This is a genomic window from Pseudoduganella dura (assembly GCF_009727155.1).
In the GTDB taxonomy this organism is placed as follows: Bacteria; Pseudomonadota; Gammaproteobacteria; order Burkholderiales; family Burkholderiaceae_D; genus Rugamonas; species Rugamonas dura.
Window position 1 is genome coordinate 288358 of the sequence record NZ_WNWM01000002.1, and the last position, 56775, is coordinate 345132.

Annotated in this window: 48 protein-coding genes, 4 tRNA genes and 1 pseudogene (2 of these 53 cut by a window edge); 19 read left to right on the forward strand and 34 right to left on the reverse strand. The window is 66.9% G+C overall.

The annotated features are described in order from the left end of the window. From GJV26_RS01420 to GJV26_RS30650, 3 genes and pseudogenes are all read right to left on the reverse strand, one after another. Window positions 1-1469, reverse strand: partial view of a hypothetical protein gene (locus GJV26_RS01420; RefSeq protein WP_155707025.1) — the 5' portion only. Its footprint begins 490 nt before the window's first position; the window shows 1469 of its 1959 coding nt (coding positions 1-1469); the start codon lies at window positions 1467-1469; its stop codon lies off the left edge, out of view. A 381-nt stretch (window positions 1470-1850) separates the two neighbouring features. After that, window positions 1851-2834 (reverse strand): sigma-54 interaction domain-containing protein, encoded by a 984-nt coding sequence (locus GJV26_RS01425; protein WP_371866548.1) that lies wholly within the window; start codon window positions 2832-2834, stop codon window positions 1851-1853. Window positions 2835-2867: 33 nt separating this feature from the next. Then, window positions 2868-3203 (reverse strand): annotated as a pseudogene (locus tag GJV26_RS30650) (VpsR-related response regulator); the annotation flags it as partial. Between the two features lie 341 nt (window positions 3204-3544). Here GJV26_RS30650 and GJV26_RS01430 point away from each other — a divergent pair. After that, the gene (locus GJV26_RS01430; RefSeq protein WP_229419135.1) at window positions 3545-4078 is read left to right on the forward strand and encodes a 1-acyl-sn-glycerol-3-phosphate acyltransferase; all 534 of its coding nucleotides are present in this window, start codon (window positions 3545-3547) and stop codon (window positions 4076-4078) included. Between the two features lie 77 nt (window positions 4079-4155). Here the strand turns inward: GJV26_RS01430 and GJV26_RS01435 are convergent, their stop codons facing one another. From GJV26_RS01435 to GJV26_RS01490, 12 genes are all read right to left on the reverse strand, one after another. Next, window positions 4156-4722 carry a HupE/UreJ family protein gene (locus GJV26_RS01435; protein WP_155707029.1) on the reverse strand — a complete coding sequence of 189 codons (567 nt, stop codon included), beginning with the start codon at window positions 4720-4722 and terminating at the stop codon, window positions 4156-4158. A gap of 44 nt (window positions 4723-4766) precedes the next feature. Beyond that, window positions 4767-5402: an urease accessory protein UreG gene (gene ureG, locus GJV26_RS01440; RefSeq protein ID WP_155707031.1), complete on the reverse strand. Its 636-nt coding sequence runs from the start codon at window positions 5400-5402 to the stop codon at window positions 4767-4769. 14 nt (window positions 5403-5416) lie between these two features. After that, complete coding sequence (locus GJV26_RS01445) at window positions 5417-6097, reverse strand: urease accessory protein UreF (RefSeq protein ID WP_189441885.1); 681 nt, start codon at window positions 6095-6097, stop codon at window positions 5417-5419. Then, window positions 6097-6627 (reverse strand): urease accessory protein UreE, encoded by a 531-nt coding sequence (ureE, locus tag GJV26_RS01450; RefSeq protein WP_155707035.1) that lies wholly within the window; start codon window positions 6625-6627, stop codon window positions 6097-6099. The genes GJV26_RS01445 and ureE overlap by 1 nt, the downstream gene beginning before the upstream one ends. A gap of 89 nt (window positions 6628-6716) precedes the next feature. After that, complete coding sequence (gene ureC, locus GJV26_RS01455; protein WP_155707037.1) at window positions 6717-8417, reverse strand: urease subunit alpha; 1701 nt, start codon at window positions 8415-8417, stop codon at window positions 6717-6719. Window positions 8418-8443: 26 nt separating this feature from the next. Beyond that, on the reverse strand, window positions 8444-8770 hold the full coding sequence (locus tag GJV26_RS01460; RefSeq protein ID WP_155707038.1) for an urease subunit beta: 327 nt from the start codon (window positions 8768-8770) through the stop codon (window positions 8444-8446). An 8-nt stretch (window positions 8771-8778) separates the two neighbouring features. Continuing rightward, window positions 8779-9081 (reverse strand): urease subunit gamma, encoded by a 303-nt coding sequence (locus GJV26_RS01465; RefSeq protein WP_155707040.1) that lies wholly within the window; start codon window positions 9079-9081, stop codon window positions 8779-8781. Window positions 9082-9108: 27 nt separating this feature from the next. After that, window positions 9109-9972, reverse strand: coding sequence for an urease accessory protein UreD (locus GJV26_RS01470; protein ID WP_155707042.1), 864 nt, complete (start codon window positions 9970-9972; stop codon window positions 9109-9111). Between the two features lie 170 nt (window positions 9973-10142). Next, window positions 10143-10373, reverse strand: a complete 231-nt coding sequence (locus GJV26_RS01475; protein ID WP_155707044.1) for a hypothetical protein — start codon at window positions 10371-10373, stop codon at window positions 10143-10145. Window positions 10374-10423: 50 nt separating this feature from the next. Continuing rightward, the gene (locus tag GJV26_RS01480; protein WP_229419136.1) at window positions 10424-12241 is read right to left on the reverse strand and encodes a DUF885 domain-containing protein; all 1818 of its coding nucleotides are present in this window, start codon (window positions 12239-12241) and stop codon (window positions 10424-10426) included. Next, window positions 12238-13878 (reverse strand): SulP family inorganic anion transporter, encoded by a 1641-nt coding sequence (locus tag GJV26_RS01485; protein WP_155707045.1) that lies wholly within the window; start codon window positions 13876-13878, stop codon window positions 12238-12240. The genes GJV26_RS01480 and GJV26_RS01485 overlap by 4 nt, the downstream gene beginning before the upstream one ends. Window positions 13879-13963: 85 nt before the next feature. Further along, the gene (locus GJV26_RS01490; RefSeq protein ID WP_155707047.1) at window positions 13964-14539 is read right to left on the reverse strand and encodes a TetR/AcrR family transcriptional regulator; all 576 of its coding nucleotides are present in this window, start codon (window positions 14537-14539) and stop codon (window positions 13964-13966) included. 97 nt (window positions 14540-14636) lie between these two features. Between GJV26_RS01490 and GJV26_RS01495 the strand changes: the two genes are divergently transcribed. The 5 genes from GJV26_RS01495 (at window position 14637) to GJV26_RS01515 (ending at window position 20203) form a co-directional block, all read left to right on the forward strand. Then, entirely contained in the window at window positions 14637-15689 is a 1053-nt protein-coding gene (locus GJV26_RS01495; RefSeq protein WP_155707049.1) for an aldo/keto reductase, read from the forward strand. 97 nt (window positions 15690-15786) lie between these two features. After that, window positions 15787-16776 carry an SDR family oxidoreductase gene (locus GJV26_RS01500; RefSeq protein ID WP_155707052.1) on the forward strand — a complete coding sequence of 330 codons (990 nt, stop codon included), beginning with the start codon at window positions 15787-15789 and terminating at the stop codon, window positions 16774-16776. Between the two features lie 13 nt (window positions 16777-16789). After that, the gene (gene ku / locus GJV26_RS01505; RefSeq protein WP_155707054.1) at window positions 16790-17845 is read left to right on the forward strand and encodes a non-homologous end joining protein Ku; all 1056 of its coding nucleotides are present in this window, start codon (window positions 16790-16792) and stop codon (window positions 17843-17845) included. A 407-nt stretch (window positions 17846-18252) separates the two neighbouring features. Further along, complete coding sequence (locus tag GJV26_RS01510) at window positions 18253-18717, forward strand: carboxymuconolactone decarboxylase family protein (protein ID WP_155707056.1); 465 nt, start codon at window positions 18253-18255, stop codon at window positions 18715-18717. 49 nt (window positions 18718-18766) lie between these two features. Further along, entirely contained in the window at window positions 18767-20203 is a 1437-nt protein-coding gene (locus GJV26_RS01515) for an HD domain-containing phosphohydrolase (protein WP_229419137.1), read from the forward strand. Window positions 20204-20251: 48 nt separating this feature from the next. Here GJV26_RS01515 and GJV26_RS01520 read toward each other — a convergent pair whose 3' ends face one another. Beyond that, window positions 20252-21163 (reverse strand): LysR family transcriptional regulator, encoded by a 912-nt coding sequence (locus tag GJV26_RS01520; RefSeq protein ID WP_155707058.1) that lies wholly within the window; start codon window positions 21161-21163, stop codon window positions 20252-20254. 96 nt (window positions 21164-21259) lie between these two features. On the opposite strand from GJV26_RS01520, the gene GJV26_RS01525 reads away from it, so the two are divergent. Beyond that, window positions 21260-22060, forward strand: a complete 801-nt coding sequence (locus tag GJV26_RS01525; RefSeq protein WP_155707060.1) for an isocitrate lyase/PEP mutase family protein — start codon at window positions 21260-21262, stop codon at window positions 22058-22060. Window positions 22061-22070: 10 nt separating this feature from the next. Here the strand turns inward: GJV26_RS01525 and ligD are convergent, their stop codons facing one another. Then, window positions 22071-24836 carry a DNA ligase D gene (gene ligD, locus GJV26_RS01530; RefSeq protein WP_155707062.1) on the reverse strand — a complete coding sequence of 922 codons (2766 nt, stop codon included), beginning with the start codon at window positions 24834-24836 and terminating at the stop codon, window positions 22071-22073. 193 nt (window positions 24837-25029) lie between these two features. On the opposite strand from ligD, the gene GJV26_RS01535 reads away from it, so the two are divergent. Together GJV26_RS01535 and GJV26_RS01540 are read left to right on the forward strand one after the other, a co-directional pair. After that, window positions 25030-25383 carry a hypothetical protein gene (locus tag GJV26_RS01535; protein ID WP_155707064.1) on the forward strand — a complete coding sequence of 118 codons (354 nt, stop codon included), beginning with the start codon at window positions 25030-25032 and terminating at the stop codon, window positions 25381-25383. A 202-nt stretch (window positions 25384-25585) separates the two neighbouring features. After that, a complete protein-coding gene (locus GJV26_RS01540) occupies window positions 25586-26854 on the forward strand; it encodes an MFS family transporter (protein WP_155707066.1) in 1269 nt (422 codons plus the stop codon). A gap of 25 nt (window positions 26855-26879) precedes the next feature. Here the strand turns inward: GJV26_RS01540 and bla (GJV26_RS01545) are convergent, their stop codons facing one another. The 7 genes from bla (GJV26_RS01545) to GJV26_RS01575 all read right to left on the reverse strand — a co-directional run bounded on the left by bla (GJV26_RS01545) (window position 26880) and on the right by GJV26_RS01575 (window position 35898). Next, window positions 26880-27734, reverse strand: a complete 855-nt coding sequence (gene bla / locus GJV26_RS01545) for a subclass B3 metallo-beta-lactamase (protein WP_173346112.1) — start codon at window positions 27732-27734, stop codon at window positions 26880-26882. An 84-nt stretch (window positions 27735-27818) separates the two neighbouring features. Beyond that, on the reverse strand, window positions 27819-28382 hold the full coding sequence (locus GJV26_RS01550) for a purine nucleoside phosphorylase YfiH/LACC1 family protein (protein WP_155707070.1): 564 nt from the start codon (window positions 28380-28382) through the stop codon (window positions 27819-27821). Window positions 28383-28721: 339 nt separating this feature from the next. Continuing rightward, window positions 28722-30215: an efflux transporter outer membrane subunit gene (locus tag GJV26_RS01555; protein WP_155707072.1), complete on the reverse strand. Its 1494-nt coding sequence runs from the start codon at window positions 30213-30215 to the stop codon at window positions 28722-28724. Then, a complete protein-coding gene (locus GJV26_RS01560) occupies window positions 30212-33403 on the reverse strand; it encodes an efflux RND transporter permease subunit (RefSeq protein WP_155707074.1) in 3192 nt (1063 codons plus the stop codon). Before GJV26_RS01560 ends, GJV26_RS01555 begins: the two co-directional genes overlap by 4 nt. Window positions 33404-33436: 33 nt before the next feature. Continuing rightward, on the reverse strand, window positions 33437-34651 hold the full coding sequence (locus GJV26_RS01565) for an efflux RND transporter periplasmic adaptor subunit (protein ID WP_155707076.1): 1215 nt from the start codon (window positions 34649-34651) through the stop codon (window positions 33437-33439). Window positions 34652-34831: 180 nt separating this feature from the next. Then, complete coding sequence (locus GJV26_RS01570; protein ID WP_155707078.1) at window positions 34832-35704, reverse strand: alpha/beta hydrolase; 873 nt, start codon at window positions 35702-35704, stop codon at window positions 34832-34834. After that, the gene (locus GJV26_RS01575) at window positions 35701-35898 is read right to left on the reverse strand and encodes a hypothetical protein (protein WP_155707080.1); all 198 of its coding nucleotides are present in this window, start codon (window positions 35896-35898) and stop codon (window positions 35701-35703) included. Before GJV26_RS01575 ends, GJV26_RS01570 begins: the two co-directional genes overlap by 4 nt. A gap of 243 nt (window positions 35899-36141) precedes the next feature. On the opposite strand from GJV26_RS01575, the gene GJV26_RS01580 reads away from it, so the two are divergent. From GJV26_RS01580 to GJV26_RS01590, 3 genes are all read left to right on the forward strand, one after another. Beyond that, a complete protein-coding gene (locus tag GJV26_RS01580) occupies window positions 36142-37080 on the forward strand; it encodes a LysR family transcriptional regulator (protein WP_155707082.1) in 939 nt (312 codons plus the stop codon). Then, a complete protein-coding gene (locus GJV26_RS01585; RefSeq protein WP_229419138.1) occupies window positions 37077-38039 on the forward strand; it encodes a D-2-hydroxyacid dehydrogenase in 963 nt (320 codons plus the stop codon). Before GJV26_RS01580 ends, GJV26_RS01585 begins: the two co-directional genes overlap by 4 nt. 446 nt (window positions 38040-38485) lie before the next feature. Beyond that, window positions 38486-39424, forward strand: a complete 939-nt coding sequence (locus GJV26_RS01590; RefSeq protein WP_173346113.1) for an OmpA family protein — start codon at window positions 38486-38488, stop codon at window positions 39422-39424. A gap of 161 nt (window positions 39425-39585) precedes the next feature. Here GJV26_RS01590 and GJV26_RS01595 read toward each other — a convergent pair whose 3' ends face one another. Beyond that, window positions 39586-40521, reverse strand: a complete 936-nt coding sequence (locus GJV26_RS01595; protein WP_155707087.1) for a WD40 repeat domain-containing protein — start codon at window positions 40519-40521, stop codon at window positions 39586-39588. Window positions 40522-40768: 247 nt separating this feature from the next. Between GJV26_RS01595 and bla (GJV26_RS01600) the strand changes: the two genes are divergently transcribed. Next, on the forward strand, window positions 40769-41641 hold the full coding sequence (gene bla, locus GJV26_RS01600; protein ID WP_155707089.1) for a class A beta-lactamase: 873 nt from the start codon (window positions 40769-40771) through the stop codon (window positions 41639-41641). A 186-nt stretch (window positions 41642-41827) separates the two neighbouring features. On the opposite strand, the gene GJV26_RS01605 is transcribed toward bla (GJV26_RS01600), so the two are convergent. The 4 genes from GJV26_RS01605 to GJV26_RS01620 all read right to left on the reverse strand — a co-directional run bounded on the left by GJV26_RS01605 (window position 41828) and on the right by GJV26_RS01620 (window position 42399). Next, a tRNA-Arg gene (locus GJV26_RS01605) sits at window positions 41828-41904 on the reverse strand. A gap of 37 nt (window positions 41905-41941) precedes the next feature. Continuing rightward, window positions 41942-42018 (reverse strand) — tRNA-Arg (locus tag GJV26_RS01610). Between the two features lie 126 nt (window positions 42019-42144). Further along, window positions 42145-42221: transfer RNA gene (locus tag GJV26_RS01615), tRNA-Arg, on the reverse strand. 101 nt (window positions 42222-42322) lie between these two features. Next, window positions 42323-42399: transfer RNA gene (locus GJV26_RS01620), tRNA-Arg, on the reverse strand. A 269-nt stretch (window positions 42400-42668) separates the two neighbouring features. Here GJV26_RS01620 and GJV26_RS01625 point away from each other — a divergent pair. The 3 genes from GJV26_RS01625 (at window position 42669) to GJV26_RS01635 (ending at window position 47951) form a co-directional block, all read left to right on the forward strand. Continuing rightward, on the forward strand, window positions 42669-43481 hold the full coding sequence (locus tag GJV26_RS01625; protein ID WP_155707091.1) for a response regulator: 813 nt from the start codon (window positions 42669-42671) through the stop codon (window positions 43479-43481). A gap of 177 nt (window positions 43482-43658) precedes the next feature. Continuing rightward, window positions 43659-46661, forward strand: a complete 3003-nt coding sequence (locus GJV26_RS01630; RefSeq protein WP_155707093.1) for a hybrid sensor histidine kinase/response regulator — start codon at window positions 43659-43661, stop codon at window positions 46659-46661. A gap of 291 nt (window positions 46662-46952) precedes the next feature. Next, window positions 46953-47951 carry a diguanylate cyclase domain-containing protein gene (locus tag GJV26_RS01635; protein WP_155707095.1) on the forward strand — a complete coding sequence of 333 codons (999 nt, stop codon included), beginning with the start codon at window positions 46953-46955 and terminating at the stop codon, window positions 47949-47951. Window positions 47952-48056: 105 nt separating this feature from the next. Here GJV26_RS01635 and GJV26_RS01640 read toward each other — a convergent pair whose 3' ends face one another. Further along, entirely contained in the window at window positions 48057-48476 is a 420-nt protein-coding gene (locus GJV26_RS01640; RefSeq protein ID WP_155707097.1) for a hypothetical protein, read from the reverse strand. Window positions 48477-48682: 206 nt separating this feature from the next. Between GJV26_RS01640 and GJV26_RS01645 the strand changes: the two genes are divergently transcribed. After that, window positions 48683-50326, forward strand: a complete 1644-nt coding sequence (locus tag GJV26_RS01645) for a response regulator (protein WP_189441879.1) — start codon at window positions 48683-48685, stop codon at window positions 50324-50326. 69 nt (window positions 50327-50395) lie between these two features. On the opposite strand, the gene GJV26_RS01650 is transcribed toward GJV26_RS01645, so the two are convergent. Continuing rightward, complete coding sequence (locus tag GJV26_RS01650; protein ID WP_155707101.1) at window positions 50396-50908, reverse strand: hemerythrin domain-containing protein; 513 nt, start codon at window positions 50906-50908, stop codon at window positions 50396-50398. Between the two features lie 178 nt (window positions 50909-51086). Here GJV26_RS01650 and GJV26_RS01655 point away from each other — a divergent pair, with 178 nt between their 5' ends. Together GJV26_RS01655 and GJV26_RS01660 are read left to right on the forward strand one after the other, a co-directional pair. After that, window positions 51087-51785: a sensor histidine kinase gene (locus tag GJV26_RS01655; protein ID WP_155707103.1), complete on the forward strand. Its 699-nt coding sequence runs from the start codon at window positions 51087-51089 to the stop codon at window positions 51783-51785. A 43-nt stretch (window positions 51786-51828) separates the two neighbouring features. Next, window positions 51829-53247 carry a cytochrome P450 gene (locus GJV26_RS01660; protein WP_155707105.1) on the forward strand — a complete coding sequence of 473 codons (1419 nt, stop codon included), beginning with the start codon at window positions 51829-51831 and terminating at the stop codon, window positions 53245-53247. On the opposite strand, the gene GJV26_RS01665 is transcribed toward GJV26_RS01660, so the two are convergent. The 3 genes from GJV26_RS01665 to GJV26_RS01675 form a co-directional block, all read right to left on the reverse strand. Beyond that, complete coding sequence (locus GJV26_RS01665) at window positions 53248-54549, reverse strand: NAD(P)/FAD-dependent oxidoreductase (protein WP_155707107.1); 1302 nt, start codon at window positions 54547-54549, stop codon at window positions 53248-53250. Window positions 54550-54591: 42 nt separating this feature from the next. Further along, a complete protein-coding gene (locus GJV26_RS01670; RefSeq protein ID WP_155707109.1) occupies window positions 54592-55071 on the reverse strand; it encodes a hypothetical protein in 480 nt (159 codons plus the stop codon). Between the two features lie 225 nt (window positions 55072-55296). Beyond that, window positions 55297-56775 carry the 3' portion of a hypothetical protein gene (locus GJV26_RS01675; protein WP_155707111.1) on the reverse strand. The gene runs 102 nt beyond the window's last position, so 1479 of the gene's 1581 nt are visible here — the last part of the coding sequence; its start codon lies beyond the right edge, outside the window; it ends in the stop codon at window positions 55297-55299.

Consider the following 56775-nt stretch of genomic DNA (forward strand, 5'->3'; position numbering starts at 1 on the left):
CCATCGCCGCCCGCACCGCCGGTACCGGTCGCGCCGGCACCACCTGTCGTGCTGGCCGTGGCGCCGGCACCGCCGGCACCGGAGGTGTTCGTGCCGCCCGCCGCGCCCGCACCGGCCGTGTTGGAGCCGGCGGCACCCGCGCCGCCCGCGCCACCCGTGCCGCCGCCCGCGCCGGCGCCGCCAGCGGCACCGGCCCCGCCTTCACCGCCGGTCGTGCTGCCGGCGTTCGCGCTGCTCGCGCCCGTCGTTGCACCACCGCCGGTGCCCGTGCCGCCACCACCGGCACCGCCCGTGCCGTCAGCGCCGCTGCCGGCACCACCGGTCGCCGCGCCGGAAGTGGCGGTGGCCGTCTGTTCGCCGGTGCTTGGCGGCGGCTCGCCGGACGGCGTGCCGCTGTTATTGCTGGCGGTGCTGTAGCCGGAGGTTGCATTGCCGCCGGCGCCGGCAGCGCCCGTACCGGTGCCGCCATTGCCGCTGCCGCCGGTACCCGAACCGGAACTGGCCGAGGTGCTGGTATCGGCACCGCCCGACGTGGAGGCGCCGCCAGCCGCACCGGCACCGCCCGCGCCGCCCCCGCCGCCGTAGCCGCCCAGGCCGCCGGTGCCACCGGCACCGCCGGCCGCCGCACCCGTGGTGCCGCCGTTGCCGCCGTTGGCACCGTTCGCGGTGCCGCTGCCGCCACCGGCGCCGCCCGTGGCAGCCCCGGCGAGGCCGCCGTTACCGCCAGTCCCGGCACCGCCGGCCGCGCCCGCGCCGCCGTAGCCGCCATTGCCATCGGCGCTGCTGCCGCCAGCGCCACCGTAGCCGCCGGCGCCACCGGTGCCGCCGGCCCCCGTGGCCCCGCCCGTGCCCAGGCCGCCGGCCCCGCCGGCACCACCGCTGGTGGCGCCGTTGCTGGCATAGCCGCCGGTTCCCGCGCCGCCCGCACCGCTGCCGCCCGTGGCGCTGCCGTTGGTTGCAATGCCGCCGCTACCGCCGGCCGCGCCGGCTGCCCCGGCCCCGGTGCCGCCCGCGCCCGCGGTGGCGGCCGCATTGCCGCCCGTTGCCGCGCCGCCGGTGCCGCCCGCGCCGGCGCCGCCATTGGCGCCGCCGTTGTTGGTGGCCACGTTACCGATGTTCTGCACGGTGTTGCCGCTGACGGTGCCGGTCAGCGTGCTGACCGCCGTGGCGGTCGAGGTATTGAATGCGTTGTCCACGGCCGAAGTGGCGTTGGCGCCGTTGTTGGCGGCCGCGGCACCGGTCGCCAGTGCACTGGCATAGCCGGTGCTGTTGTTATTGTCGTTGGCGTTGTCACGGTTGGAGCTGGAATCGTTGTTGCGGTTGGTGCTGCTGTCGACCACCGCCGTGGATGCGTCGTTGGAATGGGCTCCTGCGCCGCTCTGCGTGATCGCCGACGTGGGGTCGGTGGTCTGGGCATATGCCCCGCTGCAGGCTAACGCGATTGCCGTGGCAAGCATGGTTTTCTTCATTTGGATTTCCTCGCTGAAGTAATAGGCCAAAGTAGTCGGACGACATTGCCGAGGCTCTTTTCAAAGCGCATCCTGGCGTTCACCGGAAGTGAACCGGTCTCCGCGGGACGCACTGGGAAATCCTCGGTCAATGGCTTATCGCAAGCTTGATGCCATGAGGCTGCAAATGCGCTAATCCATTGAAATCACTGGATTTTTTGCTCGACGTTGGCGCGCACCCGGGGCTCGGTGTCACGGCATTGCAACAACCGGACGGAACACTTGGAACGGTCGATGCTGCCCGGTTCACCCTGCCGCTGGCGTCCGCACCGCCTGTCACATTCGTGTGACAGCAGCATGTGCGGCGAACGCTGCCGTGAACGAACTCGCCGTCCCGGAGGTTCAGGAATCGCGCTTGCGTGCCCGCGGGTTGATGCTGTGCTTGGCCATCAGCCGGTAAACCGTCATGCGCGACACTCCCAGCTCGCGGGCCACGTGCGTAATGCTCTTGCCGGCGCCGAGACCCGCCTCGATCGCCCGCCGTTCGGCCTGCACGCGCGCGCCGTGCAGTGCCAGCGTGGGCATGGCGGCGGCGTCGAGCCCGAGATCGTGCGGCATGATCAGGCGGCCCTCCGCCATCACGGCGGCCCGGCGCACGCGATTGTGCAGCTCGCGGACATTGCCGGGCCAGTGGTGGGCACGCATCGCTTCCAGCGCGCCGCTGGAAAAGCCGCGCACGTGGGCCGAGCGTTCGCGCGCATGATCGCGGAAGAATGTTTCGGCCAGCACCGGTACATCGTCGCGGCGCTCGCGCAGCGCCGGCATTTCCAGGGTCAGCACATTGAGGCGGTAGTACAGGTCCTCGCGGAACGTGCCGCGGGCCACCGCTTCGTCGAGCCGCACGTGCGACGCCGCGATCACCCGCACGTCCACCGGCAGCGGCCGCGTGCCGCCTAGCCGGTAGATCGTTTTTTCCTGCAGGAACCGCAGCAGGTTGGCCTGCATGTCGAGCGGCAGGTCGCCGATTTCATCCAGGAACACCGAGCCTCCGGCGGCGGACTCGATCAGCCCGGCACGCGCCTTGCCGGCACCGGTGAAGGCCCCACGCTCGTGACCGAACAGCTCGGACTGCACGAGGCTCGCCGGTATCGCACCGCAGTTGATCGGCACGAACGGCCCCTTGTCGCGTGCCGAACCGTCATGGACGGCACGCGCCGCCAGCTCCTTGCCGGTGCCGCTTTCGCCCCAGATCAGCACCGGGGCATCCGCCGCCGCCACTTTCAGCAATTGCCGCCGCAATCGTGCGATCGCCTCGCTGTTGCCCGTCAGGCGCGACGCGGCCGGTTCCGGCTCGAAAGGCGGTGTCTGGTGGAAAGCCGCGCTCAGTTTGCCCATCCCGTGCGCATGGCCCAGCGTTTGCCTCAGCCGCGCCGCATCGACCGGCATCGTGTGAAAATCGATGCAGTGGTCGGCAATGAGCTTGCGGCATGCCGGCTCGTGCAAGGCGGCACCGGCGCAGACGGCGATCCACCTGGTCCAGCAGTGCTCGCGCAGCAGGCGATCGAGCGGGTCGATGCCGGCCGGCCCGGTCAGCACGACAAGGCCGACCGGTACCGGGCAGGCGCGCAACAGCTCGCGCGCGTGCAGGGGGTCGCGTGCGCGCCGTACGGAAAAATCGGCGGCGGCGTCGCGTAACAGCGCTTCCGCATCCACGTTCGCGGCAGCCACGTAAAGCAATTGTTTTATTATCATCATGATATCTGTTTTTACTCCGTTACCATGGCATCCCGGCCCTGGACACGACGCTCGCCGTGTACGTCAGGGAACGAAGAAAGCGCCAGCCGGCGTCTTGCCGCACCGGATCGGCCCGGCTAAAATGCCGTCCGCGGTTTCACAAAGTGAAAAATGGAATCGGGAATTGCGTTCGGCACATGCCGGCCGCCACGCCAACGTCAGCGCATTGCAGGAACGATAACCGTATGAACGATCACCGCCGTGACCACACGGCCCATGGCGAGCATCAATTGACGCCCGCACGGCTGCCAACCGTAAGACAGCGCCTGGCCTTGCGAGTTCTGCATTTATTCGGGTGGAGGATGCTGTACCGCCCGCTGCCGGGGCCACGCGGGATCGCCGTGGTGTACCCCCACACGTCGAACTGGGATTTCGCGATCGGCCTGGTCAGCAAATGGGCGATGGACCTGCCGTTCCGGTGGCTGGCCAAGGATTCGATGTTCCGCATGCCCGTGCTGGGCAGCTGGTTCCGCTGGCTGGGCGGCCAGCCGGTCGACCGCAGCGCGCCGCAGGGCATGATCCGGGCGCAGGCGGAGCGGATGAACGGGGAGGACTGGTACTGGCTGGTGATCACGCCGGAAGGCACGCGCGACTACCGGCCCAACTGGAAAAGCGGCTTTTATCACCTGGCACTGGAGGCGAAGGTGCCGCTCGTGCTGGTGAGCCTCGATTATGCGAACAAGGTGCTGGACTTTACGCAACACCTCTGGCTGACGGGCGACCAGGAACAGGACCTGGCCGCGATCCGCACCGCCTATGCCGGCCGCGCCGGCAAGTACCCGCAAAACGCCGCGCCGATCGAGCTCGGCGAGCGGCGCAGGGAATCGCGCGACTGAAGCGCGGCGGCAGAGGCGTGGCGGAAGGATGGCCGGCGCGCGGCCAGGCCGGCGCCATGGCCGCCGTCCGGTTCAGTTCAGTTCAGCGCCAGCATGCCCAGCCCGGCGGCGGCGATGGCGCCGCCGGTCAGGCGGGCGAGCGGCAGCTTGCCGATCAGCCGACCGGCGCCCAGCAGCAGCGCGCTCATGCCGAGGTAGCCGGCCGCGCTGATTGCATGCGGCAACTCCAGGCCGTGGGCATTGCCATGCAGGACGGCGAAGCTGCCCAGCAGCGCGGCGCCCGCCCATGCCGGCAGTTGCACGGCGGTCGCCACCAGCACGCCGGTCAGCAGCACGGTCAGCGCGATGCCGCCTTCCAGCCCCGGAATGTGCAGGCCCGCCATGCCGGCAGCGGCGCCGGCTCCCATCATGGCCACGAAGACCGCCGGCAGCATCAGCGGATGCGGCCTGGACCGCAGGGTCAGCCCTTCGGTACGCTCTTGCCGCATGCTCCAGATACCGGCGGCAAGCAGCGCCAGCAGGTGATCGACGCCGGTCAGCGGGTGCAGCAGGCCGTCCGCGAAGCCCATTTCCGCGTGACCCGGGTGGGCCAGCGCGGGCAGGCTGGCGGCCAGCAGGATGGTGGTGGCGAGCAGTTTTTTCATGCAGTTTCCTTGTAGATTGATTGGCGGCACGGCTACCGGCACCGTTACGCGGCCGGCCTGGGGGCCTGCCCCAGCAGGCCCTGTTCGCGGATGAAGTCGATGACCGTCTGCACGCCGTCGCCGCTGCGCAGGTTGGTGAACACGAACGGGCGCGCGCCGCGCATGCGCTTCGCGTCGGCGGCCATCACGTCGAGGTTGGCGCCCACGTGCGGGGCCAGGTCGGTCTTGTTGATGATGAGCAGGTCCGAGCGCGTGATGCCGGGGCCGCCCTTGCGCGGAATCTTCTCGCCGCCGGCCACGTCGATCACGTAGATCGTCAGGTCCGACAGCTCGGGGCTGAACGTGGCGGCCAGGTTGTCCCCGCCCGATTCGACGAGGATCAGTTCCAGGTCGGGGAAATCGGCCTGCATCCGCGCGATCGCCTCCAGGTTGATCGACGCATCCTCGCGGATCGCCGTGTGCGGGCAGCCACCCGTTTCCACGCCCATCAGCCGCTCGGCCGGCAGGGCCTCGGCGCGCAGCAGGATTTCCATGTCCTCGCGGGTATAGATGTCGTTCGTGATGACGGCCATGTCGACGGTGTCGCGCATGCCCTTGCACAGCATTTCGCACAGCGCGGTCTTGCCGGAACCGACCGGCCCGCCGATGCCCACGCGCAGCGGATTGGATTGAATTACCATGACAACTCCTCGGATTAAGACCGGTATACCCGGCTGTACTGCACCTCGTGCCGCATCGACAGCAGCGACAGACCCGGCGTCCAGTTCGACAATTCATGTTCGGCCAGCGATTGCGCGCACAGCGCGGCGGCCTCGATCTGCGGCCGCAGCGCCAGCAGCAGCCGTTGTCCGGCCACCTGCCCCAGCGGCACCGATTTCACGCACACCAGCACCTGGTTCTCGACCCACGAGAACAGCAGCGCCAGCAGCGCCTCTTCGTGCGGAATGCCCAGTGCGGACACGGCGCAGGCATAGGCCGATACCAGCGGCACCTCGCCGCCCTCCTTCAGCATGGCCAGCGCGCCCTCGTCGGCGATGCCCAGTTCCTCGATCAGCCGCGCCAGCGAGTAGCCCATCTGCACCGTCTCTGCGCGGAATTCCGCCGTATCGCGCGATGCGATGGCCCGCTCCGCCAGTTCCGCGACCCGCTGCGCATCGCGCTGCGTGAACGCGTTCATCAGGCGCCAGCACATCGGCGCTTCCCAGCGCGCCACCACCTCGTGCAACTGGCGCGAGATCCACGCATGGGCGCTGGCGGCATCGCTGACGATGCCCTGCTCCAGCGCCGCTTCCAGGCCTTGCGAATAGCTGTAGGCGCCGATCGGCAGTTGCGGGCTGGCGAACTGCAGCAGGTGCAGCAGCTGGGCGGCGGCGATCATGACGCAGCCTCCCTGGGGTCGCCCGGCCGATGGATCTTCTGCCGCAGCGGCACCGGCGCCAGCGGCCCCTGGCCGTGATCGTGGTGATGGTGGCCGCCGCCGAATCCGGACGAATACGCACCCGACTCCGGTTCGAACGGCGCGGATTCCTCGACCACGGTGGCACCGAGTCCGTGCAGCATTTCCTTGAGCACCGCATCGGCGCGGATGCGCAGGAAACCGTCGCCAACCTGTGCCTGCGTATGGCGGTTCCCCAGGTGGAAAGCGCAGCGCAGCAGCGCCAGCGCATCGGGCGCGGTCACGCGATAGGTCGCTTCCGGCGCCGCCACCACGCGCACCACGCGGCCGTCCTCTCCCGTCAGCAGGTCGCCGTCGCGCAGCACCGAGCCGCGCACGGTGAAGATGGCGACTTCCTCGCCGGTATCGAGCGCGGCGCGCAGCCGGCATTTCTCGCGCAGTTCGTAGGGCAGCACGAGCGATGCATCGACCCGCTCGGCGTTGGTCAGTTTGGTATGCAGTGTCAGCATGGGTGTCTTGGATCAGAACAGGAAATAGCGACGGTCATACATGCAGGACGCAGCGGTGAAATGCCTGGCGCATGTAATTCCAGCATCGGTCAGAACAGGAAATAGCGCTGCGCCATCGGTAGCACGACGGCCGGTTCGCAGACCAGCAGCCGTCCGTCGGCGCGCACTTCATAGGTTTCGGGATCGACTTCCATCACCGGCGTGGCGCCGTTGTGGATCATGTCGCGCTTGCGGACGTTGCGGGTGTTCTTCACCGCGATGAGCGGCTTGCTCAGCTGCAGCCTGGCGCCGATGCCGGCATCGAACGCGGCCTGCGACACGAACGTGAACGATTTCTTCAGCCCGCCGCCGAACGCGCCGAACATCATCCGGTAGTGAACGGGCTGCGGCGTGGGGATCGACGCGTTGGGATCGCCCATCTGCGCCGCCGCGATCATGCCGCCCTTCAGGATCATCGAAGGCTTCACGCCGAAGAACGCCGGCTTCCACAGCACGATGTCGGCGATCTTGCCCACTTCCAGCGAGCCGACCACGTGCGACACGCCGTGCGTGATCGCCGGGTTGATCGTGTACTTGGCGATGTAGCGCTTGACGCGGAAATTGTCGTTGCGCGACGAATCCTCCGGCAGCGGGCCGCGCTGCACCTTCATCTTGTGCGCCGTCTGCCAGGTGCGCAGCACCACTTCGCCCACGCGGCCCATCGCCTGCGAGTCGGACGACATCATCGAGATCGCCCCGATGTCGTGCAGGATGTCCTCGGCGGCGATCGTCTCGCGGCGGATGCGCGATTCGGCGAACGCCACGTCCTCCGCGATCGCCGGATCGAGGTGGTGGCAGACCATCAGCATGTCCAGGTGCTCGTCCAGCGTGTTGACGGTGAACGGGCGCGTGGGATTGGTCGACGACGGCAGCACGTTCGATTCGCCGACGGCGGCGATGATGTCCGGCGCATGCCCGCCGCCGGCGCCTTCGGTGTGGAACGTGTGGATGGTGCGGTCCTTGAACGCGGCCAGCGTCTCTTCCAGGAAGCCGCCTTCGTTGAGCGTGTCGCTGTGCAGCGCCACCTGCACGTCCATCCGGTCGGCCACCGACAGGCAGTTGTCGATCGCCGCCGGCGTGCTGCCCCAGTCCTCGTGCAGCTTCATGCCGATCGCGCCCGCTTCCACCTGCTCTTCGAGCGGGCGCGGCATGCTGACATTGCCCTTGCCGAGAAAGCCCAGGTTCATCGGAAACGCATCGGCCGCCTGCAGCATCGAGTGGATATGCCACGGGCCCGGGGTGCACGTGGTGGCCGCGGTGCCGACGGCCGGCCCCGTGCCGCCGCCCAGCATCGTGGTGACGCCGCTCATCAGCGCCTCCTCGATCTGCTGCGGGCAGATGAAGTGGATGTGGCTGTCGATGCCGCCGGCCGTGACGATCATGCCTTCGCCGGCGATGATCTCGGTGGCGCCGCCGATCGGCAGCGTCACGCCCGGCTGGATGTCCGGATTGCCGGCCTTGCCGATGCCGGCGATGCGCCCGTCCTTCAGGCCGATATCGGCTTTCACGATGCCCCAGTGATCGACGATCACGGCATTGGTGATCACCGTATCCATTACCTCGGCATGCACGCGCTGCGACTGGCCCATGCCGTCGCGGATCACCTTGCCGCCGCCGAATTTCACTTCCTCGCCATAGATGGCGTAGTCCTTCTCGATCTCGATGAACAGCTCCGTGTCGGCGAGGCGGATGCGGTCGCCCGTGGTGGGCCCGTACATCTCCGCGTACGCGCGGCGGGATATGGTTGCCATCTGATCTCCTTGTTCTGGTTATGCGTTCAAGTAGCGTCGGGCTCGTCTTTCAGCTTGCCCATCACCTGGCCGGCGAAGCCGTAGATCTCGCGGTTGCCCTCGACCGCCACCAGTTCGACGGTGCGCTGCTGGCCCGGTTCGAAGCGCACGGCGGTGCCGGCGGCGATGTTGAGCCGCTTGCCGTAGGCCTTCCAGCGTTCGAACGAGAGCGCGTTGTTCGCCTCGAAGAAATGGAAGTGCGAGCCGACCTGGATCGGCCGGTCGCCCACGTTGGACACCACGATGGTCACGGTCTCGCGGCCGTCGTTGATCGGCAGGTCGCCGTCCTGCAGTTGGTATTCACCCGGAATCATGTTTCACCTCACGGTATCGGGTTGTGGACGGTCACCAGTTTGCTCCCGTCCGGGAAAGTCGCTTCGACCTGGATATCGGGGATCATCTCGGGGATGCCCTCCATCACCTGGTCGCGGGTCAGTATCTGTGAGCCCTCGGACATCAGCTGCGCCACGGTTTTGCCGTCGCGCGCGCCTTCCATGATGGCTGCCGAGATCAGCGCCACCGCTTCGGGGTAATTGAGTTTCAGGCCGCGTGCGAGGCGGCGTTCGGCCAGCAGGCCGGCGGTAAAAATGAGCAGCTTGTCTTTTTCGCGGGGTGTCAGGTCCATGGAATTTCTCTTTCGGATGCGCCGGATTCAGGTGCGCCAGCTGCGCAGGTCGATGGCGGCGCGGCCCAGGACCGCGGGGCGCACGATGCGCCAGGCGGCCAGCATCAGCTCGCGCGCCGCTTCGCTGTCGTGGCCGAGCCAGCGCACGCACAGCACGTGTTTCATTTGCGTCACGCCATAGCAGGGGCTGTCGGCCAGCGCGCGCAGCGCCGCGACCGTGTCGGCGGACACCGGCTTGCCGACGGCCAGCAGCATGGCGGACACGGTATGGCCGGCCAGGCCGAGCGGGCTGGCAAGCAGGGCCGGCGTCAGCGTACCCTGCTCCCACCACAGCAGCCGCCCCGCCCGGCGCACCGAGGTGCGCTGGTCGACCCGGCCTTTCGTGAACGACTCGCCGGATGCGCGGCGGCCCAGGCACAGGATTTCGCAGCCGAGGTAACTGGCGTCCGCCGCCAGCGCGACATGATGGTCGAGCTCGACGTGGGCGCCGTCGAAGAAGATGGTTTCCTGGGGCAGCCATTCGAGCGAACCGCCGGTCTCGACCGACAGGTCGATGCGCTGGCGCGACACGCGGCCGTTGGCGCGGTACCACTTGGCGGCACCGGGCGACGTCAGCAGTGCATTGGCGCCGGGATTCAGTTGCGCAGCGACCGACAGCTCGTCGCCGCCCACCACGCCGCCGGGCGGATGCACCACGATGGCGTGGCAGATCGACGGGGCTTCCGGATACAGCGGCTTCTGCACGCGCAGCGGTCCACTGTGCTCGCGGCGGGTCAGGCGTGTGGTATCGCTATCGCGGGTGAACGCCAGCGCGAGCTTTGCCTGCCACGCCGCGCCTTGGGATGGCGGGTGGCCCGAAGTGATGGGCAAGCGTTCGGTACAGTCGGGCATGAGGATCGAGTCAACAATAATCCTATGCTACGAGCAAGTTGCGTGCCAGCATTTTTGGTGCAGGATGGGGCTGTCGTGCCTCATCCTGCACCACGGTAGAGCGGATGCACCACCGCGGTGCATTTCAGCGCGAGATTGTCACCAAAGCCCCGCTGCGTGCCGGCGCGCTGTCACTTGAGATCGACCGGCTCGCTCTCGTCCATCGTGTAGCGCACATCGCGCAGACCGTTCACGCGCAGCAATTCGCGTACCGTCAAACCGGCGGGATCGGCGCTCTGGCGATTCTGGCGCTGTTCGCTGCGGATGATCTCGCCGGCGATCTCGACGTCGCGCAGTCGGTACGGCGTGTTGACAACCAATGGCTGGGTATTATCGTTGTACCAGATCTGGTAAAGCGGCATGGAATGGCTCCTGGGTTGTTGTCTGTCTGGAATAATACCAAGCGTTGCCATTATTGTCCCGTCGCATACGGTCCCTTGCCGCCCTCCCCGATGAACCGGTCGATCCTGGCCTTCAGCACTGGCAGCGGCACCGAGCCCAGCTCCAGCACCGTGTCATGGAAGGCGCGGATGTCGAACCGTTCGCCCAACGCCGCCTCGGCCTTCGCGCGCGCCTCGGTGATCGCCATCTGTCCCAGGTAATACGACAGCGCCTGGCCCGGCCAGGAGATATAGCGGTCCACTTCGGTTTCCACCTCGTGCCGCGACAGCGCCGTGTTGTCCATCAGGTAGCGCTGCGCCTGTTCGCGGGTCCAGCCCTTCGCGTGGATACCGGTATCGACGACGAGGCGCGAGGCGCGCCACGCCTGGTAACTGAGCATGCCGAACACTTCGTACGGCGTTTCGTAGATCCCCATTTCGGTGCCGAGCCGTTCCGAATACAGCGCCCAGCCCTCGCCGTAGGCCGAGATGTAGGCATTGCGGAATGCCGGGCGGCCGCCCTGCTCCATCGCCACCGGCATCTGGAACGCGTGGCCGGGCGCCGACTCGTGCAAGGTCAGCGCCGGCAGGCTGTACAGCGCGCGCGACGGCAGGTCGTACGTGTTGACGAGGTAGACGCCCGGACCGCCGCGGCCCGACGTGTAGTACGGCGCCTGGTCCGGCGGCACGGGGATGATGGCGAAGCGGCTGCGCGGCAGGCGGCCGAAGTACTGCTCCGCCTTGCCGTCGAACTTCTTGGCGATCCAGGCGGCGCGCATCAGCAGCTCTTCCGGCGTCCTGGCGTAGAAGCGCGGATCGGTGCGCAGGAATTGCAGGAACGCCGGCAGGCCGCCGGTGAACTTCACCTCTTTCATCACCGCGGCCATCTCGGCGCGGATCTTCGCCATTTCAGCCAGGCCGATACGGTGGATCTCGTCTGCCGCGAGATGGGTCGTGGTGTATTCGACGATCTTCGACTGATAGTACGCCTTCCCGTCCGGCAGGCTCTCGGCCGCCAGGTTGCCGGTGGCCCGCGGCACGTACTCGTCGCGCATGAATGCCAGCAGTTCGGCGTGGGCCGGAATCACGCGCCGCGCGATGGCTTCCAGCGCCGCCGCGCGCAGGCTGTCCTGCTCGGCCGCCGGAATCGCTGCCGGCATCGCCTTGAACGGCAGGTAGAACGGCGTCTCGGCGGGCTTCGCCCCGACGATGCCGGCGATCGTGCCGTCGCGGCCGGCCAGCGTGACCTTCGGCGGCGTGAAGCCGCGCGCCAGCCCGGCGCGCATGTTGGCGACCTGTTCACGGAAGTAGCGCGGTACGTCGTTCAGCTGGGCCACGTAGTTCATGTAGTCCTGTCGGGTGCGGAACGGCTTGCGTGCTTCATACGTCATGTTGAACCAGAACGACGAATCCGCGTTCAGCGGCTTTTCATATTCGCGGAAGCGCCCGTTCGCCACCAGCGCCGCCACCTGTGCGCGGTAGACGGCGTAGTTGATGCGCCCCTCCGGCGACAGGTCCTGTTCGGCCACGCCGTCGAGCTGTTCCAGGACGCCTTCCCAGCGGGCGCGGCGGGCCGCCTGGGTGGCGGCATCCACCTGCGGCAGGCCGGCGCTGATGCCGCTCGTCTCGTCTTCCTCGTTTTCCAGCCGCTGCCCCTGGCGCCATTGCCACTCGGCTTCATGGATCGCGCGCAGGCGGGCATCGGCGCCGGCGGAGGCCGACGCCGACGCCGCGGAGGCAGTGGCGGCGGTAGCCGTCCCTGCGCACGAAGCGGATGCGAGCAGGCAGGCCAGCAGGCATCCACGCACTTGTCGACGCACATGTCGACGCAAGCCGGTCTTCTTCATCATTGTTCCCTGGTCCTTGAATCGAGGTAATCGCTGGCCATCGCCGTGCTGAGGAACAGCTTGCCGTTCAGCTGATCGAGCAGCGTGCTGGCGCGCAGCCGGTCCATCACCGGGCCCTTGACTTCGGCCAGGTGCAGGCCGATGCCGCGCGCGCGCAGGCTGGCGTTCAGTTCGGCCAGCGCGAACAGCGCCGTGGTGTCGATCGAACTGACGGCCAGCATCGACAGCACGAGGTGGCGGGTATCGGGGTGGGCGCGCAGCTCGTCCTCGATGCGCTCGCCGACCGCCTCCACATTGCCGAAGAACAGGTTGGCATCGATGCGCAGGATCAGCAGGGCTTCGCAGCGGGTGGCGGCATAGCGGTCGACGTTGCGGAAGTGCTCGGTGCCGGGAATGCGTCCCAGCACGGCGATGTGCGGCCGGCTGGCGCGCCAGATCAGCGTGCCCATCGACAGCACGACGCCGACGACGACGCCCGCCTCCACGCCCAGCGCCAGCACGCCGATGCAGGTGACGATCCATGCCAGCGCATCGCCCTGGTCATAGCGCCAGGCGGTGCGCAGCGTGTCGAGTTCCAGCATGCCGAGCACGGCGACGATGATCGTGGCCGCCAGCGTCGGCAAAGGCAGCAGCGCCAGCCAGCCGGTGGGCAGCACCAGCGCGATGGCGAGCAGCGCCGCGGAGATCACGCTGGCCAGCGGCGTGTTCGCGCCGGCCGCGAAATTCACGGCCGAGCGCGACAGGCTGCCCGTGACGGGGAACGCGCCGGACACCATGCTGGCCACGTTGGCCGCGCCGAGCCCCACCAGCTCGCGGTTCGACACCAGCTTCTCGCCGCGCTTTTGCGCCAGCGTCTGCGCCGCGCTCATGCTCATCAGGAAGACCACGAAGCCGATCAGCAGGCCGGGCTGCAGCAGTTCGCGCCAGTGCGATGGCGACGTGGCCAGGTTCAGTTGCGGCAAGCCCGTAGGCACCGGGCCCGTCAGGCGGATGCCGTGCGCGCCGAAGGTCCAGATCGCCGCCGTTGCGGCCAGCACGACGACCATCGGCGCCAGCTTGGACAACACGTCCGCCGCGGCCGCCCGCATGCCGGCGCGCTTGAGAAGCTTCGCCAGGTGGCTGCGCGCCAGCAGCAACAAAACCAGCGACGCGACACCGAGGAGCGCGCTCGGCACATGCGGGTGCGCGGGCGGTCCGCCCAGCAGCGGCCCCGCCTGCCCCCAGGCGATGACGAGCGAGGAACCGACCGTGAACCCGCTCATCACCGGCCGTGAAAAGAAATTGGCGAGAAAACCCAACCGCAGCAGGCCGCACAGCAGCAGCACCACGCCGGCCACCAGCGCCAGCTGCGCGGCCAGCACGCCGTGCAGGCCCGGCGCGCCACCGGCCAGCGGCGCGATCGCGGCGCCCGTCATCAGCGACACGATGGCCATCGGGCCGACCGATTGCGTCATGCTGCTGCCGAACAGCGCATAGACAAGCGGCGGCAGGATGCTCGCATACAGTCCCGCCACCGGCGGCAGGCCGGCGACCAGCGCGTAGGCCATGCCCTGCGGCACCAGCATCATCGCCACGACCACCCCCGCGCCGATATCGCCCGGCAGCGCCGCGCGGCGATAATGTCTGAGCCATTCCAGCATGCGAATAAAACCTGTTATTACAACGAAGGCGCAAGCCTAACATGGCTGAGCATGTGTCCACCACTGCCCTCTGCAAACCCGTCCGCTACCGGTGCCCCCGATTCGCCGACGCGGCCACTGCGTCGAGGATCTCTTCCGACAACGCGGGATCGGCGACCGCTCGCGCGAGCACGAGGCCGCCGATCATCGCCGCGTAGCCGGCGATCGCGTTGCGCCGCTTGTCGCCATCCGTGTCGCCCGGCGCCGCGCCGGCCAGCGCATCGAGCTGCGCACGGGTGCGCGCGGTCACGGCGTCCCGCACGGCCGGGCCGGCGCGGGCGATATCCGCGCCGAGCGCCGCGATCGCGCAGCCCAGGCCGGGATTGTCCCGATGCGCGGGCGACAGGTACGAGCGCGCGACCGCGCCCAGCGGATCGTCCGGGTTCGCATCCATCAGGGCCTGCCAGCCGGCACCCGCCCCGTCCAGCGCACGGCCCGCGGCTTCGGCCAGCAGCGCTTCCTTCGATTCGAAGTGGCCATAAAAGCCGCCGTGCGTCAGGCCGGCCGTCTTCATCAGGTCGGCCACGCCAATGCCGTCGAACCCTTTTTCGCGGAACAGCCTGGCTGCCGTGTCCACGATGCGCTCGCGATTCTGCGCCGCCTGCTCCCTCGTTACTTTCATCACCGCCTCCCGTGAAAATCTGCTTGACATTATACATGATGGCCGTAATATATAAAATATACATGATGATCGTCATTTAACCAACTGGAGAACCACCATGCACTACAAGAGCTTCGGCCGCCGCAGCGGCCTGCGCGTTTCCGCACTGGCGCTCGGTACCGGCAACTTCGGCACCGGCTGGGGGTACGGCGCCGAACGCGACGAAGCCAGGGCCGTGTTCGACCGCTACGCGGAAGCGGGCGGCAACTTCATCGACACGGCGGACGGCTACCAGGGCGGCCAGTCGGAAGCGATGACAGGCGACTTCATTGCCGCCGACCGCGATCATTTCGTGCTGGCCACGAAGTTCACGCTGGCCGGCCCGGGCGGCATCAGCGGTACCGGCAACAGCCGCAAGGCCATGGTGCAATCGGTCGAGGCCAGCCTGGCGCGCCTGAAGACGGACCGCATCGACCTGTACTGGGCCCATTTCGCCGACAGCCACACGCCGGTCGACGAAATCCTGCGCGCGTTCGACGACCTGGTCCGCGCCGGCAAGATCCTGTACGCGGGCCTGTCGAACTTTCCCGCGTGGCGGATCGCCCGCGCGGATGCCATCGCCGAACTGCGCGGCTGGGCGCCGCTGGTCGGCGTGCAGATGGAGTACAGCCTGGCCGAGCGGGGCGCGGACCGCGAACTGCTGCCGATGATCGAGGGCCTGGGCCTCGGCGGCGCGCTGTGGTCGCCGCTCGGCGGCGGCCTGCTGACGGGCAAGTACCGCAACGACGAACAGGGCCGGCTGCAGGGCCTGGGCGGCGTGCTGGTTCACCGGGAGGACTCGGACCGCGCCACCGCCACGCTCGACACCGTGCTGGCCGTGGCCGCCGAAGTCGATGCGCCGCCGGCCCAGGTGGCCATCGCCTGGCTGCTGCACCGCGATGCCGCATCGTCCACGGCGCTGGTACCGATCCTCGGGCCCCGCACGCTGGCCCAGCTCGAAGGCACGCTGGGCGCGCTCGACGTCAGGCTGTCGCCGGACCAGCTGGCCCGTCTCGACGCCGCCAGCGCCATTTCGCTGGGCGCGCCCCATGACACCATCGCGAAGACGGCCGGCGCCATCGCCGGCGGAAAGGCCGACCTGCTGCGACCGCCGAAGGTACCGGTCGCCTGAGCGCACGGGCGCGCGTTTGGCTGTTTGTGCGGAAGCGCACTGTAACGGCCGGCGCGTGCGCCGATACTGTCCGCTCGATCCAATGGAGAACAGCGACATGTCAGATTCCGAAAGCAAGGCACAGGACGCGGGCAACCTGCAGCGCGAGATCCAGCAGCAGCAGGACCGCAAGGATGCCGCCAAGCCGCAAGGCGGCGAGCAGAATGAAGAGCAGGCCGTGCAGGCGGGCACCCATGATTTCCCGGCAACGCCCCTGCCCGACCAGCACCTCGAAAAACCGGGCATCGAGGCCGACATGGAACTGCGGCCGCAATTCCTGGCGCCTGGCTACAAGGGCAGCGGCAAGCTCGAAGGCATGAGCGCGATCGTGACGGGCGGCGACTCGGGCATCGGCCGCGCCGTGGCCGTGCTGTATGCCCGCGAAGGCGCCGACGTGGCGCTGGTCTACCTGCCCGACGAACAGACCGATGGCGAGGAAACGCGGCGGCATATCGAGGCCGAAGGCCGGCGCTGCCTGCTCATTCCCGGCGACGTGCGCGACATGGACTTCTGCCGCCGCGCCGTCGCCGATACCGTGGCGGAGTTCGGCAAGCTCGACATCCTCGTCAACAACGCGGCGTTCCAGGAACACGCCGATTCGCTGGAAGACCTGACCGAAGAGCGCTTCGACCTGACGATGAAGACCAACATCTACGGCTACTTCCACATGGCGAAGGCGGCGCTGCCGCACCTGAAGAAAGGCGCCTCGATCATCAATACCGGCTCGGTGGTGGGCCTGCGCGGTTCGGCCAAGCTGCTCGACTACTCGACCACGAAAGGCGCGATCCACGCCTTCACGATGTCGCTGGCATCGAACCTGATCGCGAAAGGCATCCGCGTCAACGCCGTGGCGCCCGGCCCCGTGTGGACCCCGCTGAATCCGGCCGACCAGACACCGGACAAGATCACCGAGTTCGGCGCCAGCACCGACATGAAGCGCCCGGCGCAACCGGAAGAGCTGTCGCCGGCCTATGTGTTCCTGGCCTCGCCCGCGTGCGCCAGCTACATCAGCGGCATCGTGCTGCCGGTCACCGGCAGCATCGGCTGAGGGAGCGCCCGCCATGGCCCGCTCGCTCTGGAAAGGCGCCATCAGCTTTGGCCTGGTCCACATCCCGGTCGACCTGTATTCGGCCGTGAAGCAGAACGAGCTGGACCTGACCATGCTCGACAAGCGCGACTTCTCGCCCATCGGTTTCAAGCGCTACAACAAGGGCAACAACAAGGAAGTCGCGTGGGACAACATCATCAAGGGGTATGAATACACGTCCGGCGAATACGTGGTGCTGTCCGACGAAGACCTGAAGCAGGCCAACGTCAAGGCCACGCAGACCATCGACATCCTCGCTTTCGTCAATGCCGAGGATGTGCCGCTGACCTACTACGAAACCCCTTACTATCTCGCGCCGGGGCGCGGCGGCGCCAAGGTGTATGCGCTGCTGCGCGAGACCTTGCGCCGCGCCGGGCGGATCGGCATCGCCACGGTGGTGATCCGCACCAAGCAACACCTGTGCGCGCTGGTGGCCAGCGAGGACGGCATCATCATGAATACGCTGCGCTACGCGGACGAGATCCGCGATGCCGAAGGCCTGGACCTGCCCGCCAAGGGACTGAAGGCCGCCGGCATCACCGACAAGGAACTCAAGATGGCGCTGTCGCTCGTGGAAGGCATGAGCGAGGAATGGGACCCGTCGCAATACCACGACACCTACAAGGAAGACGTGCTGGCGCTGGTGGAGAAAAAAGTCAAGGCCGGACAGACCAAGTCGATAACGATGCCGTCGAAGGAAACCGAGGCGAAGCCGTCGTCGAACGTCATCGACCTGGTGGCGCTGCTGAAGCAGTCGCTCGGCAACAAGCCGGGCAAGGGCAGGAAGGCCGCCGCGGACGAGGACGACGAACCCGCCGAGGACACGGAAGACGAGGACGAAGCCCCGGCGCCAAAGGCGAAGAAGGCCGCGCCGCGCGCTTCGGCAAGCCGCGCCGCCCCTGCCCGGGGCAGCGCCGCTTCGCGCGCCGCGCCGAAATCCGGTGCCGCCAAGGCGGCCGCCGCGAAACCGGCGGCGCCGAAGAAGACCGCGGCAAAGTCCGCCTCCGCCACGCGCAAGAAGGCTGCTTGAAACAGCCTGCTTGAAACAGGCAGCCTGACACAAGCTGCATGATACGAGCTGCGTGAGACAAGCTGCATGAGACAAGCTGCCCGCGGGCGGCCCCATGGTCCGGGGTGTCGGGGCAGCCGCCCGGACACCGCTCGTCGACACCGGAAGGAACAGGCCGCGCCCTGCCCCGTCGACCGACCTGCGTCGCATCCCTGCACGCTATCGAGGCTCCCGAAAAATACTCAATAACAACAATGGCTTACGCTGCAAACCTGACCTTGTTGCACAACCTTATCCACAGTTTTTGTGCATAAGTACGTTACTGGTGGGGTAACTTTCCGTTCGCGCTGTCACAACCGCCGCGCCCGTCCCGTCTGATGACTGGAAGCGGCGCACGGTGCGCCGCTCACGGAAAATAAGGAACCACCATGTCCCATGCTGCCCGCATTCCCCTGTTCTCCCTCGCCCCGAAAAGCCTGCAGGCGATGATCGCGCTGTCGCAGGCGGCCAAGGCCGGCTCGCTCGGCGAGCGTCTCGTCGAACTGGTCAACCTGCGCGTCTCGCAAGTCAACGGTTGCGGCGTCTGTGTCGACATGCACTGGCGCGACCTGGTACGCCAGGGCGCCGACCCGCGCCACCTGAACACGGTGGCGGCCTGGCGCGAATCGCCGTTCTTCGACGCCGCCGAACGGGCCGCGCTGCGCTGGGCAGACGCCGTCAACGCGCTGCCGCAGCGCGACGACACCGATGCCGCCTATGGCGAACTGCGCGAGCACTTCAACGAAACGCAGATCGCCGAGCTGGGTTACGCGATCGCCGTCATCCGCGGCTGGAACGTGATCAACCTGTCGTTGCGCAATCCGATTCCCGTCAACCCGCCACCCGGCATGTAACCGCCGGCCCGGCTTGCCGGCACGCGCCGGCACCGCTACAGTACCGGCCATGATGCTATATGACACCGCGACCGTGGCCGCGCCTGTTGTCGATACGGTGCAGGCGCTGGCGATGACCGGCGACCTGGCGATGGGCCAACCGCCCGGCCATTCCCCACGCACGGCGCACCTCGCGGCACTCGTGGCGGAGGCGGACGGCGCCGGCCTCGACGGAATCGCGACGGCGCGGCTGGTGGCCCTGCTGCGCTGGTCGGGCAGCACCGCCAACGCCGCCGGCTTCGCCGCGCTGCTGGGGGACGACGTGGCCGGCCGCCGCGCGATGCTGGACCGCACGCTGCCGGCCGGCCACCGGCTCACACCTGCCAATGCGCTGCCGCTGGCGCGTGTGCACTGCGAAGTGGCCGGCGATATTGCCCGCATGCTGGCGCTGCCCGCCGGTGTCGAGGACGGCTTGCGGCACCTGTTCGAGCATGCGAACGGCAACGGCCTGCCGGCGCGGCTGCGCGGCGACGACATTCCCGGGGTGGTCCGCCACGTGGCGCTGGCAGGCGACCTGGAAATCCTGTCGCGCGCCCATGGCATCGATACCGCGTTGCGCCTGGTCGGCAGGCTGGCCGGCCGCAAGTATCCGGCACGCCTCGTCGAATGCATCGTGCCCCATGCGCGCGGCTGGCTCGACGCGTCCGACGGCGCTGCCGGCGTGCCGCCCGCGACCGGCGGCGCCGTGCCCCTGGCGCTGGTGGCGGACGTGCTGGAACTGAAGCTGCCCTGGCTGGCCGGCTATTCGCGCCGCGTAGCGGGCCTGGCGCGCGCCGCCGCCGACCTGGCAGGATTACCGGCCGCGCAGCAGCAATGCCTGGCGCGCGCCGCGCTGCTCCACGGCGTCGGTCGCGCGGCGATTCCCAACCGGGTGTGGAACCACGCCGGCAAATTGCGCCAGGCCGAGCTGGAGCAGGTACGCCGGGTGCCTTACTGGAGCGCGCGCATGGCGACCCGGGTACCGGGCCTCGCCGGCGAAGCGCACCTGGCCTCGCATGCCTACGAACGCCTCGACGGCAGCGGCTGCTATCGCGGCCTGGTGCACGAAGCGCTGGCGCCGCCGCACCGTATCCTTGCCGCCGCCGCGGCGTGGGCGGCATTGGTCGCGCCGCGGCCGTGGCGCGCTCCGTACGCGCCAGCGGCCGCCGCCGCGCTGCTGGCGGCGCAAGCCGGACGCTTCGACCGGCACGCCGTGGAAGCGGTGATCGCCGCGGCACGCACCGGCCCCGCGCAGCCGCAAGCCGGCCCGCCGTCCTCGCCGCTGTCGGACCGTGAAGCGGACGTGCTGCGCCGCGTCAGCACCGGCGCCGGCCATGCGGAAACGGCCCGCGCGCTGCGCATCAGCACCGGTGCCGTGCGCGCGCATCTCCACGGCATTTTCGACAAGCTGGGGTGTGCGACACGGCCGGCGGCCACGCTGAAGGCGTTGACGCTGGGGTTGATCTGACGCGGCGCGCTGCAGCCGTTCCGGTGGCGCGGATCGATATTCTTCCCGCTACGCCGCGCTCGCCGGGGTGCCCTCGCCTGCCCATCTCTCGGCGAGAAAGTCCGACAGCGCACGTGCGGCCGGGCTCATCGGGCGCGACGGCGCGATCGCATACACGCCGCTTTCCCTGCCCGTCCAGGCGGGCAGCACATGGACCAGGCGGCCGGCGCGCAGGTCCTCTTCCAGGCTGACGGCCGAGCGGAAGCAGATGCCCATGCCGTCCACCGCCAGCCGGTGCACCGCGTCGCCGTTGTCCGACCGCACGCGGCCGCGCGGGCGCACCGCGCGCTCGCCCTGCACTCCGTGCAGCCGCCATGTTTCGCCATCGTGATTGACGGTCGAGACAAGGCACTCGTGGCGCCCGAGCTCTTCCACCGTGGCCGGCATGCCGTGCCGCGCCACGTATCCCGGCGACGCGGCCAGGATGCGCCGGTTGGCCAGCAGCTTGCGGCTCACGAGCGTGGAATCCTCGAGCCGCCCGATGCGGATGGCCACGTGGATGCGCTCGGCCACGATGTCCACCAGGCGGTCGGTGATCAGCAGGTCGACCCGCACTTCCGGATAGCGCGCCAGGAACGCCGCCAGGTGCGGCACCACGTGCGTGCGGCCGAACGCCACCGGCGCGCCGACCCGCAGCGTGCCTCGCGGCTCGCCGGCCCCTTCGGCGGCGCGTTCGCAGGCGCCCAGCAGCTGTGCCAGGGCGGCGGCGCTGTCGGCGTGGAAGCGCTGGCCGGCTTCGGTGAGCGACATGGCCCGCGTCGTGCGGTTCAGCAAGCGCACCCCCAGTTGCTGTTCCAGTGCCTTCACCAGCCGGCTGACGGACGACGGCGTCATGTTCAGTACCGCCGCGGCACGCGCGAAGCCGCCTTGCGCCACCACCGCGTCGAACGCCTCGACCAGGCTGTAAGGCACCCGCTGCATTGCTTCCTCCCAGGAATGAATTCATGCGATTTTCCGCTATTATCGCCGCGCCGCGCTCTCCCTAGAATAGGGTTTTTTTGCAACCGGAGAATTTGCATGAATACCGTTTTTCACGCGCTGCACCGCCAGCCCCGGGCGCTGGTGCTGGCCAATGCCTGGGATGCGGGCAGCGCCCGGCTGATCGCCAGCCTGGGCGCGCAGGCGATCGCCACCACCAGTGCCGGCGTGGCCTGGTCGCTCGGCTACCGCGATGGCGACGTGCTGCCGCTGGACGAACACCTTGCCTGCGTGCGCCGCATCTGCCGCGTGATCGAGTTGCCGCTCAGCGTGGACATCGAGGGCGGCTATTCGGATGACCCGGCGGCGGTGGGCACCGCGGTGGCGCGCTTCGTCGATGCCGGCGCGGCCGGCATCAACCTGCAGGACGGCCCGGCGCCGCCGGAACTGCTATGCCGGAAGATCGAGGCGGCGCGGGCCGCGGCGGCGCAGGCCGGCGTGAACCTGTACATCAACATCCGGTGCGATGTATTCGCGCGGCAGCTCGTGCCGGCACAGGCATGTGTCGAGGAAACGCTGCGGCGGGCACGCATGTACCGCGGAGCGGGCGCCGATGGCCTGTTCCCGCTGGCCGTCACGGATACCGGCGAGATCGCGGCGCTGGCCGCGGGAACGGAACTGCTGCTGAACGTGATCGCCTGGCACGGCCTGCCGCCGGTAACGGAGCTGGCCACGCTGGGCGTGCGGCGCGTGAGCACCGGTTCATGGTTGCCGCAGACGCTGTGGAAGCGCACGGCCGGGCTGGCGGCAGACTTCCTCGCGCAGGGCCGCTCGAACGTGCTGGTGGACGACGCCGAGGCTTACGGCGCGATCAATGCGCTGCTGCCCGCGCCGGCTTGATCGTTTCCGCTTACTTGTCCTTGTAGCCCAGCTGCTTCATCGCCTTCGTGATGGTCGTCGCACTCTTCGCGTAATCGGCCCACGGTTCGTTGCCGTGGTCGAGCCGGGTATGCACGGTGGCCACGGTCCAGTGGTCGCCGCCGGTCAGGTGTTCGAGCTCGCTCCAGTCGACCGGCACCGAGATGCCCATGCCGGGCCGCGCGCGGGCCGACCAGGCGGCCGCCGTGGTGGCGCCCCGGCCGTTGCGCAGGTAATCGATGAAGATCTTGCCGACCCGGTTCTTCGGCCCGCTCTTGAATGCGAAGCGGTCCGGCAGGGTGCGCGCCATGTGCTCGACGATGAAGCTCGAAAAGCCTTTCACCGTGTCCCAGCCGTGCTGCGGCTTCAGGGGCACCACCACGTGCAGGCCCTTGCCGCCGCTGGTCTTCAGGAACGACGGCAGGCCCAGTTGTTCGAGGAATGCCCGCATCAGCTGCGCCGCTTCCTGGATCTGCGGCCACGCCACGCCCTGTCCGGGATCGAGGTCGAACACCATGCGGTTCGGCTTTTCGTAGGTTTTCGCAAACGCGTTCTGCGTGTGGAACTCGACCACGTTCCACTGCGCGCACGACAGCAGCGCCTGCGCGCTGGACACCTCGAGCATCGTCGGATGGTCGGGATCGAGTTCCTGCGGCAACTGCTTCACGCCGGGCAGCTTGCCGACCTCGGAGTGCTTCTGGAAGAACAGCTCGCCGCCGATGCCGGCCGGCGCCCGCACCAGCGCCAGTGGGCGGCCTTTCAGGTGTTCGAGCATCAGTTCATGGACCAGCGCGTAGTAGCGCACCAGCCCGATCTTCGTCATGCCGCTGGCGGGGTCGATCAGCCGGTCGGGGTTGGTCACCTTCAGCGTGGCCGGCAGCGTGCTGTCGACGCCGGAGCCGGCGGAGGGACCGGATGCCGCCTTCCCGGCGCCCTTGATTGCAGCTTTCGTTGCGGCGTTCGTCGCGGTCCTGGTTGCGGTCTTGCTCGTTGCCTTGGCTGCCTTCGCGGCCGGCTTGCCTTCGTTCTGTGCCTGCATGACATCCTCCACATGGACAGCCCGCTCGCGGCGGATACTGGTTGCCTTCTTGTCGGTGCGCAGGCCGAGGAATACGGCATGGCGGATCGAGCCGCCGCCCGTCCACTCGCCGAACGTGACTTCGGCCACGAGCGTGGGCTTGACCCAGTGCGCCTTCTTGTCGATCGCCTTGTCGGTCGCGAACGGACTGGCGTCGGCGGCCACCTTTTTCAGCCTGGCGGTGATGTCGCGCAGCGATGTGCCGTCGAACCCGGTGCCCACGTTGCCGGCGTAATGCAGCGTCCCGGCGTCGTCGTAATACCCCAGCAGCAGCGAGCCGATGCCCACGCGCGAGCCTTTCGGATCGGTATAGCCGCCGATGACGAACTCCTGGCGCTGCGCGCACTTCAACTTGATCCAGTCGCCCGACCGCCGCGAGGTGTACAGCGCATCGCGCCGCTTGCCGATGATGCCTTCCAGGCCCATCCGGCAGGCGGCGGCCACGATTTCCTCCGGCGGCGCCGCCAGCTCGGCGGAGAGTCGCACCATGCCGGTCGTTTCCGTGCCCATTACCGTCTGCAGCAGTTCGCGGCGCTGGACCAGCGGCACGCCGCGCAGGTCATGGCCGTCGAGGTACGGCGCGTCGAAGACGAAGTAGACGATGTTCTTTGTCTTTTCGCCGTCGAACGCCTGCTGCAGGAGGCCGAAGCTGGGGCGGCCGTTCTTGTCGTGCACGACGATCTCGCCGTCGTACCAGCCGTCCGGCAGGGCCATCTTCGCCAGCGCGGCGCGCAGCGGTTCCAGCTTGTGGGTCCAGTCGTTGCCGTTGCGGGTCCACAGCTCGATCGACGCGCCTTCGATGCGGGCGAGCAGCCGGTAGCCATCGAACTTGAGCTCGAAGATCCAGTTTTCCGGGTCGGCCGGCGGCGAGTCCACCAGCGTGGCCAGCTCCGGCGCGAGCGTTTCGGGCAGCCCGACCTTGGCGAGGGGGGCGACGGCAGCCGCGCCGGCCCGGGACTTCGCGGCCGTTGCCGCGGGCTTCGCCGCCGTTTTCTTCGCCGCCGTTTTCTTCGCCGCCGTTTTCTTTGCGGCGGCTTTCCTTGCCGTGGCTTTCGCTGCCGGCCGGCCCTGGTGCGCCATGGCCGTGCTTTCCGCTTCGTCCGCTTCCGGCGTGAGCTTCTCCGCCGTGGGCATGCCGAGCGCCTTCACGCTGCCGGGCATCTCGTCGACGACGGAAAATTCGTCCGCCGCGCGCACGTACTCGTCCTTTTCCTTGATCAGCAGCCAGGGTTCCTGCTTCTCGCCCGAGTGGCGCATGCGGATCAGAACCCAGCGGCCATGCATCTTGTGGCCGCGCAATTCGAACTTCAGGTTGCCGTCGCGATAGCCCTGGTGCGGATCGCCGACCGGATGCCAGGTGCCCTTGTCCCAGATGATTACCTTGCCGGCGCCATACTGCTTCGCCGGGATCTCGCCTTCGAAATCGTTATACGAGATCGGATGGTCTTCCACGTGCACGGCCATGCGCTTGTCGTGGCTGTCGTAGCTGGGACCTTTCGGCACCGCCCAGCTTTTCATCGTGCCGTCGAGTTCGATGCGGAAATCGTAGTGCAGCCGCGTGGCCCAGTGCTTCTGGATCACGAACGTGAGCGCCTCGCGGCCCTCTTCACCGCCTTCGGCGGGTTCCGGCGTGATCGCGAAGTTGCGCTTGGCCTTGTATTGTTTGAGTGCGTCGGTCATGGCCTTACTCTAGGCCCGCGGCACCCGGAACATCGGTACGTCAGCTAACAGAAGAGTCCCGATTTGTAACAGATGTAAAGCCGGTCAACGCTGTTGGAACGGGTGGCGTTTTCTGCCCAGTGACTCGCGCAAGTCGAGTCACCCCGGATGACTGAACTCAACTGAGCACACAACCAAGCACGAGGACTACGCCATGAAAAAAGTAATCGCTACCCTGATCGCGGGCCTGTTCGCCGGCGCCGCATTCGCGCAGACCGCCGCACCGGCCACCGCGCCGGCCACCGCCGCCCACGCGGACGCCGCCCATGCGAAGGATGCCGCCAAGGTGCAGAAGGAAGTAGCCCAGGCCGACGCGAAGGAAGCCAAGGTAGCCGCCAAGGCCGATGCCAAGGTCGCCAAGGAACAGGCGGAAGCGAACAAGGATGTCGCCGAAGCCAAGGCCGATGCAAAGCATAAAAAAGCCAAGGCCCATGAAAAGGCCGCCAAGCAAAAGGCCGACGCCAAGGAAGACGCCGCGCACCTGACCACCGCACCGCAAACCAAGTAAATACCGTCGCTACTCTCAGAGCACATAAAACGGAAGATAAAGCCGAGTACAAAAAAATTTGCCGGCTCCCTTGCCCGTGCCTTGCGCACGGGCTTTTTTTTCGTACCCTTCCTTATGGACAGTGGGCACCCCGGCCAATCGGGCAGGCACCTCGAGCATGCAGCCGCTATCATGAAAGCCGTCTTTATGAACAGGCTTGACCATGAGCGACCACAAGATCCACAGCCCCATCCTCTCCATCGTCGGTGCCTCGTCGGGTAATCTCGTCGAGTGGTACGACTTCTACGCATACTCGTTTACTTCCCTGTATTTCGCCGCCGCCTTCTTCCCGAAGGGCGACGCGACCTCGCAGCTGCTCAACACCGCCGGCATCTTTGCCGTGGGCTTTTTCATGCGCCCGCTGGGCGGCTGGCTGTTCGGCCGTATCGCCGACCGGCTCGGGCGCCGCACCTCGATGATGGCGTCGGTACTGCTGATGTGCTTCGGCTCGCTGATGGTGGGTCTGCTGCCCACCTATGCCAGCATCGGCTACTGGGCACCGTTCCTGCTGCTGCTCGCGCGCCTGATCCAGGGCCTGTCGGTGGGCGGCGAATACGGCACCAGTGCCACCTACATGAGCGAGGTGGCGGTGGCGGGCAAGCGCGGCTTCTACGCCTCGTTCCAGTATGTGACGCTGATCGGCGGCCAGCTGCTTGCCACCCTGGTGCTGGTGGGCCTGCTGCAGTTCCTGACGCCGGATGAAATGCGCGCATGGGGCTGGCGCATCCCGTTCTTCATCGGCGCGGCGGCGGCCCTCGTCGCATTGTTCCTGCGCCGCGCACTGGTGGAAACCGCGACCGAGGCAAGCAAGAGCGAAAAAGCCGGCACCATCAAGGGCGTGCTGGAACACCCCCGCGCGCTGCTGACGGTGCTGGGCTACACGGCCGGCGGCTCGCTGGCGTTCTACACGTACACGACCTACATGCAGAAATACCTCGTCAACACGGCGCACATGAACGCCGAAACGGCGACGCTGGTGATGACGGCGGTGCTGTTCTGCTTCATGGTGATGCAGCCGCTGTTCGGCGCGCTGTCGGACCGCATCGGCCGGCGCACGATGATGATCATCTTCGGTTTCCTGACGATGGCCGGCACGGTGCCCCTGATGACGGCCATCGGCCAGGTCCAGTCGCCGGTGCAGGCGTTCGCCCTGGTGATGACCGCGCTGGTGGGCGTGAGCTTCTATACCTCGATCAGCGGCATCGTCAAGGCCGAAATGTTCCCGCCGGAGATCCGCGCGCTGGCGGTCGGATTGTCGTACGCGATCGGCAACGCGGCCTTCGGCGGCACCGCCGAATACGTGGCGCTGCTGTTCAAGTCGCAGGGCCATGAAAGCGCCTTCTTCTGGTACGTGGCCATCATCTGCGCGATCGCGCTGGCGGCATCGTGGATCATGCCGGATTCGCGCCGGCATGGATACCTGAAAGCCTGATCGAGGAAGCCCCGGTGGCCCGGGGCTACCTGGCCGCCGCCTCTTCGCGCAACAGCTTCTCCAGCCGCTGCCGTCCCTGCTCGGCATAGCGCCGGCAGGCTTCGGGATCGATGAACGCCGCGTTGCCGAGCTGCGCCTGCTTCGCCTTGCGCTCCCACAGCCCGGAGAATTCCGGATGCGCGGCGACGAGGATGTCGCATTGCAGGCCGGCGATCTTCGCGATCGACGCTTCCAGTTGCGCCCTTGCTTCAGGCCACCGCGGGTCGCCGCCGTAGCGGAAGCCCTGCTGCCCGACGGCGTTCAGGCTGTCCGCATATACCATGTTCGCGGTACGGCCGTTCTCGGTGGACTGCCAGGTCCACGACAGGCCGCCCGGCGTGTGGCCCGGCGTGGCGTGCGCCGTGATGGCCAGCGGGCCGAGCGTGACGACGTCGCCATCCCTGACCGCCCGGGTCTTCACGACAGGCGCCATCTCCGGCAGGCTGGCATACTGCGGGTCCGCCGCATCCGGCTTGCCGGTCGCCAGCACGGCCGTGCTCCTGGCGCTGCCGATCACGGTGGCGCCCGTCAGTTCCTGCAGCGTCGCGGCACCGCCCACGTGATCCGCATGTTCGTGCGAGGTGAGGATGTATTTCACGTCCTCGATCTTGAAGCCCAGCCGGCGGATGCTCGCTGCGATGCCGGCGGGCGACTTCGGCGTGCCGGCGTCGATCAGGATATGGCCGGCGGGCGACGTCACCAGCACGGCGGCGATGCCTTTCGGGCCGACATAGTATGAATTGCCGTACAGGGCGAACGGCGCCTGCGGCTCGTCCCAGTCTCCAGCGTGCGCGAAGGCGGCCAGGCCGAGGAAGGCGACGGCGATCAGTTTTTTCTTCATGGGATTTTCCGTGTGAATGAACGGAGTCATTCTAGGAAACGGCCGGCGCGAAAGCCACGACGGCGAAACCGCCGAAGGGGGCGTTCATCCCACGATGTACAGGCCGGCGTGCTGCTGCGAATTGCGGTCGCCGCGCCGGTAGCTGCGGAACACCGGGTTGCCCGAAGCATCGCGCGCGCAGCAGGTGCAGCCGCCGGCATGGTCGATCGCCGTCACGCCGGCCTTGCGCAACTGGTAATCGGCGATGGCCCGCAGGTTCAGGTGGCGGTGCGAAGGCAGCAGGTCCGCCGCCGGGATGCCGGGGAAGCGCCGCGCGAAATCCAGTGCGAGCACTTCGCTTACTTCGTAGCAGGCGGCGCAGATCGTCGGGCCGATCGCCGCCACCCACTCATCGCCGGCTTCCAGTTGCGCCAGAACGCGAGGGATGATGCCGTCCGCCAGCCCGCGCCAGCCTGCATGCACGGCCGCCACATGGCCGCCATCGCGCCGCGCCAGCAACAGCGGCACGCAGTCGGCAGTGATCACGGAAACGGCGATCTCCCGCTGCTGCGTGTGAAACGCATCGGCCTCCCCGCCCGCTGCCGCGACTCTGCGATCCGCACGGCCGTCGTCCCGTGCACCTGCTTCTTCTGCGGCCGCGATTCCCATACGGGCAGCAATACGGCCGGCACCAGCTCTGCGCCGGTGCCGAAGCCGTGCACGACATTTGGAATACTGCTGAGCAATACGCTGGTGATCAAGACGTTCTCCCGTATTTTGACGGTCGAATAATAGCGAAGAAATATTTCCGGAAATCGGGGTCAGACCTAGGCTGTTGGAAATATTTCTCAAATTCGGGGTCTGACCGGATCGCCGGACCGCCCGGTTGTTGGAAATATTATTCGGAGTCGGGGCCTGAACGGGTCGCGGGACCGCCCGAAGTTTGGCAACAAAAAAAACGGCGGCTCCGGAAGGGGCCGCCGTGAAGGACTACGCGGGGTTACAACATCAATTGCTCGCTTGCGCGGCGTTGACCGGGGCGTCCCAGCCGCCGCCGAGGGCGCGGATCAGCGCCACGGTGGTGATGGCGCGGTCGCCGCGCAGCTGCACGGCCGTGCGTTCGACGGCGGCGAGGTTGCGCTGCGCGTCCAGCAGCTCGAGGTAGCTGGAGCGGCCGGCGTCGTACAGCTTCTGCGCCAGGTCGGCGGAGCGGCGGGCGGAGACCACCGCGTCGTCGATCTGCGCCGTCTGGCCGGACAGGATGCGCAGGCCGGCCAGGTTATCTTCCACCTCGGCGAACGCGGTCAGGACCGTCTGCCGGTACGTGCCGACGGATTCTTCCAGCACCGCCTCGCTGCGGGTGATGTTGGCACGGTTGCGGCCGCCGTCGATCACCGGCATCGACAGCAGGGCTCCCAGCAGCCACGAGCGGCTGCTCCAGCGGAACACGTCCGCGAAGGCGGGGCCGACGCCGCCGCCGTCGGCGCTGATCGTCAGCGCCGGGAACATCGCCGACCGGGCCACGCCGATGCGGGCGTTCGACGCCTGCATCGCGCGCTGGGCGGCGGCGATGTCGGGCCGGCGTTCCAGCAGCGACGACGGTAGCCCGGCCGGTATGCCCGGCAGCACGCCGGCTTCCGTCAGCGGATTCACGCCTGCGGTGAAGTCGGCCGCCGGCTTGCCCAGCAGCACGGCCAGCGCGTGCTCGGCCGTGGTGCGCTGGCGCTGCAGTCCGATGGCTTCGGCGCGCGACGTCGCCAGTTCGGTCTTCGCGCGGGACAGGTCGAATTCGCCGATATCGCCCAGGTCGAAGCGGCGCTGGTTGACCTTCACGTTTTCCTCGCGCAGCCGGACCGTCTGCTCCACGGTCGCCAGTTCGGCGTCCGTGGCGCGCAGGCGGAACCAGGTCTGGGCCACGTCGGCCTGCAGCGACAGCAGCACGGAGCGGTAATTCGCCTCCACCGTCGCCGCGTCGTTGCGCGCGGCCGCCACGTTGGACGAAACACGGCCGAACAGGTCCACTTCGTAGCTTGCCGTCAGCCGCGCGTTGTAGCTCGTGACCGGCGCCACGTCGGTGCCTTGTGGCAGCCCCGCTTCGCGCGGCGACAGGCGCGACCGGTTGGCACCCACGCCAACGCCCACCTGCGGAATGCGGTCCGCCTCGGCGATGCCGGCAATCGCCCGCGCCTGCTTCACGCGCGCCGCGGCCACCGTGAGGTTGGCATTGTTGCGGATCGATTCGGCCATCAGTTCATTGAGGGCCGTGTCGTTGAACGCCAGCCACCATTCGCCGCGCGGCTGCTGCTCCGCCGGCTGCGCTTCCTTCCAGCGCGTGCCATCGGCGGCGACTTTCACATCGCCCAGGGCCTGCGGCTCCTTGAAGGCCGCCGGCACGGCGACGTCGGGCTGCTTGAATTCGGGCGCGGCACAGGCGGTCAATACCAGCGCGGCCACCAGGGGAGCAAGGCCACGCGCGGTGAGCTTGTTCTTCAGGTTGTTCATACGTGGGTCCCTTCCATTTTCACCAGCGACACGTCGTGCGCCGGAACTTTCTTCTTCTCGTCGAGGCGCTTGGCCAGCGTGCGCAGCAGTACATAGAACACCGGTGTCAGGAACAGGCCGAAGAACGTCACGCCCAGCATGCCGGCAAACACGGCGACGCCCATCGCATGGCGCATCTCGGCGCCCGCGCCGGTGGAGAACACCAGCGGCAGCACGCCCATGATGAATGCGATCGACGTCATCAGGATGGGGCGCAGACGCAGGCGGCAAGCCTCCAGTGCGGCGTCGACGACGCTGCGCCCGTGATCTTCCAGCTCGCGTGCGAATTCCACGATCAGGATCGCGTTCTTCGACGCCAGCCCGACCAGCACGAACAGTGCGATCTGGGTAAAGATATTGTTGTCGCCACCGGTCAGCTTCACGCCGATCAGCGCGCACAGGATCGACATCGGCACGATTAGGATCACCGCCAGCGGCAAGGTCCAGCTCTCGTACTGCGCGGCCAGCACCAGGAACACCAGCAGCACGCACAGCGGGAACACGTAGATCATCGTGTTGCCGGCCAGGATGTCCTGGTACGTGAGGTCGGTCCATTCGTAGGTGATCCCCTTCGGCAGCGTGTCGCGCAGGATCTGGTCCATCAGGGCCTGCGCCTGGCCGGACGACACGCCCGCGGCCGGGCCACCGTTCAGGTCCGCCGCCACGTAGTTGTTATAGCGCTGCACGCGGTCCGGACCATACGTATCCTTCAGGCGCATCAGCGACGACAGCGGAATCATCTCGCCCTGGTCGTTCTTGACCTTCAGCTGCGCGATCTGCTCGGGCTGCGAACGGAACTGCGCATCGGCCTGCACGCGCACCTGGTAGGTGCGGCCGAACTGGTTGAAGTCGTTCACGTACAGCGAGCCCAGGTTGATCTGCAGGGTCTGGTAGATCGTCTGCAGCGGCACGCCCAGCTGTTTCGCCTTGACGCGATCGACGTCGGCGAACAGTTGCGGCACGTTGATCTGGTAGCCGGAGAACACGCCCTGCAGCCGCGGTTCCTGCGCCGCCTTGGCCTGCACGGCCTGCACCGCCTTGAACAGCTCGTCGTAGCCGAGGTTGCCGCGGTCTTCGATCATCAGCTTGAAGCCGCCCGTGGTACCGAGGCCGTTGACCGGTGGCGGCGGCAGCACCATCACGAACGCATCCTGCACGGCGCCCATGCGCTTGTTCATCTCGGCGGCGATCGCCTCGGCGGACATGCTCTTGTCCTTGCGCTTCTCGAACGGCTCCAGGCCCAGGAACACGATGCCGGCGTTCGGCGCGTTGGTGAAGCCGTTGATCGACAGGCCCGGGAACGAGATCGAGTTTTCCACGCCCGGGATATCCTCGGCGATGGTCGACATCTTGCGGATCACTTCATCCGTGCGGTCCAGCGACGCGGCATCCGGCAGCTGCGCGAAGCCGATCAGGTACTGCTTGTCCTGCCCCGGCACGAAGCCCGGCGGCACGGCCTTGAACATGAACAGGCCGGCGGCGCCCAGCAACGCATAGACGACCAGCGAAGCGCCCTTGCGCCGCAAGGCTCCCTTGACGCCGTTCTCGTAGCTGTGCGCGGACTTGTTGAAGAACTTGTTGAAGGCCTTGAAGAAGCGGCCGAACACCTTGTCCATGCCGCGCGTCAGCGCGTCCTTCGGTTCGTGATGGCCCTTCAGCAGCGCGGCCGACAGCGCCGGCGCCAGCGTCAGCGACGAGAAAGCGGAGATCACGGTGGAAATCGCGATCGTCAGCGCGAACTGGCGATAGAACTGGCCGGTCAGGCCGGAAACGAACGCGATCGGCACGAACACGGCGCACAGCACCAGGGCGATCGCGATGATCGGGCCCGACACTTCCTTCATCGCCTGGATCGTCGCATCGCGCGGCGTGAGGCCGTTCTCGATATTGCGCTCGACGTTTTCCACCACGACGATCGCATCGTCGACCACGATGCCGATCGCCAGCACGAGGCCGAACAGCGACAACGTGTTGATCGAGAAGCCGAACATCATCATCACGGCGAAGGTGCCCACCACCGATACCGGCACGGCCAGCAGCGGGATGATGGAAGCGCGCCAGGTCTGCAGGAAGATGATCACCACGATGGCGACCAGGACCACCGCTTCGATCAGCGTATGGATCACCGAGTTGATCGACTCGCGCACGAATTGGGTCGGGTCGTACACGATGCTGTATTCGACGCCTTCCGGGAAATCTTTCGACAGCTCGGCCATCCGCGCCCGCACGTCCGCGGACAGCTGCAGCGCGTTGGCGTTCGGCGCTTCGAAAATGGGGATCGCCACCGCCGACTTGTTGTTCAGCAGCGAGCGCAACGCGTAGGAATTGGAACCCATTTCCAGGCGTGCCAAATCCTTCAGCCGCGTGACGGCGCCGTCGCTGCCGGCCTTGACGACGATGTCGCCGAATTCCTCGATGGTCGCCAGGCGGCCATGGGTCTTCACGGTGAGCTGGAAGTCCGCGTCCTTCGACGGGCCCTGGCCGATCACGCCGGCCGCGACCTGCACGTTCTGCTCGCGGATCGAATCGACCACGTCGCCGGCGGTCAGGCCGCGCGCGGCCACCTTCTGCGGATCGAGCCAGACGCGCATCGCGTAGTCGCCCGAACCGAACAGCTGCACCTCGCCCATGCCATGGATGCGGGCCAGCTGGTCCTTGATGTTGAGCACCGCGTAATTGCGCAGGTACAGGTCGTCGTAGCGGCCGTCCGGCGAATTCAGGTGGACCACCATCGTCAGGTTCGGCGACGACTTGACGGTGGTGACGCCGATCTGGCGTACCTCTTCCGGCAGGCGCGGCAAGGCCCGCTGCACGCGGTTCTGCACGGCCGTTTCGGCCTGCTCGACATTGGTGCCGATCGCGAACGTGACGGTCAGCTGCAGCGCGCCGTCGCTGGTATTCTGCGACGACATGTACAGCATGTTTTCAACGCCGTTGATCTGTTCCTCGAGCGGCGCGGCCACCGTTTCGGCGATGATCTTCGGATCGGCGCCGGGATACTGGGCCCGCACCACGACCGAGGGCGGAACCACGTCCGGATACTCGGAAATGGGCAGCTTGAAGATGGAGATCAGCCCCGCGACGAACACGATGATCGACAGCACGGCCGCGAAAATCGGTTTGTCGACAAAAAAGCGTGAGAAGTTCATGGTTTTTCCTTGTTCTGGTCCGAAGGGCTGCTATCACAGCGCCGCAACATCGGCACCTTTCTTGTTGTCCTGCGGCTTGGCGGCCACGGCCGATTCCATCGGCACCATCTGCGGCGACACGGGCGCACCGGGGCGCACGCGCTGCAGGCCGTTGACGACGATCTTCTCGTTCGCCTTCAGGCCTTCCTTCACGACGCGCAGGCCATCGACGGTCGGCCCCAGCTTCACGGCGCGGTACTCGGCCTTGTTGTCGGCCCCGACCACGAAGACGAACTTGCGGTTCTGGTCCGTGCCCACGGCGCGGTCGTTGATCAGCACCGCGTTGCTGGTGGCGCTGCCGCCGCCCAGCTGCACGCGGGCAAACAGGCCCGGCACCAGGCCGCGGTCCTTGTTGTCGAACGTGGCGCGCATGCGCACCGAACCGGTTTGCGGATCGAGCTGGTTGTCGACGAATTCGAGCTTGCCTTCGTGCGGGAAGCCTTCCTCGTTGGCCAGGCCGACCTTCACCACGACGGGCTCGCCCTTGTGGTTTTGCGTGCCCACGCGCAGGTAGGTATCTTCATCGCCGTCGAAGCTGGCGTAGATCTTGTCGAGCGAGACGACGGAGGTCAGCACGGCGGTGGCGTCGACCAGGTTGCCCAGCGTGATCTCGGCCTTCGACACGCGGCCGTCGATCGGCGCCGTGACCCTCGTATAGGACAGGTTCAGCTTCGCCGCTTCGTACTGGGCCTGCGCGGCACGGGCGCTGGCATCGAGTTCCTTCTGCGACGACGCGCGCTCGTCGAACTCGCGCTGCGCGATGGCCTTGTCGGCCAGCAGCTTTTCAGCGCGGCTCAGTTCCAGGCGGGCCAGTTCGGAACGGGCACGGGCCGAGCTGGCGGCCGCCTGGGCGCGGTCGGCTTCGGCCTGGTACGGACGGGGATCGATCACGAACAGCACATCGCCCTTCTTCACTTCGCTGCCCGGCTTGAAGTTCACCGCGGTGATGAAGCCGGACACGCGCGAGCGGATCTGCACATGGTCGATCGCTTCGATCCGGCCGGAGAATTCCTGGGTTTCGGTGACCGGCTTTTCGATCACCAGTGCCGCGGAAATGGGTGGACCGCCGGCAGCAGCGGCGTTTGCGGAGGCATCGGCCGTCTTGCCGGTCGCATCTTCGCACCCGGCCAGCGTGATCACCATGCCGGCCGCGGCCAGTGCCACGACGAGTGGTCGCGCCATTGCTGTCAATGTATTCGTGTTTTTCATTTTTAACCCCGTTTTGTATGAAAAAAAGTAATAACCTAGCGTTACCGCCGTTCGCTCGCCTAGCTCGAGAGAAAAAGCGGGCCCACCGCGCTTTCGCAGCGCGTTTGATGTTGATTACAGGAACTTGATCGTTTAACTATATCGCCAGCCCGACGATAAGTAAACGTTTTAATTTATTTATTAGGCTGGTGGGTGCTCCATCCCATCGGCACCGCGAATGAAGGCGGCAATTTCGGTCAATGCAAAGATGCAGGCACAATCGTTGCGCCCGCCAGGTTGTTCGAGCGGCGCCGGCGGCAGGCGCCTGACGGTGGTGGTGATGCCGCACTTGATCAGCTTGGCACCGTACTGTTCGGCTTCGTCGCGCAAAGGATCGTCCTCGGCCGACAGGATCAGCGCCGGCGGCAGGTTCTTCAGCCGCGACGATTGCAGCGGCGACGCATAAGGGTGGCTGCGGTCGGCGGCGTTCGGCAGGTAGCCGCGGTAGCCGGCCGCGCAGTTGCCTGCCACCCTGTCGACGACGGCTGCCCTGTCGCGGCATACCGGCACCTCGCGCATCGAGCAGGTGGACAGCGCCGGATCGAGCATCGGCATGATCAGCACCTGGCCGGCCAGCGCGGGCCCGCCGCGGTCGCGCGCCATCAGCGATACCACCGCGGCCAGGTTGGCGCCGGCCTCGACGCCGGCCACCACGAGACGCTTGCCGTTCCAGCTGAGTTTCGATTTGTTCTTCTTTGCCCATAGCAGCAGCGCATGCGCGTCTTCGACGGCCGCCGGGAATGGCTTGACCGATGCCAGCGTGTAGCCGGCCGACAGCGCCGCCTGGGTGCGGTCGCCGCTGACGAGGCGCGACAGGAAATCGTCCGCCTCGTCGATGGAGCCGCCGACGAAGCCGCCGCCATGGAAGAACACCACCAGCGTTTCGCGCTTCGTGGCGGCGGCGCCGGCCAGGTAAAGCCGTGCCGGCAGCGGGCCGTCGGCACCCTGCGCCGCCAGGTCGCGCAACACCAGGTCGTCCGCCAGGGGCATGAGGCGCGGCTGCAGTGCGCTCATCGCGTTACCGCCCGCGGCGCATCGGCCAGCATCGGGTCGACCGCACCGCCGGAACGCACCTCGGCCATCAGTGCATGCAGGCCGCGCGCTTCGGCGCCCGCCGCCTGCGAGTACGTGTCCGTGCTGACGATGCCGGCCATGGCCAGCGCATACAGCGCCAATGCCACGATGATGAGAATGTTCCGCAGTTCCATGATCAACCTTCCGTATGTCGCCTACCCGGGGGGCCGACGAATCCACCAACGAGCTGCCAGAGAAATGATTTCTTTGATGCAGTGCAGTAATCATAGGCTTGATCTACAATCTGATAAATACGGCAACGGCGAATTGATTGTTCATGAATCCGAACAATGACAACCACGTTACCAAGCCAGTGACGGGCGCGCACCCCGTAAGTTGCGCTGGAATGGCATCCGTACTATGGGAGAGGCGGGACGATGAACAAACTACAGGCGATGGAAGTCTTCGTGCAGGTCGTCGACGCGGGCGGCTTCACCAGGGCGGCCGACCTGATGCAGCTGCCGAAGGCCACGGTGTCCACGCTGATCCAGCAGCTCGAGACGTCGCTGTCCGTCAAGCTGCTGCACCGCACGACGCGCCAGGTCTCCGTTACCGCCGACGGCGCCGCCTATTACGAACGCTGCCTGCGCATCCTTTCCGACGTGAAGGATGCCGAAGAGTCGCTGTCGCGCACGCGCCTGTCGCCCAGCGGCCGGCTGCGCGTGGAATCGCCGACCGGCCTGTCCGGCGAAATCCTGGTGCCCGCGCTGCCCGCCTTCTTCGACCGCTACCCGGACATCCAGCTGGAACTGGGCAGTTCCGACCGCCCGGTGGACCTGATCGAGGAAGGCGTCGATTGCGCGGTGCGCGGCGGCGCGCTGGGCGACTCGACGCTCATCGCCCGCCGCATCGGCATCATCAACTTCGTCACCTGCGCCGCGCCGTCGTACATCGCGAAATACGGCACGCCGATGCACCCGCGCGACCTGGAGCGCCACCGCTGCGTGAATTATTTCTCCGCCAAGACGGGCAAGATCTACGAGTGGGATTTCACGAGGGATGGCGAGCGCATCCAGGTACCGATGCCCGGCGTGATCGCGCTGAACGACTCGAATGCCTATGTGCAGGCTGGTCTCGCCGGGCTCGGCGTGGTCCAGATGACCGATTACCTGCTGCTGCAGCACGTGCGCGAAGGCCGCATGGTGCAGGTATTGCCCGACTGGACGACCGACGCGCTGCCGATCCACATCGTGTACCCGCAGAACCGCCACCTGTCCGCCAAGGTGCGCGTGTTCGTCGAATGGGTCGCCGAACTGTTTGCCAACCATCCGGGCATGCGCCTGCGCACGCCCGCCCAACTGCCGGAGGCTGCTTGAATCCTGTGCCACCCCACTCCATCGTCTTCCTCGACCGCGACAGCGTGATCGCCAACGTCGGTCGACCCGCGTTCGGCCACGCGTGGACCGAATACGCGGCCAGCACGGCGGCGCAGGCCGCCGAGCGCCTGAAGGATGCCACGATCGCGATCACCAACAAGGTACCGCTGCGCGTGGACACGCTGGCGCAACTGCCAAACCTGAAAATGATCGCGGTGGCCGCCACCGGCACCGACATTATCGACCTGGCCGCGGCGCGCGAGCGCGGCATCGTCGTGTCGAACATCCGCGACTACGCGTATGCGGCGGTGCCCGAGCACACGTTCGCGCTGATCCTGGCGCTGCGCCGCAACCTGCTGGCCTACCGCGCCGACGTGGAAGCGGGCAAATGGCAGGCGGCACCGCGCTTCTGCCTGTTCGACCATCCGATCCGCGACCTGCACGGCAGCCGCCTCGGCCTGCTGGGCTACGGCGCGCTGGGCAGGCAGGTGGCGCGGATCGGCCGCGCCTTCGGCATGGAGATCGCCGTGCATACGCGCACGCCGGTGGCGGACGCCGACGTCGTCAACGTGGACTTCGACGAACTGCTGGCGACGTCGGACGTGCTGTCGCTGCACGCGCCGCTGACCGATGCCACGCGCAACGTGATCGGAGCCGTCGAACTGGCACGCATGAAGCCTTCGTCGCTGTTGATCAATACGGCGCGCGGCGGCCTGGTCGACGAGGCGGCGCTGGCCGACGCATTGTCGCGCGGCGTGATCGCCGGCGCCGGCTTCGACGTGCTGACGCAGGAGCCGCCGGCGGCGGACAACCCGCTGCTGGCGCTGCGGCTGCCGAGCTTCATTCTCACGCCGCATAACGCCTGGGCCAGCCACGAAGCAATGCAGGGGCTGGCGGACCAGCTGATCGGCAATATCGAGGCATTCGCGCGGGGCGAACCGGTCAACCGCGTGGCGTGAATCGCAGGCGGCTGCAGGATGGCGTCCGCTTGATATCCGGCGGCACGCAATCCCGCACGCCGCAGTTTTATCCTTATATCACGGGTCGATATAGCCATCGATGACGGCCTGACCACGCGGATACGATGCGGGAATTTCCATAATGTCGGATGCCGGAAATATGCAATGTCCCGGGCCTGGCGAACCGGTAAGCGGAACCACTACCAGTGCTCTATCGGAACCGCGGATTCTCACACAATGTAACGGCTTCGCGACATTATCGGAATTAATATTTACTTAATTCAACAGCAGAGTATGGCTGGCCGGATTATTATGTGACAGCCTCACTACATTTCATTAATTTTTATATAATCCTGCGGTTGATTCCTCTTTCGACCGCCATGAAAAAACCCCTCGCATCCACATTGCTCTCGACCACGCGTGCCAGTGCCGCCGCGGTCTTCGTCATGTTCGCCACGCTCGCCGTCTGCATCGCCGACAGCCATGGGGCGGAGCCGGCCGCACCGCCAAGCACCGCCGCCGCGGCCTTCGATCCCGACAGCGTGCCGGTCAGCACCCGGCCACTGCCGGCCTTTCCGTACCTGGAATGGCCGTCGGGCGTGCCATCCGGCGAACGCCGTTCGAAGCAGCAGGATTTCGACCTTGCCTGGTTCGTCGCGGGCGCCGCGCCCCATGCCGCGGAAGGCCGCGTGGACCGCCGGCACTATTGGCTCAAGCGCGCCGGGATGTCCAAGCTGGAAGCGACGCGCAACTACGAAATCGCGCTGAAAGAACTGGGTGCCGTACGGGTCGATACCATGCACCCGTCCAACAAGAACTTTCCGGCCAAGAACTCGCCGGCACGACACGCTTTCGTTACGAACAAGCTCGGCTTGAATGGGAATGGCATTACCTACGCCACCTACCTGGTGCGCACGGCGGATAAACGCGTGTGGATCGGACTGGGGATTACCGATGCACAGGTGAATATCACCACCCTCGAAGAAAAGAAAATGGACCGGTCGATTAGGCTGACAAAGGCTGACGAGATGAAGACCGCACTGGACAAGCAGGGCTTTATCGCGCTGTACATCAACTTCGATACCGACAAGGCCGCGCTGCGCGAGGACGGCAAGCCCACGGTCGCCGAAATCGCCAGGCTGCTGAAAGACAATCGCGGCCTGAAGATCTCCGTCGAAGGGCACACGGACAACAGCGGCGACGCCAGGCGGAACAAGATACTGTCAGAGCAGCGCGCGGCCGCCATCGTCGCGGCGCTGAAAGCGTCCGGCATCGAAGCGGCGCGGCTCAAATCGGCCGGTTTCGGCGCCGACAGGCCGATCGCCGACAACCGCACCGACGAAGGGCGTGCCAGCAACCGGCGGGTCGAACTGGTAAAAGGTTGAGGGGCTGCCAGCGGTAGCCCCGGGAAGCCGACCGGGCCCGTCATTGGCTGGCGCCATCCGCACTGCCCGATGCGAAACTGCCCGGCCAACGGACCGCCAGCCTGCCGGATCGCAGCGCTGGCGTGGCGTGGCGTCGCCCGGCAGCCTCGCGTCGATGTTGCCTAGTCGGTGCCGGGCGTCAGGACAACTGTTTCGACACGGCGCAGGTCGACATCGAATCGTGTCAGCACCTCCGCTGTCGTGATGGCATGGATCGTACCCTTCACCCTGCCCCGCCCACCCGCGACGTGGGCATACCGCTCGCCGTCGGGCGATAACGCCACCCGGTCCAGGTGCGTTCCCAGACTACGCAGCAGGATGCGGCTCTTCAGGTCATACACCATCCACCTGCCCGGTCCGCCCTGGACAGTCCAGCCGGCGGCATATCGCCCGTTACGGTCGACCGACAGGCCGTAAAAATCGGCCGCCGGGCCGGGCAGCACCGCCTTGCGAAGCACCGTTTGATCGGCCGTGGCGCCATCCATGGCGGATTCGGGAAAGCAGAAACCTTGCGGGTCGTCCGCCGTCGGGCCCGGCGTGCCGGCAGGACGGTGCGCCGCTTCGATCGCCGGCAGGATCATCGAAAAACAATGCCGGCCATCGACGGTCGGCACCGGCGCGCCCAACGCATACGCTACCCAGGGGGCAAGCAGCCGCTTGAGCTTTTTCGTCGTCAGGTCGTAGCGGTAAAGCCGGCGGTTCTGGTACGGGTTCTTCAGCCGCGAATCGAAATGCGGACTGTCGCTGAACAGCAGGCTTTCACCCGACCGGGCGGGATGGAAAACGACCGAATCGTGCGAGTACAGTACCCGGTAAGTGCGCTTTTCCAGGTCGAGCGAAACCACGTCGTTGTTCCTGACCCCGATCAGGTTGCCGGCATCGCCGGCATGAATGAACAGGAACCGGCGCCCGCGTTCGTCCGTCGGCGAACGCCAGGGCTTGCCCGGGCCACCGACAATGGCCACGCCCTGCTCGCCACGTTTTTGCACCGAGATCACCAGCGTGCTGCATGTCAGGTCACAGGCCAGGCCCACGACGGGCGCGATACTGAATATCATGTCGTACCTTGCTTGAAGGGCTAAGCCGGCACCGCGGCCAGAGCGCATGGGTTTTAGCGTCAACATAATCGCTGCGATGCCGATATCGCATCGCGGCCGCCGCCATTATCGCCGAGGCGCGGCCGATCCGGCCTCATCGGGGAGCCGGCGCTGGGATGAAATGCCCGGCCGGCGGGTTCGCCGCCCATGGCACGACCTGTGTGTGGCGCCTACAATCGTCGCCAACCTGTCCACCACCGGAAATCCCATGAACATCACCCGCCGTACCCTGCTGCTCGCGGCCGCCGCAGTGCCCTTGTCCCCCTCGTTCGCGCTGGCTGCCACAGGCTTCGACGCCATCGAATACGACCTGGACGGCCGCCTCGGCGTGGCGGTCATCGATACCGCGACCGGCAAGGTGGCCGGCAACCGCCTCGACGAACGCTTTCCGATGTGCAGCACCTTCAAGGCGATCCTGGCCGCCCAGGCGCTGGCGCGCGATGCGCGCGAGCCCGGCTTCATCGGGCGGCGCCTGCGCTATGCGAAGACGGACCTGGTCAGCCACTCGCCCGTCACCGGCAGGCATGTGGCCGGGGGCATGACGGTGGCCGAGCTCTGCGCGGCAACCGTGCAGCACAGCGACAACACGGCGGCCAACGTGCTGATGGATGAACTGGGCGGACCCGCGGCATTGACCGCGTTCGCGCGCACCATCGGCGACACGGCGTTCCGGCTGGATCGCCGGGAAACGGCCCTGAACAGCGCCATTCCCGGCGACGAACGGGACACGACGACCCCGCTGGCGATGGCCCGCACACTGCAGAAGCTGGTGATCGGCGATGCGCTGCCGGCGCCGCAACGCCTGCAGCTGAAGGACTGGCTGGTGGGGAACACCACCGGCGACAATCGCATTCGCGCCGCGGTGCGGGAAGGTTTGCAGGCGGGCTGGCAGGTCGGCGACAAGACAGGCACCGGTGCCTACGGTGTCACCAACGATATCGGCGTCGTGTTCCCGCCGGACCGTGCGCCGCTGGTGGTCGTGGTGTTCACGCATCAACGGGCGAAAGATGCCGACAGCCGCGACGACATCGTGGCCGCCGCCGCACGGGCCGCGCTTGCTGCAGTCCGGGCCGCCGGATAGGCTCCGGCGGGTGGACCGGGTCCATCTGCCCGGAAACGGAGACTGACAGGCATTGCCGGCATGAGGGAATCTGCTGACAAAAAAGGAACCGGATTCTCCGGTTCCTTCCCATACCGACGTTCAGCTTCGATTTATAGCTCAAATATAAAAAAGGGACCGGATTTCTCCGGTCCCTTCTTCACGTTCTGGTGCGGCTGGCAGGAATCGAACCCACGACCCCTTGGTTCGTAGCCAAGTACTCTATCCAGCTGAGCTACAGCCGCAAAACTTCTCACTTCAACTCGGTCATTACATAAAAACTGGTGCGGCTGGCAGGAATCGAACCCACGACCCCTTGGTTCGTAGCCAAGTACTCTATCCAGCTGAGCTACAGCCGCAAAACTTCTCACTTCAACTCCGCTACATCCCGCAAGGCGACCCTTGCTGTCGTAGCGTGCTGCCACGGATGAACTTTTGTTCACCGGTAATGCAGTACGTATTACATCTTAACAAATGCGCTTAACTGGTGCGGCTGGCAGGAATCGAACCCACGACCCCTTGGTTCGTAGCCAAGTACTCTATCCAGCTGAGCTACAGCCGCAAAAAACTCATTATAGCAACGGGCGCAACGTCGAGCGCACGCCTGCTGCCCACTACTCTTTGATGCCTGCGCAAACCTTCCGGCCTGCGTCATGAAAACCCTGGTGCGGCTGGCAGGAATCGAACCCACGACCCCTTGGTTCGTAGCCAAGTACTCTATCCAGCTGAGCTACAGCCGCATTCGACAGCGATCGGCATTTTACAGTATTCATTACGGTTTGGAAATCTTGATTTTTCATCTTCGAATCATCCGACTTCGCCGCCGCAAGACCTTGCCTCCTGCTGCTTCCTCCGCAGCATTCGTTGCGAAGGAGGCAGGATTATAGGGACAACTTTTCCGCTTGTCCAGAGCGAAATGCATCCACGTAGACCGTCGATCGCGCCAGGAGCCGGAATGGTTTGGTGTAGGATGCACCATCTTTATAAACCAGACAATGGAGACCCCGGCATGAGTGCGCCCGCCATGAACAGCTTGTCCACGCTTGAAGCCGACTGGTCGCGCACCGATGTGGGCCACCCGGATGGCTGGCCGCTGACACTGCGCGTGGCGGCCGACCTCATGCTGAACTCCCCGCTGCCCACGGTGGTGATGTGGGGGCGGCAGCAGGTGATGCTGCTGAACGGTGCCTACGCAACGCTGTCCGGCCTGCCCACGCAGCCACCCGGGGGTCGGATCCCGGCGATGCAGCCATCCGCGTGGAGCTGGGACCCCGCGGTGCTGGAACGGGCCTGGCACGGCGAGTCGCAGGCGATTCCCGGCCAGGTATTGCAGATGTGGCGCGCCGATGGCGTGAGCGAACAGCGCTTCGACCTGTATTACACGCCGTTGCGGGACGATGCCGGTGCCGTGCTGGGCATCCTGTGCACGCTGGCGCCGCCGAGCGCCACGGTCGCGCCGCCCGCGGCGCGCTCGCTGAAGATGCTGGTGGTGGAAGACAACCTGGATGCGCAATATCTTGTCTGCGAAATGCTGCGCGCGATCGGCCATGATGTCGATGCCGAAGGCGATGGCGAGGCCGCGCTGCGGCGCCTGGAAAACACCGCCTACGACGTGCTGTTCACGGATGTCAGCCTGCCCGGCATCTCCGGTGTGGAGGTGGCGCGGCGCGCCGTCGGCCGCTGGCCGCGCCTGCATGTGATCTTTGCGTCGGGCTACAGCGGCACGCTGACGCAGCAGCTCGACTTTCCCGCCGAGGCGATCCAGAAACCCTACGACATCGAGCAACTGCAGGCAATGCTCGACCGCGTTCCCCGGGCCTGAGGCGACAGCTGCCGTGTACCCGCCTGCGCACTTGCCCGCCCGCCCGCCCTTCCGCCCGTCCGGCCCGTCGCCTGCCCAGTCAACCGTGCGGGCGAACCGTGCCGCGCGGCGCTACAATCCGCAGCGGTGGCCGCGCCAGCGTCCGCTGCAATCCATCGTCCCGAACTGTCAATCCCAATGATCCTCTCCACCGGGGCCTCCCCTTCCGAAGCAGACCTGCTGCGCGCCATGCTGGAGGCGAAGGAAGAACTGCGCCGCTCGCGCGAGTGGGCCAGCGACGTGCTGGAGAGCATCGGCGAAGGCGTCGCGGTCGTCGACGGCGCCTGGACGATCACCTACATCAACGGCCGCGGCGCCCATATGCTGGGCGCCGCGGCGACCGCGCCCGGCGCGCTGGCGGGCCGCGACCTGTGGCAGGCATTCCCGGATCTGGCCGGCACGCCGCTCGAAGCGCGGCTGCGCCAGGCGATAGACCAGGGCGAGCCGGCCATCTTCGAGCTGCACCACGCCCCTTCGCGCCGCTGGCTCGAGGTGCGCACCTGCCCGTCGCCGCAGGGCCTGACCTGCACGCTGCAGGACATCGATGACCGCCGGCGGCACGATCGAGCGCTGCGCGAAAACAGCAATCGGCTGCAGGTGGCGATGGCAGCCGGCCGGCTGGGTGAATGGACGTGGGATGCCGGCACGGACGTGGTGACGCTGGGCCGCCGCGCCGCCGAGATCTTCGAACTGCCCGAGGAAACGCCGACCACGTGGCGCGCGCTGCAGGACCGCATCGTGCCCGACGACCGCGCGGCCGCGCGCGAGGCGTTCGTCGAAGCATTCGTGGCGCACCGCGATTTCGACATCGAATGCAGGATCGATGCCGGCAGCGGCAACGGCGGCGATGGCGGCACGCGCTGGGTGTCCGTTGTCGGCCACGGCAATTACGGCGACGGCGACCAGTTGCTCGGCATGACCGGCATGGTGCAGGACATTACCGCCCGTCGCGCCGCCGAAGAGGCGCTGAAGAGCAGCGAGGCGCAATTGCGCGCGCTGGCCGACTCGATCCCCCAGCTGGCCTGGATCGCCAACGCCGACGGCCGCATGACGTGGTACAACCGCCGCTGGAACGAATACACGGGGCTCACGAGCGACGACCTGGGCGGCGAGGACTGGAGCCAGGTCTACGATCCCGAGTGCATTCCGGCGATGACGCAGCACTGGAAGCGGTCGATCGAGACGGGCGGGCCGTTCGAGATGGAATTCCCGATCCGCGGCGCGGACGGCCACTACCGCTGGTTCCTGACCCGAGCCAATCCCGTGCGCGGGGCCGATGGCCGCATGATGCGCTGGTTCGGCACCAGCACCGATGTCGATCAGGTCAAGCGCGCCCAGGAAGCGCTGCGCGACGAGACGGCCGTGCTGGAACTGCTCAACAGCACCGGCAATGCGCTGGCCCGGCACCGCGACCTGCAGCCGCTGCTGCAGGAAGTGACGGATGCCGCCACCCGCATCAGCGGAGCGCGCTTCGGCACCTTCTTCTACGACTGCTCCGGCGACGGCGCCGAGCTGCACCGCGGCGAACGCGGGCACATCGACGCGTACCGGGGCCCGGCGCTGACGCCATTCACGCTATCGGGCCAGCCGCCGCCGCTGTTCCACAATCTGACGCCCGAGCATGCCACGGCCCTGTTCGGCGACACGCTGCGCGGCGCCGGCATCACGCGCTGCGGCGACCTGCTGCGCCACCCGGAATGCGCTCCTGCGTTGCGGCACGAGCAGGCCGCGCTGCTGCGCAGCTTCCTGGCCGCGCCGGTGATGTCGCGCGATGGCAGCGTCATCGGTACGCTGCTGTTCGGGCACCCCGAGCCGGACATGTTCAGCGACCGCACCGAGCGGATCATCGGCGGCATCGCCGCCCAGGCGGGCGTGGCGATCGACAATGCCCGGCTCAACGAGGCGGCGCGCCGGGCCGCCGAGGAACGCATCGCCCTGCTCGACAGCGAGCGCAACGCGCGCGCCGAGGCCGAGCGGTCGAGCCAGATGAAGGATGAATTCCTCGCCACGCTGTCGCACGAACTGCGCACGCCGCTGACGGCCATCCTCGGCTGGTCGCAGGTGCTGCGGCGCGGCGGCCGGGGCGAGGCCGACCTGCAGAAGGGCCTGCAGACGATCGAGCGCAACGCGCGCGCCCAGGCCCAGCTGATCGAGGACCTGCTGGACATGAGCCGCATCATGTCCGGCAAGATCCTGCTCGACATCGGCGCCGTCGCCCCGGCGGCGGTGGCCGATGCGGCGATCGACACGGTGCGCCCGGCCGCGGCGGGCAAGAATATCGTCATCGAACGCGGCTTCCAGCCGTGTGGCACGGTGGCCGCCGATGCGGGCCGGCTTCAGCAGGTGCTGTGGAACCTGCTGTCGAACGCGATCAAGTTCACGCCCCAGGACGGCACGGTACGCATCGGCGTGCGCGAGGCCGGTGGCCATGCCGAAATCGTCGTGGCCGATACCGGCATCGGCATCGGCCACGAATTCCTCGCCCATGTGTTCGAACATTTCCGCCAGGCCGATTCGTCGACCACGCGCCGGCACGGCGGCCTGGGGCTGGGGCTGTCGATCGTGCGCCACCTGGTCGAACAGCACGGCGGCACCGTGGCGGCCACCAGCGCCGGCGAAGGCCGCGGTGCAACATTTACCGTGCGTCTGCCGCTGGCGGCACGCGTTCCCGGCGCCGAACGCCCCGGCCGCGCATCGCCACCGGCCGGCGAACAGCGCGCGACCACCGCGGGCGATCTCAGCGACCTGGGCGGACTGCGCGTGCTGATCGTCGACGACGAGCCCGATACCCGCGAGCTGATCAAGCGCGTGTTGTCAGATTGCAACGCCGAAGTCGTCACGGCCGACAGTGCGCAGGCTGCGCTGTCGTTGTTGCCTCGCTGGCAACCCGACCTGCTGCTTTCCGATATCGGCATGCCCGAAATGGATGGCTTCGAACTGCTGGCCCAGGTACGCGCGCTGGGCCAGGAGGCCGGCGGCAATGTGCCGGCGATCGCCCTGACAGCTTTCGCCCGTGCCGAAGACCGGCTCCGCACGCTGGCTGCGGGCTTCACGGATCACATTGCCAAGCCGGTCGAGCCCCTCGAACTGGTTGCCGCGGTGGCCCTGGCCGCGGCGCGGCGGCGCGGCCAACCTTCCTGACATATACGTTTTCCGCATATACATTAATGAAGTGTGTGCACGCCACACATTTGCGTAAGAAAACACTCGATGCGTATTAATTAATTTATAATCGAGAAATAGTGTCCTACTGCATGACGCGGCAATGTCCTACAAGAAACTTGTCTGGGCTTTGGTACACTCGGCGAATTGAAAGTTCTTCGTCGCGACAAGAATTTTTTTTAATACGTGCGCCGCAGCAAATTCTTCGGCGCTACACTAAGTATTCCGCTTCGGCCGTAAACCCGCCGGGGCCCGTATTGCGAGACAACTATGCCCAGCCCGGATGAGATCCTGAATGCCAAGATTCTGGTCGTGGACGACTGCGCGGACAACGTCGATCTGATGCTCGAGATCCTCCGTGAAGCCGGCTACGCGAACGTCACGGCCACCATGCTGCCCGACCAGGTCTGCGCGCTGCACCGGCAGCATAATTATGATCTGATCCTGCTGGACCTGCAGATGCCCGGCCTGAACGGGTTCCAGGTCATGAAGGGCCTGAAGGAAATCGAACAGGAAGGCTATCTTCCCGTGCTGGCGCTGACGGCGCAGCCGAGCTTCAAGATCGCCGCGCTCGAAGCGGGCGCGCGCGATTTCATCAGCAAGCCGTTCGATCTGCTCGAGGTGCACAAGCGCATCCACAACATGCTCGAAGTGCGGCTCCTGTACAAGGAACTGGCCCAATACAGCAAGCGCCAGCAGGAACTGGCGCTGCACGATCCGCTGACGGGGCTGCCGAACCGCCGCCTGCTGGAAGACCGCATCGAGACCACCGTCCAGCATGCCCTGCGCAACGGGCGCAAGGCGGCCGTGATGTACCTCGATCTCGATGGCTTCAAGCCCATCAACGATACCCATGGCCATGCCTATGGCGACGAGATCCTGAAACTCGTGGCCCAGCGGCTGGTCGGTTCGTCGCGCAAGGAAGACACGGTGGCCCGCGTGGGCGGCGACGAGTTCGTCATCGTGCTGGGCGATGTGGGCGGCCTCGGCGATGCCCGCGAACCGGCATCGAAGCTGATCGAAGTGGTCTCGGAACCGTATGTCGTCAACGGCATCACGCTGCGGCTGTCGACCTCGATCGGCATCGCGCTGTTCCCCGACGACGCCGAATCGGTCGGCGACCTGATCCATGCGGCCGACAATGCGCTGTACGATGCCAAGCGTTCCGGCAAGAACCGCTTCTGCTCGGCACCCGGCAGCACCGCCGTGGCCAGCGCGGCGAGCGCCCCGATTCCGCACCAGATGAAGAGCGTCGCGACCACGGTCTGAAGGCGCATTGAAAAGACCGGAGCAGGCACGAAAAAAATGGGCAATCGCCCATTTTTTAGTACCTTTCCCCGGTGCCCGACCGGGGATGCCGCCTGGGAATATTGCTTACTGGGCCGCCGCTTCCTTCTTCTTGCCGTTCGCGGTGCACTCTTCGATCTTGCCGGCATGCTGGTGATCGGTATGCGCATCCACCTTGTCCGGCGACACCTCGATGCGCGTGATGCCCGCATCGACCGAAATCGGATCGCTGGCCGGGAATGTCATTTCGACGGCGTCGTCGAGCAGCTCTTCCTTGGCCTTGTCTTGTGGCAGCATCTGCTCCTCGGCGGCCAGCGTGGCGATGGCCGATGCCCACTTGATGAAGTTCAGGTTGGCCAGCTCGCGCACGGTGGTCACGCCGAAAGCTTGCTGCAGGGCCTGGGCACCCTCCTCGCCGATACCGTTCAATGCGCTGATCGGCGCGTCGGCCAGGTCCCGGAAACATTTGCCCAGATAATCTTTACCTACGACGGTATCGATGTTCATGATATTGATCCTTTCGTTTTTGATTGCATGTTCAACGCTTTCACTATTGCATGGCCGCTTTGACATGTATGTGCGCAATCGAACAAACCGGAGCCTGTTCTGTTGCCGTCAGGACTTTTGACAGCATCTTGCCCCCTTGCTATGATCGTTCAGATGTTTGTCTTACAGAATTGTTTTCAGCAGAACATCCACAATTACAAGTGCCCGTGGCCAAAGTAGACAAACCGAAAATTCTCGTCGTCAACGACGATGCCAACAGCCTGTTCGCCCTCACGAGCTTGCTGGCACAATGGGCTGAGCAGGAATCGTATGAAGTGATCGCCGCGCGCAGCGGCGAAGAGGCATTGCGGCAGGTGCTGATGCACGACTTCGCCGTGATCCTGCTCGACGTGAACATGCCCGGCATGGATGGTTTCGAAACCGCCGAGGCGATCCACCAGCGCGCCCGCTCGGCCAACATCCCGATCATTTTCATCACCGCTTTCGTGGCGGACGAACTCGACCGCCTGAAGGCTTACCAGAAAGGCGCGGCGGACTTCCTGTTCACGCCGGTGATTCCACAGATCCTGCACGCGAAGATTTCGGTTTTCGTGGCGCTGGCCGTGAAGAACGAGGAGCTGAAGAGGCAGGCACGCCAGCTGAGCCAGCGCACCACCGATCTCATCAGCAGCAACAAGCGGCTGCTGCAGGAGATCGAGGAACGCAAGGTCGCCGAGCGGCAGAACCATGCGAAGGACGAGTTCCTGGCGATGCTGGGCCATGAATTGCGCAACCCGCTGTCGGCGATCAGCAGCGCCGCTTCGCTGATCGGCCTGCCGGGCGTGACGGGAGACGCGGCCACGCGCGCAAAAAAGATCATCCAGCGGCAGAGCCAGCACCTGGGCCGCATCGTCGACGACCTGCTCGACCTGTCGCGCGCGATGTCCGGCAAGATCCTGCTGAACCGCGCGCCGGTGGACGTGGCGGCGCTGATCCGCAACTGCCTGGAAACCTACCGCACCACGGGCCGCACGGCCGATTACGAGGTGCATGTGGAACTGGAAAGCGGCTGGGTGGACGGCGACGTGACACGGCTCGAACAGATTTTCTCGAACCTGCTCGACAACGCACTGAAATACACGCCGCCGGGCGGCACGGTCGACATCTTCCTGGAAGTGGAAGAAGATGACATCGTGCTCACCGTCCATGATACCGGCGTGGGCATTCCGCCCGAGCTGCTGCCGCACGTGTTCGATGTGTTCGTGCAGGGCACGAGCACGCTGGACCGGGCCCAAGGCGGGCTCGGCATTGGCTTGGCGCTGGTGCGCCGCCTGGCCGAACTGCACGGCGGCGGCGTGGAAGCCGACAGCGCCGGCCCCGGCGAGGGCAGCACTTTCCTGATCCGCCTCCCCCGCATCGAACGCATTACCGAACCCAACCCGCAAATCATGGACACGAACGAACAGGCCAAACCCACTGTACTGCTGATTGAAGACAACGACGACGGCCGCGAAATGATGGCAATGATGCTGTCGTGCTACGGCTACGAAGTGCGCCATGCCGCCGACGGCCTGCAAGGCCTCGCGGTCGCGCACGAATACCGCCCCGGTGTGGCGCTGGTCGATATCGGCCTGCCCGGCATCGATGGCTACGAGGTGGCGCGGCGCCTGCGCGGCGATCCGGAAATGCAGCATATCCGCCTCATCGCACTGACGGGCTACGGCCTGGCCGAAGACCAGCGCCGCGTCCTGGAAGCGGGCTTCGACATGCACCTGGTGAAACCGGTCGACATCGACAGCCTGATGAAGGCGATCGCCAACTTGACGGGCGGGACACCGGCAACGGCCGCCACCGCCGCGCTCAGGCCGTGATGTGACGGCGCCGCGTGGCGGCGCCCGCACCGTACGCCCGCTTCATGGCCACGGTGCGGGCGCGCGCCGTCAGGCCGCGGGCTGGTTCGAGTAGACCACCTTGCCCGGCACCGGCGCCAGCGGAATCTCGTCGATCTCATCCTTGCGTGCCTGGATCTGGGCGCCGAGGGCAAGCAGGTCGATACCCGCCTTCTTCGCCGCAGGGAACATCTCCTTCTCCTCTTCCTCGACGTGGTGCTCGATGTATTCGCCGAGCACTTTCACTTTCGCATCGTACAGGTCGTCGTGCGGATCCATGGCGTGGATCTGGGCTATCAGGTCCTTCGCCGACGCATGCTCGACGGTCGCTTCATCGACCAGGTCCTCGGCATCGTCCGCATCGGCGCGCACGGCCGGGTAGAAGATCTCTTCCTCGGCGATCGCATGCTTCGTCAGTTCCAGGCAAATCTTCTCGGCCAGTTTCTGCTTGCTGGAAAAGGCGCGGTCACCCAGTGCTTCGTACTGCTCGAACATCGCCTTGACTTCGGCATGGTCCTGCTTCAGCAGGGCAACGGCATCACGTGGCTTGGCTGTGGCACTCATGGCTACTCCTTGTGTTGGTTGGGCGGAATTGGACAGCGTCGTGGATCACTGCCTGCCAATGTGCCCGTTCCCGCGGGCCCTGACTGTGCGACAACACACGATAGTGCTGGTGCGACATTTCCTGGAAACCTCATGTATCATCCGCCTGTTATTCCCGAGGCCGATACCTATACCAACCATGCCCGACGAGACTCCCGACCAGGCCAAGCACGCCGCCGAACTTTCCGACCTGCTGGGCCACGTGGTCACCAGCTGGGACAATGACCGCCGCGCGCTCGCGCGGCAGCTGCACGACAGCCTGGGCTCGTCACTGACGGCGTTGACGATGCACCTCGGCCTGCTGGCGGCCAAGCTGCCGCCGGACCAGCCGCTGCGCGACCGCGCCGCCCAGATGAAGAACCTGCTGCACACGATCATCGAGAACAACCGGCAAATGCAGCACAAGCTGTGGAACGACAAGCTCGAGTTCCTCGGCATCAAGGTCGCGTTCTCCGAACTGGTTACGCAATTTGCCCAGCAATACGGGATCGCGGCCCGCCACAGCCTGCCCGAGGAAGAGCCGGCATGCCCGCGCGAATTCGGCGTGGTGCTGCTGCGCGTGCTGGAACAGGGTTTGTCGAACGTGACGGCGCACTCGGGTGCCACCGCGGTCGACGTGATCGTCGACGACAACGAAGACGAGATCATGCTGACGGTGCGCGACAACGGCAAGGGCAGCACCCACGACCTGGCGCCCGGCGCGACGCCGGATGGCGAAAAGTACGGCCTGCGCCTGCTGCGCGAGCGAGCCCGCCTGCTGGGCGGCACGCTGACGCTGGCCACTCACCCCGAAGGCGGCGCGGTGCTGACCGTGGTGCTGCCGAAGCCGGCCACCTGATTCCCCGCCACGCCTGTTCCCGGCGTGGCTGCGCCCCGCAACCATGACGACCGCGCGCGAGATAGCCGATCTGCCTGGCCCGCCCGGCCTGCCGCTGCTCGGCAATGCGCTGCAACTCGATCCCCGCACCGTGCACCGCACGATGGAGCGCTGGGCCGGCCGTTACGGGCCGATCTTCCGCGTCCGCATCGGCACGCGCCCGGTGGTGGTCATCGCCGACAGCACGGCGATCGCCACCGTGCTGCGCGACCGGCCGGAAGGCTTCCGCCGCCCCGCCATCACCGCCGAGGTGGCCGAAGAACTGGGCGGCAGCCCGGGAGTCTTCATGGCCGAAGGCGACGCATGGCGCCACCAGCGCCGCATGGTGATGCACGGCCTGTCGCCCGCCGCCATCCGCGAGTATTTCGGGCGGCAGGTGCGGGTAGCCTTGCGGCTGCGGGAACGCTGGAACGGCGCCGCCGGCGAGATCGATCTTACCGGCGACCTGAAACGCTACGCGGTGGACGTGATAGCCGGCCTCGCGTTCGGTGCCGATGTCAATTCGACGGAAACCGGCGACGCTGCGATCCAGGGGCATGTCGATATCGTGATGGACGGGCTGGCGCGCCGTTCGCTGCTGCCCTTTGCCTACTGGCGCTGGATCCGGCTGCCGGCCGATCGCCGCCTCGATCGCAGCGCGCAGGCCGTGCGCTCGGCGACGGACGGTTTCATCGCCGCGGCGCGTGCCGCGATGGCGGCCGATCCCGCGCTGCGCGAACGGCCGGCCAACCTGTTGCAGGCCATGCTGGCGGCGGCGGACAGGCCCGCTAGCGGCGTCGACGACGGCGCCGTCGCCGGCAATGTGCTGACGATGCTGCTGGCCGGCGAGGAAACCACCTCCGGCGCGCTGGCCTGGCTGGTATGGCTGCTGTGGCGGCATCCGGAGGCGCAGGCCCGGGCGCGGGAAGAAGTGCTCCGCCATGTGCCCGATATCGCCAGCGCCACGCCGGAAAGCATCGAAGCGCTCGACTACGTGCAAGCCTGCGCGCTCGAGGCGATGCGACTGAAACCGCCCGCGCCGTTCCTGCCGCTGCAGGCACTGCGCGAGAGCGCGGTGATGGATACGCGGCTGCCGGCGAACACGATGGTGTGGTGCGTGCTGCGGCACGACAGCGTGGCCGCGGCGTTTTTCCCGGAACCGGAACGCTTCGACCCGGCGCGCTGGCTGCCGGGCGGGAACGCCGACCGGCACGTGGTGCTGCCGTTCGGCAGCGGTCCGCGCATGTGCCCCGGGCGTTACCTGTCGCTGATGGAGATGAAGGTGGCGCTGGCGATGCTGCTGGCGCGCTTCGACATCGTGCAGGTGCGCGTTCGCGGCACCGCCGCCGACCTCGCCGGGGCCCCGCCGGCCGAAGTGATGGGCTTCGTGATGGCGCCGGCGCCGCTGTCGATGCGGCTGCGCGCCCGGCCGCAGGCCTGCTGACTAGTGCAGCTTGACCATCGGCGTGCTGCGCTTGATCAGGAAGCGCGCCAGCGCCAGCACGCCGGTGCGCAGCGTGCCCATGATCGCCTGGTGGTGCATCAGGTGCAGGCTCGTATACATCATCCGCGCGAAAAAGCCTTCCACGAACCAGTTCTTGCCCTGCAGCGAACCCATCAGGCTGCCGACCGACTCGCGCTGGCCGAACGACACCAGCGAGCCATAGTCGCGGTATTCGTAGGGCTTGCCCTGTGGCGACTTGCCGCGCTCGCGCCGCAGCAGCGTTTCCAGCAGGTAGTCGGCCTGCTGGTGCGCGGCCTGGGCGCGCGGCGGCACCGGCTTGCCGTCGGCGCCGATGCACTGCGCGCAATCGCCCAGCGCGTAGATATCCGGGAAGCCCTTGACCACCAGTTCGCCGGTCACATCGAGATGGCCGCCCTTCACGGTCGGCAAGCCCAGGTTTTTCAGGAAGTCCGGCGCCTTGATGCCGGCCGCCCACACCACGATGTCGGCCGGGTACACGTCGCCCTTCAGCACGGCGACGTGGTCGGGGCCGATCTCCGTCACGCGCGTATCGGTCAGTACGCGCACACCACGTTCGGCCAGCAGCCCCGCGGCGGCGATCGATACCCGTTCGGGCAGTGGCGCCAGGATGCGCGGCGCGCCTTCGATGATGGAGATGCGCACGTCGCGCAGCGGCTTCAGGTCGCCGAAACCATAGGCGGCATACACGCCGCTGGCCTCGCGCAGTTCCGCCGCCAGCTCGACGCCGGTCGCGCCGCCGCCGATGATGACGATGTCCACGCCTTGCTCGGCGCCCTGGCCGGCGCGCTTGTTGGCCGCCTTGGCCAGCAGTTTGAGCAGCGTGAGGCGGAAGCGCTCGGCATCCTCGGTGCCGTTCAGCGAAATGGTATTCTCGGCGGCGCCTGGCACGCCGAAGTAGTTCGACGTGCTGCCGACCGCCAGCACCAGCGATTCATAGGCGATCGTACGGGCCGGCAGGACGGTTTCGCCGGCCGGCGTTTCGATCGGCCCCACGCTGATCGTGCGGGCCGGGGCATCGAGCGCTTCGAACGCGCCGTACACGTAGGTGAAGTGATTGTCGTGCGCCAGCATCTGGTATGACAGGCCTTCGGCATGGATGTCCAGCGAGCCGGCCGCCACCTCGTGCAGCGACGGCTTCCAGATATGGTATAGCCGGCTGTCCACCAGCATCACCTTGCCCGGCCCCAACTTGCGGCCCAGTTTGCAGGCCAGCTCCAGGCCGCCCGCCCCTCCTCCCACGATCACATATTTGCTCTGCAAACGGTTCTCCTTGAAATGAATGGCGCCGGCCGGGAATGCGCGTCAGTCGCGGCCGTGCCCCTTGCCGTGGCCGTTGCCATGGCCCCGGTCATGATCGCGGCGACCGCCATCGCGATGGTCATCCCGGCCGCCCCGGTGTTCAGGGTGGTCGCGACGCTCGTGCTGCCCATGTTGACGATGCTGGCCGCGGTGCTCCGCGCGATAACGGGGCGCGTAGTCGTTCAGGTACCAGTCGTCGCGCACGAACAGCACGCGCCGGCCGCAGGCGCGGTACTTGCCGCAGTGCTTGCGCCAGTTCTTCGCATGACCGGGCGGCACGCGCAGGTACAGCGGCTCGCGCACCACGCGGACCGGGCGCTCCACGATGACGGGCTCGCGATAGATGACGGGTGGCGGCGCCATGGCGCCGATGTCGACCCGGCCATAGAAGCCGGGCTGGCCGACCGTGATCGACACCTGGGCGGAAGCGGAGCAGACGGCCAGCAGGCCGGCGGCGAAAAGCGAAATTTTAAGATTGGTCATGGATGCATCGATGGTTGAAACGGGCCGCGGCCATGGCCATTGTATGCGACCCGGCAGTGGCGCGTGCGTTCATCGCCAAAGCGCGGCCCGGCAGGTGCCCGGGCCGCGCCGGATGCCGCCTGGCTGTCCTTGGCGAAGGAGGTAAAGCGGTACATGGGCGCCGCGCCATCGGGCCGCCCGCCACGGCGGCCGGAGCCGCGCCATCGGGGTTACGCAATGGACAGACTAGATCGACGCCCCCAGCGCCGCCTGCAGTTGCGCGATCGCCCGGTGCGCCTGGCTGATCACCTTGTCCGCGATCCGCTTGCGCACGGCCTGGATGCGGCTGGCCGCCTCGGCTTCCAGTATCAGCGGCGTCAGCAGGGCGCTGGCCGATTCGTAGAATGCGCTGCCGATGCGGTCCAGCTGCACGATGAAACCCTGTTCCGCTTCCTTCATCCGGCGCCGCAGTTCATCCTCGAACACGCGGCGCTTGTCGCGGATCTCCTCGCGCTTGCGTTTATTGGTGTCGGTCGCCCACTTGAACGCGGACGCCAGCAGCACGGCGCCGCCGACGAAGGGCACCACCGGGGCGACGACGGGGATCACCACCGCCACGCCGAACAGGTAGGCGGCCGTGCTGGTGCCGGCAGCGGCCACCGCGCTGCCCATCAGCGTGAGGTTGGCGGCCGTGTCGACACCGTTGACCAGGCGCGTGCCGATGCGCAGCCGCGGCATCAGCCGCGCCAGTGCCGCGTGGTGCTGGCGCTTGAACGCCTCGGCCTGCGTGATGCGCATGTCGGACTGGAACAGCTTCAGGTCGTGGTGCAGCAGGTCGAGCGCCTCCTGCTTGCGGCGCGCCACGCGCTCGAGCCGGTATTCCATCTCGCGCGCGAACTGGTCGCGGGCAATGCCGGACCACACCTGCTCGTCTTTCCATTGTTCGGTATCGAGCCGTTCGGCGATGGCCACCTCGATCGCATTGCCGGCATCGTGCACCGCGTCGTCGATATCCTGCCACAGCATGCGGCGCTCGTAGGCAATGCGGGCATCCACCAGCGCCAGGCGCTGCAGCACCTGCTGGCGCAGCTGTTCGGCGGTGGCCGACAGCCCGCCCGCCTCCCCGTCGCCCGGCAGCGGCGCGACGGCCTTTTCCTGGTAGGCGTCGATGCCGTGCGTGATCGTGTCCACGGCGCGCTGCACCACGTCGCGCAGCTGTTCCTGCGTCATCATGCCGCCGTTGAAGCCGCGTGCATGATTCAGCAGTTCGACCTGGCCCGTGCTGCGGCCGAAATCGGCCACGGCATCGACCAGCCCCCTGCCCTTGACGAGCTTGCGCGCCTGCGTGCCGAGGTTGTTCAGCAGGCGGCGCTCTTCTTCCGGGGGCAGGTCATAGTAATGTTCCGGCGTGACGCGGATGCCGAGCGAGCGTGCGGCCCTCGCGGCCAGCGGCCGGGCGCGGCGGCCCTGCAACGCCAGCAGCGGCTTCATCATCGCGAAAGCGGCTTCGCGCGCGGCCGGCTCCACCGCGCCGCTGCTGCGGGCCAGCGCATTGACCGCCCAGTCGACGGTCACCCCCGATTCGATCGCGTTCAGAACCAGCGCGGTAAACACGGCGGAAGCCTTGCCATCGCCGGAAAGATCGGTCACGGCGGCGAACTGCGCCAGCGTCATCGATCCGTCCTCGCCCACGGCGATCGCGCCGAGCAGGCGTGCCAGCGCGGA

What these genes read in the sequence shown, in the direction of transcription:
- GJV26_RS01430 (WP_229419135.1), top strand. Translation starts at nt 3,545, where the DNA reads ATGCTGTACCGCCCGCTGCCGGGGCCACGCGGGATCGCCGTGGTGTAC.
- GJV26_RS01435 (WP_155707029.1), bottom strand. Translation starts at nt 4,722, where the DNA reads ATGAAAAAACTGCTCGCCACCACCATCCTGCTGGCCGCCAGCCTGCCC.
- ureG (WP_155707031.1), bottom strand. Translation starts at nt 5,402, where the DNA reads ATGGTAATTCAATCCAATCCGCTGCGCGTGGGCATCGGCGGGCCGGTC.
- ureE (WP_155707035.1), bottom strand. Translation starts at nt 6,627, where the DNA reads ATGCTGACACTGCATACCAAACTGACCAACGCCGAGCGGGTCGATGCA.
- ureC (WP_155707037.1), bottom strand. Translation starts at nt 8,417, where the DNA reads ATGGCAACCATATCCCGCCGCGCGTACGCGGAGATGTACGGGCCCACC.
- GJV26_RS01460 (WP_155707038.1), bottom strand. Translation starts at nt 8,770, where the DNA reads ATGATTCCGGGTGAATACCAACTGCAGGACGGCGACCTGCCGATCAAC.
- GJV26_RS01465 (WP_155707040.1), bottom strand. Translation starts at nt 9,081, where the DNA reads ATGGACCTGACACCCCGCGAAAAAGACAAGCTGCTCATTTTTACCGCC.
- GJV26_RS01470 (WP_155707042.1), bottom strand. Translation starts at nt 9,972, where the DNA reads ATGCCCGACTGTACCGAACGCTTGCCCATCACTTCGGGCCACCCGCCA.
- GJV26_RS01475 (WP_155707044.1), bottom strand. Translation starts at nt 10,373, where the DNA reads ATGCCGCTTTACCAGATCTGGTACAACGATAATACCCAGCCATTGGTT.
- GJV26_RS01480 (WP_229419136.1), bottom strand. Translation starts at nt 12,241, where the DNA reads ATGATGAAGAAGACCGGCTTGCGTCGACATGTGCGTCGACAAGTGCGT.
- GJV26_RS01485 (WP_155707045.1), bottom strand. Translation starts at nt 13,878, where the DNA reads ATGCTGGAATGGCTCAGACATTATCGCCGCGCGGCGCTGCCGGGCGAT.
- GJV26_RS01490 (WP_155707047.1), bottom strand. Translation starts at nt 14,539, where the DNA reads ATGAAAGTAACGAGGGAGCAGGCGGCGCAGAATCGCGAGCGCATCGTG.
- GJV26_RS01495 (WP_155707049.1), top strand. Translation starts at nt 14,637, where the DNA reads ATGCACTACAAGAGCTTCGGCCGCCGCAGCGGCCTGCGCGTTTCCGCA.
- GJV26_RS01500 (WP_155707052.1), top strand. Translation starts at nt 15,787, where the DNA reads ATGTCAGATTCCGAAAGCAAGGCACAGGACGCGGGCAACCTGCAGCGC.
- ku (WP_155707054.1), top strand. Translation starts at nt 16,790, where the DNA reads ATGGCCCGCTCGCTCTGGAAAGGCGCCATCAGCTTTGGCCTGGTCCAC.
- GJV26_RS01510 (WP_155707056.1), top strand. Translation starts at nt 18,253, where the DNA reads ATGTCCCATGCTGCCCGCATTCCCCTGTTCTCCCTCGCCCCGAAAAGC.
- GJV26_RS01515 (WP_229419137.1), top strand. Translation starts at nt 18,767, where the DNA reads ATGATGCTATATGACACCGCGACCGTGGCCGCGCCTGTTGTCGATACG.
- GJV26_RS01520 (WP_155707058.1), bottom strand. Translation starts at nt 21,163, where the DNA reads ATGCAGCGGGTGCCTTACAGCCTGGTCGAGGCGTTCGACGCGGTGGTG.
- GJV26_RS01525 (WP_155707060.1), top strand. Translation starts at nt 21,260, where the DNA reads ATGAATACCGTTTTTCACGCGCTGCACCGCCAGCCCCGGGCGCTGGTG.
- ligD (WP_155707062.1), bottom strand. Translation starts at nt 24,836, where the DNA reads ATGACCGACGCACTCAAACAATACAAGGCCAAGCGCAACTTCGCGATC.
- GJV26_RS01535 (WP_155707064.1), top strand. Translation starts at nt 25,030, where the DNA reads ATGAAAAAAGTAATCGCTACCCTGATCGCGGGCCTGTTCGCCGGCGCC.
- GJV26_RS01540 (WP_155707066.1), top strand. Translation starts at nt 25,586, where the DNA reads ATGAGCGACCACAAGATCCACAGCCCCATCCTCTCCATCGTCGGTGCC.
- bla (WP_173346112.1), bottom strand. Translation starts at nt 27,734, where the DNA reads ATGAAGAAAAAACTGATCGCCGTCGCCTTCCTCGGCCTGGCCGCCTTC.
- GJV26_RS01550 (WP_155707070.1), bottom strand. Translation starts at nt 28,382, where the DNA reads ATGGGAATCGCGGCCGCAGAAGAAGCAGGTGCACGGGACGACGGCCGT.
- GJV26_RS01555 (WP_155707072.1), bottom strand. Translation starts at nt 30,215, where the DNA reads ATGAACAACCTGAAGAACAAGCTCACCGCGCGTGGCCTTGCTCCCCTG.
- GJV26_RS01560 (WP_155707074.1), bottom strand. Translation starts at nt 33,403, where the DNA reads ATGAACTTCTCACGCTTTTTTGTCGACAAACCGATTTTCGCGGCCGTG.
- GJV26_RS01565 (WP_155707076.1), bottom strand. Translation starts at nt 34,651, where the DNA reads ATGAAAAACACGAATACATTGACAGCAATGGCGCGACCACTCGTCGTG.
- GJV26_RS01570 (WP_155707078.1), bottom strand. Translation starts at nt 35,704, where the DNA reads ATGAGCGCACTGCAGCCGCGCCTCATGCCCCTGGCGGACGACCTGGTG.
- GJV26_RS01575 (WP_155707080.1), bottom strand. Translation starts at nt 35,898, where the DNA reads ATGGAACTGCGGAACATTCTCATCATCGTGGCATTGGCGCTGTATGCG.
- GJV26_RS01580 (WP_155707082.1), top strand. Translation starts at nt 36,142, where the DNA reads ATGAACAAACTACAGGCGATGGAAGTCTTCGTGCAGGTCGTCGACGCG.
- GJV26_RS01590 (WP_173346113.1), top strand. Translation starts at nt 38,486, where the DNA reads ATGTTCGCCACGCTCGCCGTCTGCATCGCCGACAGCCATGGGGCGGAG.
- GJV26_RS01595 (WP_155707087.1), bottom strand. Translation starts at nt 40,521, where the DNA reads ATGATATTCAGTATCGCGCCCGTCGTGGGCCTGGCCTGTGACCTGACA.
- bla (WP_155707089.1), top strand. Translation starts at nt 40,769, where the DNA reads ATGAACATCACCCGCCGTACCCTGCTGCTCGCGGCCGCCGCAGTGCCC.
- GJV26_RS01625 (WP_155707091.1), top strand. Translation starts at nt 42,669, where the DNA reads ATGAGTGCGCCCGCCATGAACAGCTTGTCCACGCTTGAAGCCGACTGG.
- GJV26_RS01630 (WP_155707093.1), top strand. Translation starts at nt 43,659, where the DNA reads ATGATCCTCTCCACCGGGGCCTCCCCTTCCGAAGCAGACCTGCTGCGC.
- GJV26_RS01635 (WP_155707095.1), top strand. Translation starts at nt 46,953, where the DNA reads ATGCCCAGCCCGGATGAGATCCTGAATGCCAAGATTCTGGTCGTGGAC.
- GJV26_RS01640 (WP_155707097.1), bottom strand. Translation starts at nt 48,476, where the DNA reads ATGAACATCGATACCGTCGTAGGTAAAGATTATCTGGGCAAATGTTTC.
- GJV26_RS01650 (WP_155707101.1), bottom strand. Translation starts at nt 50,908, where the DNA reads ATGAGTGCCACAGCCAAGCCACGTGATGCCGTTGCCCTGCTGAAGCAG.
- GJV26_RS01655 (WP_155707103.1), top strand. Translation starts at nt 51,087, where the DNA reads ATGCCCGACGAGACTCCCGACCAGGCCAAGCACGCCGCCGAACTTTCC.
- GJV26_RS01660 (WP_155707105.1), top strand. Translation starts at nt 51,829, where the DNA reads ATGACGACCGCGCGCGAGATAGCCGATCTGCCTGGCCCGCCCGGCCTG.
- GJV26_RS01670 (WP_155707109.1), bottom strand. Translation starts at nt 55,071, where the DNA reads ATGACCAATCTTAAAATTTCGCTTTTCGCCGCCGGCCTGCTGGCCGTC.